The organism is Ruegeria sp. BB9, assembly GCF_056539345.1.
Map to the genome: position 1 here is coordinate 335,947 of NZ_JBQFUU010000001.1, position 55,309 is coordinate 391,255.

The following is a 55,309-nucleotide window of genomic DNA, read 5'->3' on the forward strand; positions in this document are numbered from 1 at the left end:
CGCCGCTGCGGTTTCACCGGGGGCATGATGTCGTGGATGCGTGGATGGCTCAGATTGCCGAGGGCAACAAGACGGCCCTGACGCGCGCCTTGATGGAGCAGCACTATGACCCGGCTTACGAAAAGTCGCGGAGAAACCACCAGTTTGATGTGATCGCGCGCGTGCATGCCGCGTCCTTGACCACGGACGGGCTGGATCAGGTCGCGTCGGAAATCGAAGGGGTTGTGGTTCAGCTCTGAAGGCGCAGGCCGGGTGTGTCGCTCAATACTCCGATGACTGCAGCCGGGTAACCAGCGGCACGCAAATGGTCGCAGATTTTTCGTGCGTCGTCGGCCGAAACGGCAGCCAGCAACCCACCTGCGGTTTGAGGATCGAACAGCAGATCGGCCTTGCCGCCGATTGGAACTTCGGGCGCGATGGAACGATTGTCGTTGAACAAGCTGGACCGGAGCCCTTGCTGGCTAAGCTCCAGGGCACCCGCCATGACCGGGACTGCGTCGAGGTTCAGGACTGCGCCGCAGTTGGATGCCTCGCACAGTCCAACGAGATGCCCGGCCAGTCCGAACCCGGTGACGTCGGTCATGGCATGGGCCTGGGCCAGAATGCGTGCGGCGTCACCCTGCGGCTGCGTCATGTGGTCATAGGCGGCCACTACCCACTCGCCGTTGGCTTGCCCAGCCATTTCCGCGGCCATCAGGACTCCGCTGCCAATCGGTTTGGTCAGGATCAACACATCACCGGGCCGCCCGCCGGACAGGGTGATCGGATCAGACTGGCACAAACCTGTGATGGTGAAGCCGATGGTAAGCTCATCGCCCATCGAGCTATGGCCGCCGACGATCTCAGCCCCGGCGCCGCGCATGACTTCGGTCGCGGTTTGCATGATTTCAGCCATGGTGCGGTGTTGCAGCTGGGAGGACATGCGCGGCAGGATCAGTGTGGCCGTCGCGGCCTGTGGGGTCGCACCCATCGCCCAGATGTCCCCCAGTGCGTGAATGGCCGCGATGCGGGTCATCAGAACAGGGTCCGGAACGACACTGCGCAAATGATCTGACGTCAGCACCTGCCGGACGCCTCCAAAGGTCAACACCGCTGCATCATCGCCGGGCAGGGGTGTGATATCTGGACGGTCGGATCGCTGTACCGCGGATAGCGCGGCCTGCAAGGCGCCGCGACCTACCTTGGCGCCGCAACCGCCGCACATGGGCTTGTCGCCCAGAGCATCGCGCAGTCCATCCGCATGGTGACGGGGAATTGCGGGGGCTGACATCTGGGGCAGCTCACGAAAGCGACGCATGAACTTCTGGTCGATATGGTTTTTCCACCGCCACATCACAGGTCCGCTGAATGACGTCCCAAAGCGCTCGGCCAGTGCCGAGCGTTCCCCCAGCGAGACCAGCTTCAGGTAATCCTTCTGCGGCTTGTACCGGCGCATGGTTCCAGCCCCGAGAGCTGCGCGCAGGTTGTTGAAGAGAACGGGAGCCTCTCGTACGGCAAAGACGCCAGCCTTGGGGCGCGGCGTGTCATCCAGATGAGCGCAGTCGCCGACTGCGAAGACCGATGGATCGCTGGACTGCAAATACCCGTTCACTCGGATAAAGCCGTCTTGCAGGTCCAGTCCGGTCAGACCGATCCAGTCATAGGGGCGGGCGCCCGCCGCGCCAGTTGTGAAATCGGCCGTGATGTGACGCCCATCGGTCAGTTGCACGCCTTCGGGTGTGATTTGCGCAATTTTGGCCTGTTCGATGCAATCGATGCCAAGCTGTTCCATCGCCCGCCGAATGGTCTGGGCGGCCTTGGGGTTTATCGCGGTCAGAATTTGCGCCTTGTCGATCAGAGTGACCGTTGCTTGCCGACCCTTGGCGCGCAGAGCATGGGCCATGGCCATCGCCAGTTCGACGCCCGCTACACCGCCGCCAATGACCGCCACCGAAGCGGGGTCGGTTGTCTCCAGGTACTGGGCCCATTTTGCGGCAAAGGGACCAAGAGGTTTTGCAGGGATGGCATGTTCCGTGAACCCGGGCAAAGACGGCATGTCCGATGTGATTCCGACATTGATTGAGGCGACATCGAAAGCGACATCAGGGTGATCGGCCACATTCAACAGCCGCCGGTTCAGGTCCAGGCCGATCGCGGCACCCAGAATGATCCGGGCCCCCGCAAACCGTGCCAGCCGGATCAGATCGATGTCCAGGTCGCGGCGGGCATAGTGCCCCGCGACATATCCGGGCAACATCCCGGAATAGGGCGCGGTCGGGCCAGGATTGATCACGGTCAACCGCGCGCCGGGCAGGGGGTTCATCCCCCATTTCCGAAGGTAAAGCGCGTGCGTATGACCTCCGCCCACCAGAACCAGATCGCGGGTAAGTGGCAACGAAGGTGTTTTCATGAAGTCAGTTCGCGCTGTGATCCGGGACGTCTTCGACCTGCTCGACCGCGTGGGTGGCCCAAAGCTTGTCTTCGCCCGCGTCCGGCAGATCCTCGGGGGCTTCATGGCGGTGAATGTGCCACTTGGCAATGAACAGAGCCGTGATCGGAGCCGTCAGAAACAGGAACAGCGTGATTAGCAGTTCATGCATGGAAAGGCGCTGTTCGATTAGGATCGAATGAAAGATCGAGGCCAGCAACACACCGCCCACGCCCAGCGTGGTGGCTTTGGTCGGGGCGTGCAGCCGCGACATCGGATCCTTCAGCTTGATCATGCCGAATGACCCGACAAAGCCGAAAATCCCTGAAACGATCAGGAAAAATGCAATCAGAAGCTCGAAGATGAATTCCATGGCGGCCTCACTCGATGATGTTGCCGCGCAGCATAAAGCGCGCATAGGCCACGGTCGAAACAAAGCCCAGCATGGCAATGATCATGGCGGCTTCGAAAAAGATCTCGGTGCCCAGATGCAGGCCGTACAGGATCATCAGGGCGATGGTGTTGATCACCATCGTATCAAGGGCGAGCACTCGCGTTCCCACACCGTCGGCGGTGATGATCCGCCACAGGCACATCATGATCGCGGCCCCAAAGCAGGCAAAGGCAAAATAGATTGCATATTCGATCATTCGAAAATCTCCTTCAGGCGGCGCTCGTAACGCTGCTTGATCTGGTCTCGTACCGCGCCCGGATCCGGAGCGTCCAGGCAATGGACCAGCAGACAATGCCCTTGGGCCGAGAGGTCGCAACTGACGGTGCCCGGAGTCATGGTGATGGTTCCAGCCAGTACCGTGATCGCTTCGGGTGTGCGCAGTTCCAGCGGGATCGAGATCCAGTTCGGTTGTCTGTCCGCGTCGCGTTTGAACAGGATGATGCGGGCCACGGTCACGTTGGCCACCACGATGTCCCACAGAACCACGATCATGTACTCAACGACCATGGGCCAGTTCCGCAGGATGGGCCGGTCGGGCCAGTAGGGTTGGGTGATGAAGGGAATGATGATCCCCAGAAGCAATCCAAACACCAACGAGTTCAGCGAGGGCGCGTTGGCCAACAGCACCCAGACCAGAGTCAGCAGGAAGCTCAGATGCGGGTGGGGGAATATCCGGCGCAGCAGTTTCATCAGTCTTCCCTTCCCAATACGGCCGAGATGTACTGTTCCGGCGCGAACAGTTGCGCGGCGGTCTTGCGAGTGTAGTCCAGCGAGGGCCCGGCGAACAGAGTCAGCAGGACGAGGCCCAGAACCACTCCGGACACCGAGGTGAACGCCAGCCCCGGCTGCGGTTCAGGCGCGGGCCGGTGCGGCGGTCCATCATCGTTGGTGGCCTCGGTTTCGGGTTCCGGGTCGATCTGGGTGCTCGCGTCATAGCTTTTCCAGAAGATCAGGGACCCGGCGCGAGCCAGACCCACGATGGTGACAAAGGATCCAATCAGAACGACCGCCCAGACCGCAGTGGCATCCGGCGCATACCAAGACGCATCCAGCACCAGAAGCTTGCCGATGAACCCCGACAACGGCGGCATGCCCGCCATCGCTATGGCTCCTACGAAGAACAGCGCCGAGATCAGCCCGCTTTGCGGCATCGGGGGGCGGGGCGCAATGGCCCCTCCTCGACGTTCCATCACCAGATCGGCCACCAGGAACAGCAGCGCGGTCGCCAAGGTTGAATGGTAAACGTAGTACAGAGCGGCGGCTGTGGCCGTCTCGGTGAACAAGGAAATAGCCACCAGCAGCGTTCCCATCGAGGCGATGGCGCAAAACGCAACCATGCGCGCGATGTGCCGCGTGCCTAGAATACCGATCGAGCCGATGGCAAGGGTCACCAGCGCGGCAGGTTGTAGCCAGTCACCAACCAGTCCTTCGGTGACGGCAACATCCGGGCCGAATGCCAAAGTATAGACCCGCAGGATCGAATAGGCCCCCACCTTGGTCATGATCGCAAACAGCGCGGCAACTGGCAGCGGCGCGTTGGCATAGCTGGCCGGCAGCCAGAAATGCAGCGGCAGGACAGCGGCCTTGATGCAGAAGACCAGCAGCAGAAGAACCGCACCCACGCGCAACAGGGCGGTGTCTTCGGCCGGAATTTCCGCGACGCGCACGGCGAGGTCGGCCATGTTCAGGGTACCGGTAACCGAATAGATCGTGCCTAATGCAAACAGGAACAGAGTTGACCCCAAGAGGTTGTAGGTGACGTATTGCACCCCGGCCTTCAGGCGTACCGCGCCGCCGCCATGGGTCATCAGGCCGTAGGAGGCGATCAACAACACCTCAAAAAATACGAACAGGTTGAAAGCGTCCCCGGTCAGGAAGGCGCCGCAGACACCCATCAGCTGGAATTGGAACAACGGGTGAAAGTGGTTGCCGCGTTCATCCCATCCGGACGCGATGGCGTACAGCACGATAGGCAAGGCCAGCAACGCCGTCAGCAGCACCATCATCGCGGACAGCCGGTCAAGGACCAGAACAATGCCAAACGGGGCCGGCCAATCGCCCAACTCGTAGACGTGAATCTCGCCGCCCGCTGCCTGCGCAGTGATGGTCAGCGCGATTCCGAGCAGACCCACCACACCGGCGACTGAAAAGATACGCTGCAGGTCCAGATGGTACCGTAGAACCATGATGATGAAGGGGGCCAGGATCGCGGGCAGGACGATCGGCGCAACGATCCAGTGGTTCATGCGTCTTCTCCTGCGTCATCCACGCTGTCCTGCGCGGCCATGTCTATATGGTCATCCTTCGAAGACAGGTAGGCGCCCAGAGCGATCATCACGATCACAGCTGTCATCCCGAACGAGATCACAATCGCCGTCAGAACAAGGGCCTGCGGCAATGGATCGGTATAGGGAACCTCTTCGTATTTGTTCAAAACTGCAGGCGCGTTCACGGCCAGCCGTCCCGTAGCGAACAGGAACACGTTGACCGCATAGGTCAGCAGAGACAGGCCCAGGATGACCGGAAAGGTCCGACGGCGCAGGATCAGGAAGATCCCTGCGGCGGTCAGAACGCCAACGGCCGATGCGACGAGTGCTTCCATCAGCCCTGCTCCTTCGCTTTTTCTTGTTCTTCGGCCAGATCATCCCGCAACGGGTTGATGTCCATCGGGAATTCCTGTGCCATGCCCGGCCGCCACGCAAAGCGCGACAGGCTGTCCAAGGCCAGCATCACGGCGCCCAGAACGGCCAGGAACACGCCTGTGTCGAACAGCATGGCCGTGGCCCATTCGAATTCTTCCAGCGGAGGCCAATGCAGATAGCCGAAATCGCTTGTCAGGAAGGGCCGCTCGTTGAACCAGGCACCCAAACCCGTGGCCGCAGCGATCAGAACACCCCAGCCGATGGTGCCATGGTAGTAGAACCGCTGCCGCTCGATCGCCCAAGTATAGCCGCTGGCCATGTACTGCATCAGGAAGGCGATCGCGACCACCAGACCGGCGATGAACCCGCCTCCGGGCTGGTTGTGTCCGCGGAAGAAGATGTAGGCACCTACCATCAGGGCGATCGGCATCATCACACGTGTCGCAACAACCATCATCAGCGGGTGCGAGTCACCTGACTGGGGCCAGTGCGGTTTGCGGTTCAGCAGATAGGCGCGGACACTGGTGCCCAGCACGGCCTCGGTCAGGGCAAAGATGATAAGGGCCGCAATCCCCAGCACGATGATCTCGCCGAAGGTATCAAATCCCCGGAAGTCCACCAGGATCACGTTGACCACGTTGGTTCCGCCGCCACCCTTGTAGGAATTGGCCAGGTGGAACTCCGAAATCGTCGGGAAGGCGAAATCGCGCAGCATGAGCGCATAGATCAAGCCCCCTGCGCCGATGCCGGCCACCACTGAAATGGCAGCATCACGCCAGCGCCGTGCCGCGCTACTGTCCCATGGGGTCTCGGTCGGAAGAAAATTCAGCGACAGCAGCAGCAGGATCATCGTCACGACTTCGACCGAGATCTGCGTCAGAGCCAGATCAGGCGCGGACAGATAGTTGAAGGCCATCGACACGATCAGGCCGACGACACCGATCAGAACCAGCGACAGCAAACGGTTCCGGTGGAACCACATGATGCCCATCGTCGCCACGATCAGGCACAGCCAGCCGATGATCGGAATGATCGGAGCCGGCAGCGGAACCCGCGTTTCCACGCCAATCGTGCCGGTCGAATAGGCATAGTATCCAAGGCCGACCGTAAAGGCGATCAGGATGATCGCATAGCGGCTGATGACACCGTTGTGCAACTCGTCCGTGATCCACCGGCTGGCGGCGGTCAATCCGCCGATCACGGCGTCGAAGATGGTCTTGGCCTCGGGGCGGGGCAGGATATTCCAGACGTGCTCGCCGCGCCGGTGCAAAGCCAACAGGAAGAGGCCGCCAAAAGTTGCGACGATCGACATGTACAAGGCAGGCGTGAACCCGTGCCACAGCTTCAGTGAGTAATAGGGCAGCTTCTCGCCGCCGATCACTGCGGAAGACACAACCGCAACCAAGGGGCCGACGATGGCGGCCGAGTTCAGGCCGATCAGCACGACCAGCACGACCAGGAATGCCGGAGCCAGCCACAGCCCCACCGGCGGGTCATGCGGGTGCGCAGGGTAATCCTCGCGTTCAGGGCCCAGAAAGACGTGGGACACGAACCGGAAGGAATATGCGGCAGAGAAGATCGCGGCTACCAGGGCAAGGGCTGGCACCAGATAGTGCGAGTTTCGCCAGACCGTGTGCACGGTTTCTTCCAGCATCATTTCCTTCGACAGGAATCCGTTCAAAGGTGGAATCCCTGCCATGGACAATGCGGCGATTGTTCCAATCGAAAAGGTGATCGGCATCAAATGGCGCAGGCCGCCCAGGCGCTTGATGTCCCGGGTGCCGGTTTCGTGGTCCACGATCCCGGCGGTCATGAACAGGGCGGCCTTGAAGGTGGCGTGGTTGATGATGTGAAAGATGGCGGCCACGACCGCGATCTTGGTGCCAAAGCCCAGCAGCATCGTGACCAGCCCCAGATGCGACACCGTCGAAAAGGCCAGCAACGCCTTGAGGTCATCCTTGAACAGCGCGATCACCGCGCCGATCAGCATGGTCACCAGGCCGGTGGTGGCGACGATGTAGAACCACGCCTCGGTTCCGGCCAGAACCGGCCACATGCGCGCCATCAGAAACAGGCCAGCCTTCACCATCGTGGCCGAGTGCAGATAGGCCGAAACCGGCGTTGGAGCGGCCATTGCATGCGGCAGCCAGAAATGGAACGGGAACTGGGCCGACTTGGTGAAACATCCCAGCAGGATCAGTATCAACGCCGGCAGGTAGTAGGGCGAAGACTGGATCAGTTCGCGGTTCTGGAGGATCACGCTCAGGTCATAGGACCCCACGATATTGCCGAGGATCAGCATCCCCGCGATCATCGCCAGCCCGCCGGACCCGGTGACCGCCAGCGCCATCCGCGCGCCCTGGCGGCCTTCGGGCAGGTGTTTCCAATAGCCGATGAGCAAGAACGAACTGAGCGAGGTCAATTCCCAGAAAATCAGCAAAAGCAGTATGTTGTCGGACAGAACGATACCGACCATCGCGCCCTGGAACAACAGGAGATAGGTATAGAATTGCCCCATTGGGTCTTCACGCGACAGGTAGAACCGCGCGTACAGGATGATCAGCAGACCAATGCCGAGGATCAGCAGCGCGAACAGAAATCCCAGCCCGTCCAGCATGAAATTGGCGTTCAACCCCAGCCCCGGAATCCAGTCGAACCGAGCGGTGACCACCGTGCCGTTCATGACGTCCGGGATATGAATCAGCAGCCCCATCAAGGCCAGAAACGTGGTCAATCCCGCTGCCGATGCGGCCGCGTTGCGCCCGGCGCGGATCAACAGGGCGGGAAAGACAGCTCCGAGGAAGGGAAGGGCCGCGATAAGGAATAGGGACAACTGCGATACTCCGGGCTGAGCGGTCAGGGTGCTGTTGATTTTGTAAGGATAATTTATTGACTGTCCAGCTATTGCAAGTTTTTCACCTTGCACTACACCGCTCGGATTTTTGGCCAAAGCCTGCGCGAAAATGACGCGAACTTGATCTGCGCCCTGCTTTTCGGCGCAGCGTCGGAGGCGGACCCGTGATAAAACCGGCTTGGAGAAACCGGAGGGTGCACATTGGCGATCACAACCAAGCTCAGCCGCAGAGGCGTGTTCCTTGGGGGCGCAGCCGCTGTGCTTGCGGGTTTTGCGATCCGTGAATACCGTCTGATCCCCGAAGACTTTTCTGGCGGTACGTTGACCGTCGCTCAGGCGCATGAAAAGGCTGTTGCGGGGGAAATCCTGTTGCTCGACATCCGGACCCCGCGCGAATGGCGTGCCTCAGGCATCGGGCAGGGCGCTCAACCGCTGGACATGCGCCGTGAAGACTTTCTGGATGCGTTGGATCGCCTGTCCGGCGGTGACAAGGGGCGGCCGATTGCCGTGATCTGCGCCCGTGGTGTGCGGTCAGCGCGGCTTGGCAACAGATTGACCGAGGCGGGCTACGGCAACATCCTTGACGTGCCCGAAGGGATGCTGGGGTCAGCCGCAGGTCCGGGCTGGGTGCGGGCCGGGCTGCCGGTGCAGGCGTATTCGGAGGGGGCGTGATGAGGCTCAGGGATCTGTTGGCCGTGTTGTTCGCAACGGCCGCAACTCCGGCATTGGCCGCGTGTGGGCAGGATCAGGGTGTTTGCGAGACGGACTCCGGAAGCTATCGCATCGAGTTGCCGGAAGACTCCAACCCGCCTTTGGTCGTGTTCCTGCATGGGTATGGCGGCAGCGCGCAGGGAACCATGAAAAACCGCGGTATGGTCGAACCCTTGCTGGCGCGGGGATATGCGGTCATGGCCCCCGAGGGGGCCGAGCGGAACGGTCGAAAAAGCTGGAACTTCTATCCGGGGTGGGACGGGCGTGACGAAGCCGCGTTCCTGAAGGAGGTTGTTGCGGATGCGGTCCAACGGTTCGGGGTCGATGACCATCGCGTGGTGCTGGGGGGATTCTCGGCCGGCGGCTTCATGGTGAACTATTTGGCCTGCGCCGATCCCGAGGCGTTTTCGGCCTACGTGCCTGTCTCAGGAGGATTCTGGCGCCCGCATCCCGAAAGCTGCGCGGGGCCCGTGCGCCTTTTTCACACACATGGCTGGACCGACAACGTGGTGCCGCTAGAGGGGCGCGCACTGGGCGGCGGTCGGTTCCTTCAGGGCGATATCTTCGCCGGGCTCGAGATCTGGCGGCAGGCCAACGAATGCGCCGACAACCGTCCGGACGGGTTTTCGACGACAGGCCAGTTCATGCGCCGCAAGTGGACCGCCTGTGCTGACGGCAGCGCATTGGAGTTCGCGCTGTTTCCCGGCGGTCATTCCGTCCCTCGGGGTTGGGCCGACATGATGGTGGATTGGTACGAAGGGTTGCCCGGCGGGTGATCATTCCGCTGGGGTCATGGTTCCTTTGCCTTCGATCAGGCGTTTCAACTCGTTGCGATGCGAACGTGCCGCCCGCGTGATGGCAGGCTCGTGGAAATCCTCGGGCATGCCGACCATGCGACGCGCCGCAGCCGCAGATACGCCGCTGAGCGCGGAGAGCGGTACCGCAAAGGTCAGGCTGATGGCGATTGGAGCCAACCAGACCGAGACCAACCCAGCCAGGATGCCCGCGCTCAGCGCGAGGCCGCTGATGGTTTCGAGCGCGTGACACACGATCAGCGTCCGCAGCCCATAGGTGCCGCCATCCCGTGCCTGCGGGGTCCAGCCTTTTTGCACACCGAGAAGGGTGCGGAACACGGCGATCATCTGCTGCACCATAAGGATCGGTGCGTACAGGATCGACAGCACGACCTCGAACAGGAATGACGCAAGAAACCGGGTCCGGCCGCCGAAATCTTCATAGCGAACACCGCTGAGGGGCAATGCCAGTGCCCCCAGAATCTTGGGGGCCAGCAGCATCGCGTACATGACAAGTATGATCAGAACATGCCGCGTTTCGGTCATTTCCGGCCACTGGGGGAACATCGGATTGTCCGGGCTGAAATAGTGCAGCACCGACGCATCCTTGCCCTGACCGATCAACGCCCACATGACCAGCAGTGCGAACCACAAGGGTGACATCAGGTATCCGACGGCGCCGTGGAACAGATGAAACCGCGACACGGCCCGAAACCCGGTCGAGCCCAGCAGACGCAGATGCTGCAGGTTGCCTTGGCACCAACGGCGGTCGCGTAGGGCGTGGTCGATCAATGTCGGCGGTGTTTCCTCGTACGAGCCTCGGATGCGCGGCAGAAAGCGCACGCCCCAACCGGCACGGCGCAGCAACCCGGCCTCGACGAAGTCGTGGCTCATGATCAGCTGTTCCCGGCCCGAGAGCGAGCGCAGCTTGGGCAGACCTGCGCAGGTCGCAAAGGCCTTGGTGCGGATGATGGCGTTGTGGCCCCAATAGTTGCCTTCCTGGCCGCACCAACGGGACAGGCCCTCGGCAAATGCGATGCCGTACACACCATTGGCGAATTGCTGCATCCGGGCAAAGACGGACTGGGCACCGATCAGTTGCGGATAGCTTTGGATCAGGCCGGCGCCGGGATCGCGGGCCAGCGCGTCGGTCAGCCGCGCGATCGCACGCCCGGTCATCAGGCTGTCGGCGTCCAGAACCAGCATTGCATCCCAAGCGCCACCCCAGCGGCTGACCCAATCAGCGATATTGCCGACCTTTCGGTCCGTATTCTGTTCCCTGCGTCGGTAATACAGCTCAAGCCCCGGGGCGAGCGTGGTACGCAGCGCCTCGATGCTGGCCTGTTCCTGGGCCGCGATTTCCGGATCGCGGGTGTCGGACAGGATGAACATCGCATAGTGATGCTTGCCCCCTCGGGCGCGCAGTTCTTCCAGCATCGTGCGGGCATTGCCCAACACGTTCCACGGCACTTCGTTGTAGACGGGCATCAGCAAAGCGACCCGCAGTGGCTGCGCACGACCCTGCCGTACCGGACGCTCTTGCCGGGCAAGAGAGACCATGCCCAGTAGGACTGTGCAGACCGTGAAGGAAATCCAGAAGAAATTGAACGAAATCAATGCCAACAGGATGGCTTCGACCACGTTTATCCCTTCGGCGTCGAACCAGTCCGCCATGACCCACAACAAAGCAACCGAGGCCGCCATGGCAGGGGAAAACGCCAATGCGCGCCAAAGGCCCGCCGACGACCGGCGGGCATCCGCAGGTGCTTGGGCGTCCCGAAACCCGGCGGCAAAATCCTGCTCCGGCATCGCCAGCGGTGCCTCGGGCGGCATGATTTTCAGGTCCGGGTTCATGCTGTCCATCTGTACATCCAGACTTCCGAGGCGGGCTCGTCACCCAGCCTCAATTGCGCGCGCAATTCGACGTGGTCGCGGTCGCCCGGCTGAAACGAAAAGGCCAGACGCAAGCCGCCCGTGTCCGGGTTGCGTTGCAGAACCCCATCCGAAGTTTCCGCATGAGGCGACTGCACGAACACGCTGAGGGCGTCCGGATCGTCGAACAACTCGCTGGCTTCGAAGTCGATCACCGCAAGCCGCCCTTCGCCAAACGTGTTCTCGCCCATGGCGGTATTGATCACCCGTGGCATGGCGGTCCGCTGAGGTTCCTCGCCCCAGATCAGGCGGTACGACAAGTCGAGCTGAGCACCGGCAGCGACCGGTTCAGCGGGACGCCAATAGGCGACAATGTTGTCGTAGATCTCCTGATCGGCCGGAATTTCGACCAGAGTGACCGTACCTTTGCCCCAATCGCCCATCGGCTCGACCCAAAGGCCGGGGCGCTTGTGGTATTGCGCCTCGAGGTCGGCATAGTCGGAAAACGCGCGTTTGCGCTGCATCAATCCGAACCCGCGCGGCTTCATGTCGACGAATGAGGACACCTGCAATCGCTTGGGATTGGCGAGCGGGCGCCAAATCACTTCTCCGGCCCCGTTTCGGATCATCAGACCGTCGCTGTCATGCACGGCCGGACGGAAATCGTCGAACCGGTTGCGATTGGTCTGATCGAACAGGAACATCGACGTCCCCGGTGCGATCCCGACGTGGGGAAGCTCTTCCCGAGCAAACAGGGTCGCCTGCACCTCCATGATGCAGTCGGTGCCGGCGGTGATATCGAACCGGTAGGCGCCGGTTACACTGGGACTATCCATCAGTGCGTGAACGATCATGTTGCGTTGGCCGGGCTTTGGGCGCTCCAGCCAAAATCGGATGAAATCCGGAAATTCTTCGCCCTCGGGATCCCCGGTTTTCAGTGCAAGACCTCGGGCTGACAGACCATAAACCTCGTGTAGGCCGATGGCACGGAAATAGCTGGCTCCCTGAAAGACGCAGAACTCGTCCGTCTTGCCAGGGCGATGCATCTCGGTGCGCAGCCGGAAACCCGAAAAACCCAGCGTTTCGTCTACGGGCAGATCGGGGACATCCTCGGCCCGGTCGAACATCTCGAGGTCGAATGCAACCGGCGCGGTCATCCCGTTCTCAACTGCCGAGACCTGAACGGTTCGGGGGAAGTAGAGGCCGGGGGTGAAGAAATCGACGTTGAACGGCGTATCGGTCCCGTACCAAAGCGCACGGTCCAGCCGGAAACGGATGGAGCGGTACTGTTCGTAGGTGAGGTCCTGCCACGCCTGCGGAACGGTTTCGCGCGCCTCGTAGGGGCGGCTGGCCAGATCGCGGGCAAGGGCGATGATATCGGCCCGGTCGAATGGCACCTCGCCACCGGTGGCAAAGGTGGCCGGGGCGAAGGCCAGCGCCGTAGTCGACGCAAGGAATGCACGACGCGTGAACTTCATGACTTCGATTTCCATGGGTGTGATTTGAACCAAGCGGCCAGATAAGCCACGCCGATGATCAACGCAAATCCAATTAGGTTTGCGGCCAGAACGGTGGCGAAATCCCGCCCAAATTCGTCGAGGAAAACGCCGATAAGTCGTGCCGCTGCCATGGAAAATACAAAAACCGCCAAGGACTGCTGGCCCACTTTGGTGATCTGCTTCAGGATCCATCGCAACAGCTGCGCGCCGATCGTGTTGCCGGTGGCGATCAGGCGATGCCCATGTTGCCCAGCAGCCACCCATCCCAGGTAGGCCAGCGACAGGAAGTGCATGTACCGGAACAGGCCGAAATCGGTTTTTTCGCGCAGCTCGCTTGTCAGGGGCCAGACCTTTCGGATGTTCTCGGCAAGATCCGGCGCGGCCGCCTGGACCCACAAGAACACTTTCCACGATCCGAATGGGGCTGAGAGGACAAGGAACAATGCCGCGGCCCAGATCAGCGTCTTGGAAACCGGCGGTGCAGGAATCCAGCCCCGCATGAATGCAAAGCCGGTGAAAAACAGCAACTGCCATCCAAACGGGTTGAAGAACCACTGGCGGTCAGACCACGGCTCGGCCGGAAGCGCCAACATACCGGTCTGCGCCACCAGCCAGATCGCGACCGAGACCAACCCGACCGCCCAGATGCTGAGGCGCGACAGGCCCATGAATATCGGCATCATTGCCAGAACGACCAGGTACATCGGCAGGATGTCGAAATAGTTCGGCACATAGGTCAGTGTGAACAGCCCTACCATCTGTGGCATCGGGTCGTTGAAGAAATGCTGCAGGTTCAACCCCGAGACATAGCTTTTGTCGAAGGCTCCCGACAGATCCAGCGCCGCCATGGACATTGCGACAAAGAAAAACAGACAAATATGGGCCCAGTAGACCTGCCAGATGCGGAAGCTGACCCGGGCGGTACCCATCCACCAGCCCTTGCGCTCAAACGCGCCGCCAAAGGCGATCGCCGAAGCCATGCCCGAGCAGAAAACAAAGATTTCAGTCGCGTCCGAGAACCCGAAACGGGCCGGGATCCATCTGGCCCAGGGGTCGTTCGGGATGTGCGCGATCAGGATGATGAACATCGCAATACCGCGATAGAAATCCAGCCGCGGGTCGCGGGTTGTGGCAGCAGGGGCGGAGGATGCCGCCACCGGTGCAAAATCAGAAGCGGGCGAAGCGGTCGCCATTCGTTTCTCTGTCCTTTGTGGTCGTCTTGTTATTCAGCCGGTACGCTTTGCACACCGGATTGGTCGCGGGCCGAACTGATCAGAGCGCGGCGCGCGAGGGCGTAATTGTCTTCGGTGCCGGTCCGTTTGGCCTTGCGGTCGTCCAAAATGCGCTCGACATCATCGAGGCGTCCGGCACGCAGGCCGGAATCGATCGTAATGCGTTCAAAAACATCCCTCTGGGCGTGACTGCCGCCGGCCAATTGCATCGAATTTCGCGCATTTGCAAGATGCTCGAAGGCTTGGAGATAATCGCCTTTTCCAAAGGCCTCGAGCCCTATGGCGGCGGCCAAGCCCGGGTCGGCCATGCGACGTGCCGTGTCGGTTGCGGGCTGTTGCGAGTCCTTGTGTATACGGGCCAGCAACTTGGCGGTCGAGTCGGGCCTGTTGTCACCAGTCAGTGCCAAAAGGTAATGCAGATCGGCGAAGATCAGACAGCCGTCTTCGGTGCGGGCGGCGCTCAGGTCGGCCAGTTCTTCCCATCGGGTGCCAATGTCCACGCCTTCAAGCTCGAGCCTCGACAATAGCGAAGTCGCATTCGAAATATCGCGATAGTCATCTGTCTTGTCTTGGCGAATCTCGTGGTCGTACAGATCAAGCACCTGGTCGATCTGACCCAGATCCAGATGCATCAACGCTTTGTGCCACCACACGTGATACCGGAAGTTGTTGCAGTGGGACCAGGCAGCCTCGCGCCCGGCCAGCCAGTCCAGGCCAGATTGCGCATTGCCCGTCATTTCGTGCACGTGAGCGACTGCGTGCAGGCCCCACGCGTCGTCCGAAACCATCCACAGGGCCTGACGCCCTGCGATCTCGGCCTTTTCATAGGCACCGGTTTCTTCCAACGCAAAGGAATGGCACCCAAGCAGGTATCCACGACCGGGGTGATCAGGCGCATAAGCTGGCAGAACCCGTTCGATTGAGCGTCGCATCCCTGCGGAATCACCCAACACGAAACGGGTCGCGTGGCTGAGCTTCATGGCAAGCGTGTCCTCGGGGTGAGTGCGCAGAATTGCCTCGAAAGTTTGTACGGCGCGGGTGGGTTGGCCTGCCAGCCAGTGATCCAGGGCCTCAAGATACAGTGTCTCGCGGGCTGAAATCGGCTGCTCAGCGGCCGCACTCTTTGCCGTGGCGGCGGCCTGATGGGCGACCTCCATCATTTCCCGGCGCCCCAACAGAACCATGAAAAGCCCCTTGATGGCATGTCCAAGCGCAAAGCCCGGTTCAAGCTCAAGCACCTTGCCCAGATGCTGAGGTGTGACGGCTGCGTGTGCCATGAAACCAAGCAGAACACCATTCCACGCTTCGGCGCTGTCCGGGTGGGTCAGGGTGTTCATCTGTCCGAAAACATCTTGCTGCATGCTTGGGTCCAATCTGGTTGCAAAAACTCACACTCTTGGACTTAGCAGAGTGTGCAGACGGGACGTAACAGTATCGGGCTTGCTCTCGAATTGGTGAAAGCTTGTGTTCGCAAAAAGCGAAAAAAATCGCCGATTCAATGACATGTTTCAGCGACTTGCCGCCGAAAAAGGCAGAGTGTTTCAATCCTCGAAGGGGTTTTCCGCGTTCAGAACCGCCTGCGTGTCAGCGCCGAACTCGGGCGGAGCGGAGCGATAGGTCACCGGGCTGCGGGACAACTTCAATGGATTCCCGATCAGACGCACCGGGCCGGGCCGGGCTGGCATATTCACTTGCATCCCCCGCGTGGCCACTTGGTCCGAGGCAAAGACCTGATCCAGCGTCTGAACCGGGCCGACCGGCACTTTCAACGCCTCAAGGCCATCAATGACGGCCTTGGTCTTCAGCCGCTGCAGCGCGGGCCGCAGAACGGCGTTCAGGGCGTCGCGGTGTTCCAGCCGGGCTGGGTTGGTGACGAACCGCGTGTCGTCGGGCAGGTGGCTCAACTCCAGAAATCCGCAGAAGCGCCGGAACTGGCTGTCATTTCCCACGGCCAGAATGACGTGGCCATCAGCTGTTTCATAAACATCGTAGGGCACGATGTTGGGGTGCCCATTGCCGCGCCGTAGTGGCACCTGGCCCGAGGTCAGATAGTTCACGCCCTCGTTGATCAGCCACGCGATCTGGCTGTCGACCAGCGCGATGTCGATCTGCTGGCCTTCGCCGGTCTGATCCCGGTGGCGCAGCGCCGCCAGAATGCCGACGGTCGCGTACATGCCGCACATCACGTCGGCGATGCCCACGCCCACCTTCATCGGGGCTCCGTCAGGCTCGCCGGTCAGCGACATGATCCCGCCATAGCCCTGCGCCATCAGGTCATAGCCCGGCTTGGCAGCGTTTGGCCCGGTCTGGCCGTAGCCCGAGATCGAACAGTAGATCAGCCCCGGAAAGTCCCGCGAGAGGGTTTCATGGTCCAGCCCGTATTTGGCCAGCCCGCCGGGTTTGAAATTCTCGATGAGGATGTCGGCATGGGAGGCCAGCCGCCGGATCTGTTCCTGCCCCGCTGGCGAGGCGATATCGATCGCGACGGACTTCTTGTTGCGGTTCGCGGCCATGAAATAGGCGCTCAGATCGGTCGGGTTGCCATCCGCGTCGGTGACATAGGGCGGCCCCCATTGGCGGGTATCGTCGCCACCGGTTGCCGGGTTTTCCACCTTGATCACGCTGGCGCCCAGATCGCCCAGCAGCTGCGTGCAGGTCGGCCCGGCCAGAATGCGTGACAGATCCAGAACCTTGACGCCCTTCAGCGGCCCTTCAGATGCGGCCATCATAGCCTCCGCGGTCGATCTCGGCGGAGATCACCGTAAACGTGTCGGCGGCCATCGCGGACTTCAACGCCGCGCGCAGCTCGGCGCGGTTGCGCACGGTGTGGCCGTTGCCGCCGAACGCCCGGCCCATAGCGGCATAGTCATGCCGGTCGAAATCGACGCCCCGATTGCCCATCTGGCGCTGGCGCTGTTTCAGCTCGATCAGCGCCAGGCTGGCATCGACAAAGACCAGAAAGATCGGGTTTCCACCCATTTCTGCGGCGGTCGACAACTCACCGGCCACCATCAGGAATCCGGCATCGCCGGAAAAGCTGATTACCGGGCGGTCGGGTTCGGCCAGTTTCAGGCCAATCGCCATCGGAACAGCGCAACCCATCGTGCACAGCGCCGAAGACTGGATCAGGTCGCGCGGCTCCAGGCACTGCCACATCTGGCTAAGGAGGATGCGATGCGCACCGCTGTCTGCGGTGGCCAGTGTTTCGGGGGGCAGGGTGTCGCGGGCCTCGGCGATCACGGCGGCGGGGCCCCAGTCGTCATCGGAGGGAAAGGCCGCGGCCAAGGCGGCCTTGACCTGCGCCGGTTGGCCTTGGGGCCAAGTCGGTCGCGCAGGGTTGCCCTTGGCGATCGCTTCAAGCGTGGCTCCGGTATCGGCCACCAGGTTCAGCCCCGCCTGGTGCATGTAGTGGTCATTCACCACGGCCGAGATGTCGATCACCCGTTTCTCGTCCGGGTCCCAGATCTCGCGCCAGCCGGGGCGCATTTCGATTGGGTCGTAGCCCAGGCACAGGATCAGGTCGGCCTGTTCGACCAACGGTACAAGCTGCGTGTCGGCAAGGGGCGACAGGCCCGCGCCACCTAGGCACAGCGGGTGATCCTCGGGCACCACGCCTTTGGCCTTGTAGGTCGTGACGAACGGGATGCCGAAATGTTCCAGAAACGCGCGCACCACGCTGCGCGAGTCGTCATACAGCACGTCCAGCCCGATGATCGCCAGCGGACGCTCGGCCTCGACCACCCAGCGGCGGGCCTTCTCGAGGCATGTGCCCTCGGGCGCGACGCGGGCGGCCCGGGTCAGCCGTCGGCGCTTGGCGACCGACACCCGTGTATCGGCGACCGAGATCGGCACGTCGATATGCACCGGCCCGGGGCGCGGCTGCGTGGCAAGCGACACGGCCTTGTCGGCGATGATGTCGGCGCCCTTGGCCGTCAGGGTGAACGTACCCTTGGTGATCGAGCGATAGACCTGCGCATGATCCATGACCTGATGGGTGTAGGTCAGCGCCTCGTCGGCATCGACGCAGCCGGTCAGCACGATCATCGGCACCCGGTCCTGCAGCGCGTTGGCCACGACATTGATGCCGTTCATGGCCCCAGGACCCAGAGTCGCCACCAGAATCGCCGGCGCGCCATCGCGGTGATGTACCGCCTCGGCCATAAAACCAGCGGAGTTTTCGTGCTTGGTCAGGTGAAAGGTGATCCCGGCCTGTTCCAGCGCATCGACCAGGGTCAACACCTCGCCTCCGGGCATGCCGAAGGCGTGGCGGCACCCGGCCTCGTACAGCCGTTGCGCCAAAAGGTCCGCAGCGCGGGGGGACAGGTCCTGCATCGAACAAGCTCCGTAAGTTCCGTTTCGCAGCAGATTGCGGAGGTTCCGGGCCGGCGCAAGCCGCATCACGTCAGTGTGACTATTTGACAGCCAAATCGGCGATGGCGGCGAACTTGGCGTCCAACTCTGCGGCGATCGCGGGCAAGGTGTCGGAGCCGCCGGTGTAGGAGGCAAAGACAAGGCTGGGTGTCTTGTAGGACAGCGTCGCGGTGCCATCCTCGTTTTCCGTGACGTACAGGCGGATCGGCGCCTCGATCATCGCGGGCACCGATTGTTCCAGAACCCGCACCGCATAGTCGTTGTTGAAGACGCCGATCACCCGATTGCCTGGAATGGTGATGCCGCGCGCGGCGGCGGCCTTGGTGGGCCCGGCCTGCGTTACCACGATCAGACCGTTTGCCTTGACCGCTGCGATCGTGTCGGCCACCAGCGCGTCATGGGTCTTGGTCGTCGGGTGGACGGCCCAACCAGGCCGGGGTTCGATATCGGCCGCCAGCGCGGGAAGCGCCAGCAGGCCTAGGAAAAACATAAGACGTGTCATCACGGGCTCTCCAAGTCGTAGTTGGCCCAAGTCTTCCCGAATTCCCGGGTGCGTACAGTCACAATATCGTGGGTGGCGGGCTTGCGCCGGGGGTGCGAAACCCGCACAAGCGACAGTGTGAAACGGAAAAAAGGCAGGCGAGGGGCATGCGTGTTTTGATCTGCAGCAGCTGCGCGGGCGAGCGCGACTTGCTGGCCGAGCGTCAGGCCGTATTGGAGGCCGTGCGCGCTGCGGGACTGGACGGGCGGGTCGAGATCGCCGAGCATGCCTGTTTCAGCGGCTGCGAGGAGCCGACCGTGGTGGCGATGCAGGGGGAGAGCCTGGCGTCCTACGTGTTTTCGGGAATCGATCCGGTCGCCGATGCCGATGACATTGCGGCGACCTGTCGGACCATTCTGCACAGCCCGAATGGCTGGATCGAAGACGCCCGGCCGTGCGGGCGGCTTCGCTTGTGTCTGCGGGCGCGGATCCCCGCGTTTCAGTCCACCTGAACCGTAACCGAGGCGCTGACCGGCACCCCATCCACGGCCAGCGGGCTGTGGCTGTTGGCGTTCAGCGAGACCTCGATGGTCGTTTCGCCCTTGGGCAGGTCAGGGATGTGCATCCAGTTGCCATAAAGCCGCGCCAGCTTGACGCCGTTCACGTAGACATGCGCATGGCCTTCGCCGGGTTTGTCGTCCAGCGAGGCGTGCTCGGGCGCGAACGTGAAGTTCCGCGGCATCACATGCAGGTTCCAACCCGCCATCGGGTCGGGGGAGACGGCGATCTCCAGCCCCGGCGCGTCCGGTCCGGCGGGCAGGTTGATGGCGGTGCTGTGGTCATGGGCCATGGCCTCGGCGTGATGGCCGCCATGTTGGGCGGGGTCGGCATGGTCGTGGCCGTCGAAGGTGACGCCGTTGGCCGCGGCCAGCACGAACCCGGCACCCCCGCCAAAGACCAGACCGATCGCGAAAAGAGCAAGCGAGCGTGTCATCTTGTTTCCTAAAAAAGCAAATGACCCGCCGGTTGGGCGCCGGCGGGTCGTGGGATTTCGGGGATCAGGCTGCGGCTTCGACGCGCTTGCCCTCGCTTTGCCAGAAATACCCGGCAAACGAACCCAGCAGCACCCAGGCCACAAGGCCCACACCGAAGGCGCGCGCGGCGAACAGTGCCCCGATCTCGGTCGGAACCGGCCCGGTGAACACGTCGGGTTCCGGTGCGCCGATCAGGTGCGGGGCCATCAGCAGCACGGCCGCAACCAGATAGCTGACGATGTTGCCACCGAAAGCGATCAGCCACATGGCCACACCAGCAGCCGCGACGGTTGCCCACCACCAGATCTGCCGCGCAAACACATCGGCTGCGGCAACGCCCGGAACCTCGGGGGCCAGGGTGAAGCCCGGCGCCAGGTGAAAGGCGATGAAACCGGCAAGGCCCCACAGCACGCCCGTGCGCCCGTCAACCGGGTGGCCCTGGGCTTCGGCCAGCGACATCAGGGCGACCAGAACCAGCGCATAGCCGGTATAGGTCAGCATCGTGAACACCACGCTCAGCCCGTCGCGGGTCAGGTCCGAGAACATGCCCGGCAGCTCGGGATGGGCCGAGACGGCTTCGGCTCCGAAATGCACCAGCTCTCCGGATTCATACAGTTCAGCATGCAGCAACACAGGCTGCACGAATACCAACTGCAGCAGGGCGACGATCAACCCGGCTGCAGCACCAGCGAACAACGCGCTGGTCAGAATGCGACTGAACATTGGTTTAGTGGCAGGGGAAGCCGGTTGCGTGGCGCACGTCATGCGCGGCGTCATGCAGCGCCGATGCCTGAACGTGACCGGCCAGGGCGATGATCCCCAGGCCCAGGGCTGCCGCGAACACTGCCGAAAGAATGCCAGCGCGTGCCGTTGATGCGGTTTGCGTTTGTGTCGTCATTTTCTGTCCTCCTGTGCCGCCGCACCCGACGGCCGGTGTTTCATTGTTCGCCTGGCAGGTCTCCTGGCTTGCGGGTCAGCGCCTCTGTTCGCCTTCCCCCCGAACGGATCGGGAGTGGCTGGTTGAACAGGGCTCACCGCTTACAGTCGCGGGGGCGGCTTTGGATTTGACCTGCGCGCAGGCCGCACCAAATTCCCTCTTAGCATCCGGATGTCTCCGGCAGGACCAGACCCGTCCATTTAGACGTGAATGCCGCTGTGGCGCAATCGCCATTTGCGACCTTTCGCGTCAATTCCCGCGCTTTTTCAGAATGTAGATGTCCATGATCCACCCGTGCCGGGCGCGGGCCTCGGCGCGGGTGCGGAGAATCTCGTCGGCCACATCCGCCAGCGGACCTTTGATCAGGATCTGCTCGGGCATACCCACGTACGCCCCCCACCAGATGTCAAAATCGGCCATGTCCAAAATCTGGAACGAACATTCGCCATCGAGCATCACCGCAACCGTATCCGCAGCGCTGGGCCAGCCCTCGTCGCGGAGGCGCCGGCCGGTGGTGACCAGATAAGGCGCGCCGATCTCGTTGATCGGCATGGCATGGGCCGCCGTCAGCGCCTGCAGCGCCGTGATGCCGGGGATCACCGTCGTGTTAGGCTGCGGGTCCAGCCGCGCCGCGATTCGCAGCGAGCTGTCATAGAGCGACGGGTCGCCCCAGATCAGCAAGGCGACGGTGCGCGCCTCAGGGTGCCGGGCCATCGCCTCCTGCCAGCGCAGGGCGATTATGTCGTGCCATTCATCCACGCCGCGCAGGTAGCCTTCCTGCGACCGGCGCTCGGGGATGTCGAAATAGGCGATTTGGGGCGGTGTGTCGGTGACCTTGCGAATGATTTCCTCGCGCACGCCGGCCAGATCGGTCTTGTTGGCGCCCTTGCGCGGGATCAGGATCAGATCGGCCGTGCGGATCGCCTGCGCGCCCTGAAAGGTCACGTGGTCCGGGTTGCCGGTGCCGATCCCGATCAAGACCAGATCAATCATCGTCGCTCTCCGCCAGCGGACCATAAAGGATCAGCGCCGGCGCGGTGCCGATCTCGGAACCCAGGCGCTCGGCCAAGGCACCGACGGTGGACCGGTGCAGCGACTGCTCAGGCGTCGAGACCGACTCGGCCATCAGCGCGGGGGTATCCAGCGGCAGCCCATGCGCGTGCAGCGCGCCGGCTAGCAGTGGAAAGGTGCGCTTGCCCATGAACACCACCGTCGTCGCACCCGGGTCGGCCAGCGCGGGCAGGTTCAAGTCCTCGGGAAGCTTCCCGCTGACATCGTGGCCGGTGACGAACTGCACGCGCCGCGCGGTCAGCCGCCGGGTCAGCGGGATGCCTGCCGCGGCAGCCGCGGCAATGGCTGAGGGGATGCCCGGAATGATCTCGTAGGCGATGCCGGCAGCGCGCAGGGCCACCAGTTCCTCCTCTAGCCGTCCGAACAGGCCGCCATCGCCCGATTTCAGCCGCACGATCCGCTGGCCGGTCTGGGCGTACTCGACCAGCAGGCGGCTGACATGGTCCTGCTTGGGCGAGGGCCGCCCGGCGCGCTTGCCCACGCCCACAAGGTCGGCCTCCTTGCGCGCATGGCTCAGGATCGGCCCGCTGCTGAGATCGTCGAACAGTACCGCATCGGCCTTTTGCAGCCGGTCCACGGCCTTGAGGGTCAACAATTCCGGGTCGCCGGGACCGGACCCGATGAAGGAAACGAAACCGCTCATGCGCTGGCCTCTGCGATCAGATGGAAGAACGTACCGGTGACATGTCCGCGGCGCGATCCGGTCTGTGGGCCTTCGGCGCCTTCGGCGTCAAAAACCCGTGCCAAGGGCGCGTCGGGCTGCTCGATGATCGAGGAATAGTGGAACTCGTGCCCCCGCAGCGCGGTCCCGGCCGAGAACCCGGGCATGTCGGCCAGCAACTCGGCGCGGCGATAGCCCAGGTTGAACTTGCGCTTCTCGTACGAAGTGACAAGGCCCAGCAGCCCGGCCATCCGGTGGCGGGTGCCGTCCTTGTCGATCAGCCCTTCGCCCAGGGCCATGTAGCCGCCGCATTCGCCATGCACGGGCCGCGTTTCGGCATGTTTGCGCAAGCCGGTCAAGAACCGCTCTGCTGCAGCCAGGGTTCCGGCGTGCAGTTCGGGGTACCCGCCGGGCAACCAGACCAGATCGGCATCCGGGGCCGGCGCCTCGTCCGCCAGCGGAGAAAACGGCAGAATCTCGGCCCCGGCCGCTCGCCAGCCTTCCAGAAGATGCGGATATGTAAAGGAAAACGCCGCGTCCCGGGCCAGTGCGATCCGTTGCGCCGGAGGGCGCGGCAGCGCGGCCGACGACGGCCCCATCGGGCCAGAGCAGGCCGCCCGCTTGATAGCTTCCAGATCCACATGTTCGCGCAGAAAGGCCGCGTAGCCGGCAATTGCGCTTTCCAGATCGGGGTGCTCGACCGCCTGGATCAAGCCAAGATGCCGCTCGGGCAGGGTCAGGTCGCCGCGCCGGGGCAAAACGCCCAGAACCGGCAGGCCCGCGCGCTCCATCCCCAGACGGGTCAGGCGTTCGTGGCGCGGGCTGGCGCAGCGGTTCAGAATCACACCGGCAAAGGGCAGGTCGGGGTTGTACATCCGGAACCCCAGCGCCGTTGCTGCGGCCGATTGCGCCTGGCCTCCCACGTCCAGCACCAGAACCACCGGCCAGCCCATGCGCAGCGCGGTCTCGGCGCTGGACCCATGGCCCAGCTCGCCCGGCTTGGCGACCCCGTCGAACAGGCCCATCGACCCTTCGGCCACCACGATGTCGGCGCCTTTGGCCTGCGCCGCAATCGCGCCCAGCAACGGCGCGCCCATCGCCCAGCTGTCCAGGTTGAACGAGGCCCGCCCCGCCGCCGCCCGGTGAAAGGCCGGGTCGATGTAGTCGGGACCGCTCTTGAAGGGCTGCACCGTGAGCCCGTCCTCGGCCAGCGCGCGCAGCAGGCCCAGCATCACCGTGGTCTTGCCCGTCCCCGAGGATGGGGCCGAGATCAGCACTCCGGGCGGGTTAGTCATCTCCGTGACTCCAGCTTGACCACGGGCTGTCGGCGCTTTGCGGGCGATAGCGACGGTCATAAGTCTTTGAATACAGACAGCTTTCGTCGAAGCCTTCACCGGCCAGCGCCGGCCCGACCAGGATCAGCGCGGTGCGCGAGATGCTCTCGTCCAGCGAGTCCTTCAACGTGCCCAGCGTCGCGCGGATGATCCGCTCGTCCGGCCAGCTTGCGCGGTACACCACGGCCACCGGGCAATCGGCGCCATAGGCGGGGGTCAGGTCGGCCACAACCTTGTCCAGATTGCCGATCGACAGGTGAATGGCCAGCGTCGCGCCGGTGCGGGCGAAGTTTTCCAGCGTTTCGCCCTCGGGCATGGACGAGGCGCGCCCCGGGGTCCGCGTCAGCACCACCGATTGCGCCAGCCCGGGCAGGGTCAGTTCGGTGCCCAAAGCGGCTGCGGCGGCGGCAAAGGACGGAACGCCGGGGGTCACGCTGACGGGAATACCCATCTGTTTCAGGCGCCGGATCTGTTCGCCCATCGCCGACCAGACCGACAGGTCGCCCGAATGCAGGCGGGCCACGTCCTGACCGGCGTCATGGGCGGTTTTGATTTCAGACATGATCTGATCCAGATCCATCGGCGCGGTGTTCACGATGCGCGCGCCTTCGGGGCAGTGGGCCAGGATCTCCTCGGGCACAAGTGATCCGGCATACAGGCACACCGGGCAAGCGGCGATGATGTCGCGTCCGCGCAGGGTCAGAAGGTCGGCGGCGCCCGGTCCGGCGCCGATGAAATGAACGGTCATGTCTGTCCTCCAATGGCGACCGCGCAGGTGGCAAGCCGGTCGTCCGAGATCTGTCGGGGTGAAAGCAGCCGCGCGCCCGGTCCGGCGGCGGCAAGGGCGGAAGCTTCAGCCACGCTGCCGGTGCCATGACTGGCGCGGCTGCGGGGCGAGCAGGTGAGGGTGCGTTGCCCGGCCAGATCGGCCGGGTCCGCGAAATGCAGGGGCAGGGCGCAAGCGGCGGCAAATTCGGCCAGCGCCGGATGGCCGGCCTTGTCGGCGGCGGTGGCCAGCGCGTTCACCGCCTGTCCCGCAGTGGCGCGGTCGAACGCGGCACGCAGGCTGGCGCAGGTCGCGGTGGACGAAAACCCAAGCCCGGCCACGATCATAGGGTCACGCTCCACTGCACGACCGGATAGGCCGATTTCCAGCCGCGCCGGGGGCCGAGGTCCCCGGCCTGCGCCAGCTCGATCCGCAGCAGGTCGCCGCCCAGCTTGGCGTGCCATTGGCTCAGCACCGCTTCGCTTTCCAGCGTCACGGCATTGGCCACCAGCCGGGTGCCCGAGGGCAGGTTGGCCGCAACCCAGTCCAGCAGTGCGTCGCTCAGCCCACCGCCGATGAACACCACGTCAGGCAAGGGCAGGCCGTCCAGCGCATCGGGCGCCCGGCCATGGATGACCTGCAACCGATCTTGTCCCAGCGCGTCGGCATTGGCGCGGATGCGCGCGGCGCGGTCGGCGCGCGGCTCGATTGTGGTGGCAGTCAGGGACGGGTCGCACATGAGCCACTCGATGCCGATCGATCCACTGCCGCCGCCGATGTCCCACAGATGCTCGCCCCGCGCGGGTGCCAGCGCCGACAGGGTCAGCGCGCGCACCGGCCGTTTGGTGATCTGCCCATCGGTTTCGAAAATCTCGTCGGGTTTGCCCGAGGCCATCGGCAGCGAGCGCCCGTCGCCCGAAACCTCGAGCGCAACGCAGACCGGGTGCTCGAACGCGCCCAGCAAGGCTTCGGTCAGGGACATGCTGCGCGCGCGTTCCCGAGGGCCACCGAGGGCCTCCATCACGTGCAGGGTCGTATCGCCGAACCCGGTCTCAGTCAGATAGCGGGCCAGCTCGGCCACAGCGGCCCCGTCGCGCAGCAGGACGATGGCGCGCAGGCCGCGCGACAGATGCGGACGCAGGCGGGTCAGGGGGGCGGCGTGCAGGCCGAAGGTGGCAGTGCTTTCCAGCGGCCAGCCCAACCGCGCGGCCGCCAGCGAAAAGGTCGACTGCCCCGGCCGTGCAACCCAGTCTTCGGGGGCGAAATTGCGCGCGATCACCGACCCGGCGCCAAACCAGAACGGATCACCCGAGGCCAGAACCACCGTGCGCCGGCCCTTCAGTCCCTGCAGGATGGGCAGCCCGTCGGCGAAAGGCACCGGCCATGCGATGCGTTCGGCCCCGGTTTCGGGAACCAGCGACAGGTGCCGGGGCGGGCCCATGATGACCTCGGCGCGCTCCAGCTCTTGACGGCTTGCGGCCGACAGGCCATCCAGTCCATCCTCGCCCAGGCCCAGAATGGTCAGCCACGGAGTTTCAGACATGCCCAACCTCCTGATCCTTGGCGGCACGACCGAGGCCAACGCATTGGCCCGCGCCGTGGCGGATTTGGGTGTGGCGGCAACCTATTCCTATGCGGGTCGGGTCGACAACCCGCGGCCGCAACCGCTGCCCACTCGTGTGGATGGCTTTGGCGGGGCCGAGGGGCTGGTGCGCCACATCCGCGACACCGGCGTGACCCATGTGATCGACGCCACCCATCCTTTTGCCGCGCGAATGAGCCGCAATGCCATCGCCGCCTGCCAGCAGACGCATACGCCGCTGGCCGCGCTGACCCGCTCGGAATGGACGGCTGCCCCCGGCGACCGGTGGCAGCGCGTACCCGACATCGCCAGCGCCGTCGCCGCGCTGGCCGGGCCGCCGCGCCGGGTGTTCCTTGCGGTGGGGCGCATGCATCTTGAGGATTTCGCGGCGCAGCCCCAGCATCACTATCTTCTGCGGCTGGTCGATGAACCCGGCACGCTGCCCTTTGCCGAATGCGACGTCGTCGTGTCGCGCGGGCCGTTTTCGGTTGAAGGCGACACGGCGCTGATGCGCCGGCACCGAACCGAACTGGTCGTGTCCAAGAACGCCGGCGGCACCGGCGCGCGCGCCAAGCTGGACGCCGCGCGAGCATTGGGAATCCCGGTGCTGATGATCGACCGGCCCAAGCTGCCCCGTCGGGTCGAGTTGACAAGCGTGCCGCAGGTTCTGGACTGGTTGGCTCATTCCGGCGTGGACCTTGGCGTATAGACGATGGGGCCGATGGGACGGTCGATGACGCGGGTCAGCGACGAGCCGACGATCACCACCGTCTGCATGTCGGCCATGTCGGGCGTTGCCTCAGCCAGGGTCGCGATGCGGATCGCCTCGTCTGGGCGCGATACGGCGCGGGCGAACAGGATCAGGCGCTCGGGCTCGCATTCCTGCCGCAGGATTTCCAGCGTCTTTACAAAACCTTCGGGCCGCGACTTCGAGCGCGGATTGTAGAAGGCCATCGCGAAATCGGCCTGCGCGGCCAGCCGCAGGCGTTTCTCGATCACGGCCCAGGGCTTGAGGTTGTCACTGAGGTTGATGGCGCAGAAATCATGGCCCAGCGGCGCGCCCGCCCGGGCCGCGGCGGCCAGCATGGCGGTGATGCCGGGCAGAACCTCGACAGGGATCTCGCGCCAGGTGTCGGGGCCGTTTTCCAGCGCCTCGAACACGGCGGCGGCCATGGCGAACACGCCCGGATCGCCTGATGAGACCACGACCACCCGCTTGCCCTCGGCCGCCATGCGCAGCGCGTGCTGCGAGCGGTCGATCTCGACCCGGTTGTCGCTGGCGTGAAGGGTCAGGCCCGGCCGTTCGGCCACCCGCGCAACGTAGGGAATATAGCCCACCACGTCGGTCGCCTCGGCCAGTGCGGCGGTGACCTCGGGGGTCACAAGCGCCTCGTTTCCGGGGCCAAGCCCCGCGATCTTGACCCAGCCGCTCATGGCCGACGCCCCTGTCCATGCACGATGATGATCGAGAAATAGGGCGTGACCTCGGTGCAGGCGTCACTCAGCTTGCGGACGGTCTGGTTGGGCATCTGCGCATATTCCACGATCCAGGCCCGGTCGAACAGGCCCGCCGTTTTCAGCGCGCGTTTCACCTTGTCGATGTTGCGGCCGATCTTCATCACCACCAGCGCATCGGTGCGCGCCATGCGGTCGGCCAGAACCTCTTCGGGCAGGGTGCCCATCAGCACCGTGAGGATGTCGTCGCCCCAGGTGATCGGATCACCCGAGGCCGTCCAAGCGCCCGACATGCCGGTGATCGCCGGGACGACCTCAACGGGCACTACGTCGCGCAGGCGGCTGTAGAGATGCATGAACGAGCCGTAGAAGAACGGGTCTCCCTCGCACAGCACCACCACGTCCTCGCCCTGATCGGCCAGTTCTTTCAAGCGCGCGGTGCAGCGTTCGTAGAACTCGGCCAGCAGTGCGTTGTAGCGCGGATCGGTGACCGGGATCTCGGTCGTGACCGGGTATTCCATGGGAAACTCGACCGCATCGTTGCGGATCATCCCGTTCACGATCTTGCGCGCCTGCCCGGTACGGCCGGGCTTGCGGAAATAGGCCACGTGTTTCGCGCCGCGCAACAGGCGGTCGGCCCGGACGCTCATCAAATCGGGATCGCCGGGGCCGAGGCCCAGGCCATAGATCGTGCCCATGGTCATTCCGCCCGGCTTGCGATGGCGTTGATCGCGGCGACGGTGATGGCGCTGCCGCCCAGGCGGCCCTTGACGATGCAGCTGGGCACGGGCTGGGCCTCCCACAGGGCGTCCTTGGATTCGACCGCGCCGACAAAGCCCACGGGGCAGCCGATGATCGCGGCGGGGCGGGGGCAGTCGGGGTCTTCGAGCATGTTGAGCAGGTGAAACAGCGCCGTGGGCGCGTTGCCGATGGCCACCAGCGCGCCCTCCAGATGCGGGCGCCACAGTTCCAGCGCGGCGGCGGATCGGGTGTTGCCCATCTTCTCGGCCAGCGGGCGCACGCGGTCGTCGTGCAGGGTGCAGATGACCTGGTTGTCGGCGGGCAGGCGAAAGCGCGTGACGCCTTCGGACACCATCCGCGCGTCGCACAGGATCGGCGCGCCGTTTTCCAGCGCGGTGCGGGCGGTGCGCACGAACCCGTCCGAGAAATGGATGAACTCTTCCAGCCCGACCATCCCGGCGGCGTGGATCATGCGGACGGCGACCTGCTCTTCATCCGGATCAAAGCGGGCCAGATCGGCCTCGGACCGGATCGTGGCGAAGGATTGCTTGTAGATCGCCGCGCCGTCGGTTTCGTATTCATAGGGCATCAGGTCAGGTCCATGGTCTTCAGTGTTTCGAGGTCCAGCCCGCGCTGGAGGGGCTCATCCCCCGCGCGGCCGTGTTTTACAAGATCAAATCGCCCGTCGCGGCCCACCAGCGTCAGATCGGCCGCGCCCATGCGCGCGCAGCCCTTGGCGCAGCCCGAGACATGCAGGCTGCCGGACACGCTCGGAGCCAGTGCGCGGGCGATGGCGCGGGTCTCGGCCTGTGCCTGCGGGCAGAATGGCGCGCCGGGGCAGGCGTCGGTGGTCAACAGAGGGTCGGCGCCATCCGTTACGAAGGCCGGGGCGGGGATCGCCGCCCCGCCTTCCAGCAGGAATAGCCGCCAGGGCGTGACGCGCAGGGCGGCGGCGCCCGAGGCCTCGACCAATGCGCGCAACTCGGCGGCGGGCAGTTGCCCGAAGGCCGCGCCATAGATCGGGCCGATTGCTCTGTTGCCGGGTTGCAGCGCCGGTGCCTTGGGGCCGGGGGCGCGGCCCTGCCAATCCTTTGGCAGGTCATGCACCGCGATCAGCCGGGCCATGCGGCGGGTGTCAGAAGTGAAGCGCTCGGAGAACCATTGGGCCAGATCGATCACGCGGTCAATCGCCTCATCTTCGGTCACCAAACGGCCGGTCTCGGCCCCGTCGGCGCGCAGGATCAGGCCCGAAGCTCCCCGCTCCAGCCGGATATCGGCCGAGTCCTCGGTCAGCAGCCGTGCCGCGCCGGTATCCACCGCAAAGCCGAACTTGGCGGGCAAAGCGGGCAGATCGCCCAGCCGGTCGATCAATGCCTGTGTCAGGCGCGCGGTCAGGTCGCCGGGTTGGAAAAGCGGTGACACAAGGATGTTGCGCCGGGTTTCGATGCCCGGTTCGGCATCCAGCAGGTTCAGCGCCGACAGCTCTGCCAGCAGCGCCTGATGGTCGGCCTCGGCCACGCCGCGAAGTTGCAGGTTGGCGCGGTTGGTCAGGTCGATGGTGCCGTTGCCGAACCGCAAGGCCAGATCGCACAGACCCAGCGTTTGCGCGGCGCTTAGCCGGGCCAGACGCGGGCGCACCCGTACCACCAACCCGTCGCCGGACATCATCGGGCGATGCGCGCCGGGGCACCAGCCCTTAACGACCGGGGCGCTCATCCCAACCCCTCCAGATCGGCGCGGATCGAGTTGCGACGGGTGTTCCACAACCCGGCCTCGTAAAGTGCGCGGAACCTGTCCTGCATAGCCTGATGGGCCTGCGGGTTGGCTTGCTGCAAAAACGCGTCCACTTCGGGGTTGCCCAGGGTGGCATCGTGGTAGAGGTCGAACAAATGCGGGGCGACGCTGCCTGACAGATGTGCGAACGAGGCCATGTGATCCAGCGTCGCCGCGATCTCGGCCGCGCCGCGGAAGCCGTGGCGCTGCATTCCGGCGATCCAGTCGGGGTTGGCGGCGCGGGCGTGGACCACGCGACTGATTTCCTCGGGCAGGGTGCGGGCGCGGGGCGTTTCAGGGCGGGTATTGTCCAGGTGGTACAGCTGCGCCTGACCGCCGGTCAGCTTCTTGGCAGCGGCAAATCCGGCCTCATGCGTGGCATAGTCATTGGCCAGCAACAGATCGGTCTCGGTCAGGTCCTGCAGGTGCACGAAGCTGTCGGCCTGCGCCACGCGCTGGGTGATCCCGTCGGGGTCGTGGGCAATGTGCTCGCCCTCGAAGGCGAAGGCGCTGGCGTCCAGCCAGGCCTGACCGGCCTGCGCGCGGGCCTCGTCTGTATAGGTCTCGGACAGGTGGGTCATGTTCAGCCCATAGCTGCCCGGCGCCGGGCCATAGACGCGGGCGGCGGGAGCGTGGCCGGCGTAGGGGTTCCAGTCTGGCGCCTCGTCGCGCTCGGACAGCGCCCGGACCGCCTGACCGAACAGGGCCGACAGGGTCGGGAACACGTCGCGGAACAGGCCCGAGACGCGCAAGGTCACGTCCAGCCGTGGGCGCTCCAAGTCAGTGATCGGAAGAACCTCGATCCCGCTCACGCGCTCCGACCCCGGATCCCAGACCGGTTTGACGCCCAGCAGGTGCAGCGCCATGGCGAATTCCTCGCCCGCCGTACGCATCGTGGCCGAGCCCCACAGATCGACGATCAGGCCCTTGGGGTAATCGCCTTCCTCCTGCAGGTGGCGGCGCACCAGTTCTTCGGCCAGTTTTACCCCCTGCGCATAAGCCGCGCGGGTGGGGACGGAGCGCGGATCGGTGGTGAACAGGTTGCGGCCCGTGGGCAGCACGTCGGTGCGCCCGCGATAGGGTGAGCCCGACGGGCCGGCCTCGATCCGCTTGCCGGCCAACGCGTCCAGCAATGCCGTGCGTTCGGCCCGTGCCGAAGCGGCGGTGTCAAAATTGCCCGCAACCTGCGGCGCGCGGCCAAAGACATGCAGGCCGTCGCCGAACTGGCTTTCCTTGATGTCACAGACGAAACGGTCGATGCGGGTGATCGCCTCGGCGGTGCTGGTGGCCTGATCCAGCCCCAGATCGGCCTCGAGCCCGATGGCGCGGGCCTCGTCACGGATATCGGCCTGCAGCCGGTCGCGCCGCTTGGGGTCCAGCCCGTCGGCGTTCGAGAACTCGTCCAGCAGCGATTCCAACCGCACCATGCGGTCGGGCGTGCTGCTCTGCTTCATCGGCGGCGGGATGTGGCCCAGCGTCACGGCCCCGACCCGGCGCTTGGCCTGCGCGGCTTCGCCCGGGTCGTTCACGATGAACGGATAGATCACCGGCAGATCGCCGATCAGCGCCTCGGGCCAGCATTCGGCCGACAGGGCCACCGATTTGCCCGGCAGCCACTCCAGCGTTCCGTGGGCGCCGACATGGATCAGCGCGTCCGCCCCCAGCCCGTGCCGCAGCCACAGGTAGAAGGCCACATAACCATGACGGGGCGTGCGCGACAGGTCGTGATATTCGTCGTCACGCAGCTCGGGCACGCCACGTTCGGGCTGCAGCGCCACCAACGCCCTGCCGCGCCGAAGCGCGGTGAAGTGGAAGGCCCCATCGGCGCAGGTCGGGTCGTCCTCGGGCGCGCCCCAGACGGTGTCCAGATCGGCGCGCAACGCCTCGGGCAGTTGTGCCAGCGCTGCGCGGTAAGCATCGACCGACCATGAAATCCGGGCGTCCAGAAGCGTTTCGGCAATCGGTTCGGCGGGGGCGGTGTCATACCCCGCGCCTTGCAGGTCGGACAGGATCGCCTCGGCCGAGGCCAGTGCGTCCAGCCCCACCGCATGGGCCATCTGCCAGTCCTTGCCGGGATAGGTGGACAAAACCAGCGCGGGTACCTGTTGCGCCTTTGGTTTCTCGGCCAGGTCCACCCAGGCCATCGCCCGGTCGACGATGGCGGTGATCCGGTCCGGCTCGGGCCGGTGGGCAAAGCGGGAATATTCCAGATGCGGGTCGCGCTTGCCCGGTTCCTTGAACGAGGCGACACCGGCCGAGATGCGCCCGTCCACTTCGGGCAGCACCACATGCATGGCCAGATCGGCAGGCGACAGGCCGCGTTCGGCCTCGGCCCACGCCTTGCGGCGCGAAGTGGCCAGCGCGACCTGAAACACCGGCACGCCCGCCACGTCCAAGGGCGATGTGCCCGACGCGCCTTTGCCCGAAAACGAGGTGGCATTGATGATCGCCGAGGGCGTCATCGCGGGGATATTCTCGGCCAACCACTCAGCCGCCGTAGGCGCCTTGAGCGAGGGTGCGAATAGCCCCACCGCCTGATGACCCCGCGCGCGGATTTCCCGGATCAGCGCCGCGACCGGCGCGGTATCGGCTGAGGTCAGGTAGGCGCGGTAGAAGGTTACGATGATGCGCCGGCCTTGGCCTGCGAAGGCGTCCTCGGGCGCGATCACGCCGCGATCCGGGCACCACGCGCCGCAGTCGGGTAGTGTCTTGGCCCCCATCACCGGCCCGGCATACAGCCCCGCTGCCAGCGCCATCTGCGCCAGAGCCGCCTGGGCTGCCACTTCGCCGCCGGTATCGCACAGATGCGCCAGCCGCCGCAGGGTCGAGACCGGCAGGGTGGAATAATCGTCCAACCGCGTATCCTCGCGCCCGTCGGCGGGCAGAACCGCCAGCGCGATGCCCTTGGCCTGCGCCAGCGCCAGCACCTGCTGCAACCCGTAGGGCCAGTAGGGCACGCCGCCGATCAGCCGGATCAGGATGCCCTTGGCGCCCTCCAGCGTCTGTTCGACATAGGTATCGACCGACAGCGGGTGTTTCAGCGCCGTCAGGTTGGCCAGCCGCAACGAGGGCATCCGCCCCTCGGGCCCGCCGCCGCGATGCCATCCGGCTGCGAAGGCACCCAGATCGCTGTCCGAAAAGGACAGCACCACCAGATCCGCTGGGCTCTGGCCCAGATCGGTCGGGGTCTCGGTTTCCTCGAGCCCGTGGCTTTCGCGAAAGACGACGTGCATCGGTGCTTACTCGGCGGCCTCGGTGACGCCCGTCAGGATGCCGCGGATCGCAGCCTCGTCGATGTCGTGATGCTCGGCGATGACAACAAGGCGCGAGCGGCGCTCCTCGTCCGGCTTCCACGGGCGGTCATACTGGTGCCGCACCCGCGCGCCGACCGCCTGAACCAGCAGGCGCATCGGCTTGCCCTGAACGGCGGCATAGCCCTTAACACGCAGGATGTTCAGCTCGTTTGCCAGACGCTCGATTTTGGCGACCAACTGCGCCGGGTCGGTCTGTTCGGGCAGTTCGACAACGATGCTTTCGAAATCGTCATGTTCGTGGTCGTCATGGCCATCGTGATGCGAGGGGCGGGCGTCCATGTCGTCTTCGGCTGCGGCTTCCAGTCCCAGCACCACGCGCACGTCCACCGCGCCCTCGGCAACCTCGACTACGGGCAGGGGGCGCGGCGCCTCGGCGGCGATGACCTCGCGCGCCTTGGCCACGCCTTCGGGGCCGGCCAGGTCGGGTTTGGTCAGAAGGATGATGTCGGCGCACGAGATCTGATCTTCGAACACCTCGGACAGGGGCGTTTCGTGGTCGATCGAGTCATCGGCCATGCGCTGGGCGTCCACTACCGCGACATTCGGGGCAAAACGGCCTGCAGCCACGGCCTCGGCATCGGCCAGCGCGATCACGCCGTCCACGGTGATCTTGGAGCGGATATCGGGCCAGTCGAACGCCTTGAGCAGCGGTTTCGGCAGGGCCAGACCGCTGGTTTCGATCAGGATGTGGTCGGGGCGCGGGTCCAGCGCCATCAGCGCCTCGATCGTGGGGATGAAATCGTCGGCCACGGTGCAGCAGATGCAGCCATTGGCCAGTTCCATGATGTTCTCCGCCGGGCAATCGGGGATGGCGCAGCTTTTCAGGATTTCGCCATCGACGCCCACGTCGCCGAATTCGTTGACCACCACGGCCAGCCGCTTGCCCTGCGGCTCGGACATCAGGTGGCGGATCAGCGTGGTCTTGCCCGAGCCGAGAAAGCCGGTGATGACGGTGACGGGAAGTTTTTCGAGGGTGCTCATGCTCAGGCTCCAATCGGGGGAATGCGGGCGGCGCAGTTCTTGCGGAAATGTTCAGGGCGGTCGCGCCATTTCACAAGGCCATCATCGGCGGCTAGGTACTTGGTGGCGCCTTCGACGATGATCTCGACATGGTCGGATTCGTTGAGGTTCTCATAGACGAAGGTCCAGCGCGACGGCCCGCCGCGCAGAACGATCGAGCAGCCCTGGTCGCAGTTCGACAGGCATTCGACCGGCTTCAGGGTGATGCCTTCGGGCAGGTCGGCGGCGGCCAGCGCCTTGTGCAGCAGCGTGCCGGGGCGCTGGGCGTCGTCCTCGATGGGCAGCCCGCGTCGGCAGGTGGTGCAGACCAGCAGCTCGACTGGTGTGGTCTCGGTCACGTCTCTCATCCCCATCACTCGGTTGTCGGGGGACGGGGTATGCGCGGGCCACGTTGCGGACATGGGCCCGACACCGGAACACCCCGTCCGGTTTGTATTCGGGCGTTGGCAGGTCTCCCGGCTTGCGGATGTCAGAGCAGTGCTCTGTCGGATGTCCCGCCTTCCCGGCCTGCGGCCAGTGGCATTTGGGCACCCTCTCCGGTCACGGTCGCGGGGGCGGCTGCGTTTGACGGAAAACCGCTGACGCATTCCCTTTTCATCTGTTTGCACAGACACCAACGCAAGCGACATGCGGTACGGGCAGGGGGGTTGTCAAGCGCGCAGGGGCAAGTGCTTTGCGTCGGATCGAAAAAGCGACTTGCCGGGGTCAGTCCGCGGCATCACCGGCCAATCGGTCGCGCAACCACGCGAGGAACAACTGGGCGGGGATGGACGGAGGCGCCGCGCTGACGCTGCGGATCAGGTAGTGCGACTGGGCAAAGGGAATCGCCGGCCCTGCAACCCGGATCGGCGCGCCCTGCGCGATCGCGTTGCGCCCGAACCGCTCCAGAACGGTGGCGTAGCCCGCGCCGGCCATCACCAGTTGCAGCGCCGTGACGGTCGTATCCGCCGAATGCCGCGCGGGGCGGTCGGGCAGGTCGGTGTCCGTCGCCTCGAAGTACCGCGCCCAGTTGTCCTCGTACCCCAGAATGTGGATCAACGGGCCGTTGCGCAGGTCTGGCGCCGGGTCCTGCGCCCGGCAGATGGGCACCAGCCGCTCCGAGCACAGCCGGTCGGCCGCAACACCGGGCCAGTCGCCATAACCCAGCCGGATTTCCACGTCCACATCGGCAGGCGCGGCCGAGTCGTTCCAGATATGCGACACCAGCCGCACGGGGATCTCGGGGTGCTGCGCGCTGAACGCGGGCAGCTCGGCCGCGATCCAGTAGGTCATCGACGATATCGCCGCCCGGATGGTCAACGCCTGTCGCGAGGCGGGGCCGAACAAGCTGTTGGTGGATAGCGCGATATCCGACAACGCCCGGCGCACGGTCAGCGCATAGGACTGGCCCAGCTCGGTCAGCGACAGGTGTCGTGCGTTGCGGGCAAAAAGCGGCTGCCCGAGGTCCGCCTCGAGCGAGCGGATATGCAGCGACACCGCCGTTTGCGTCAGGCCCAGTTCCTGCGCGGCGGTTGTGAAATTCAGGTGGCGGGCAGCGGCCTCGAAGCTGCGCAGCCAGGCCGGATTGGGCAGGCGGTCCATTCAGCACCAAAATTTTTTGCATCTAAACTGACTTTTTATTCGTTTCTTTTGTCGGTGGGCAACGGAAATACTCGGGCCAACGAAATTGCGCCTGCAGGAGGGCAGAACATGAAGGTCGGGTTCATCGGTTTGGGCAATGTGGGGGGCAAGCTGTCGGGGTCGCTGCTGCGCAACGGTATCGACCTGACGGTATACGACCTTAACCCCGATCTTGTGGCGGAGTTCGCCGCCAAGGGGGCAAAAGCCGGTGAAAGCCCGGCGCAGATGATGCGCGATTGCGATGCGGTCATCACCTGCCTGCCGTCGCCCGCTGCCTCGGACGCGGTGATGCAGCAGATGCTGCCCGAGGTGACCCACGGCAAGATCTGGATGGAGATGTCCACCACTGACGAGGCCGAGGTCAAACGCCTGGGGGCCATGGTGATCGAGCGCGGCGGGGCGGCGGTGGACTGCCCGGTTTCGGGCGGGTGCCACCGGGCGGCCACGGGCAATATCTCGATCTTCGCGGGCTGCGACCGGGCAACGTTCGAGCGGATTCTGCCGTTCCTGACGACGATGGGCCGGCGTATTCTGCATACCGGCGATCTGGGCACGGCCTCGGTTCTGAAGGTGCTAACCAACTATCTGGCCACCGCCAACCTGATTACCTGCGCCGAGGCGCTGGTGACCGCCACGGCCGCCGGGATGGATCTGAACACCACCTATGAGGCGATCAAGATCTCGTCCGGCACGTCTTTCGTGCATGAGACCGAAAGCCAGGTGATCCTGAACGGCTCGCGTGATATTTCCTTCACCATGGACCTGGTGAAAAAGGATATCGGTCTGTTCCAGGAGGTCGCCGACCGCGCCGGCGTGCCTTTGGAGATGAACCCGTTGATGATCAAGATTTTCGACGACGCCATCGCCCGCTATGGCGAGCGCGAGCTGTCGCCTAACATCATTCGGCGGCTCGAGGATGCAACCGGGCTGAGCATTACCGCACCCGGTTTTCCGGCCGAGATGCAGGACGATGAACCGGAAGAGCCGGGGTACGAGGTGATTCCGCAAGGTAGAAGCGCGGTCTGATCGGACGGTCAGCGCAAACGCGCGGTTTCGGAGGTGTCTTGCATGGATCGAGTGCGTAGGTGGTGCTCCTGCGCTGACTAAACCCTTGCCCGATAGTTACTGGTTAGCTCGGCTGGGCTAACCATCTCCGCACGTATTTTGGCGTTTCGTATCAACAAACTGTTCCAGTCGACTATTATTAGGACCAGAGAGCAGCGATGCAGTGCGAGGCTAAAAAGTTGGAGGCGAGTACCGGAATCGAACCGGTGTACACGGATTTGCAACGCACTCTAGGCGCTACGGATGCACACTGGCGCGACAGGCCGAGACGCCTCAGAGCCCAACGGGCGTTTACTCTCGCAACGTTCGGGACAGGTCCGGGGTTCACTGGCGCAACAGGTGCAACGACTGCTCATTTCACCCCGTTCCCACCCAGCAACGACCCGAGTTTGTCCATCGCGTCTATGTGTTGGGCGTCGTCCGTGTCCACATACAGGTCATAGGTGGTCTGGAACCGGCTGTGGCCCATCAACTGCTGCAGGGTTTTGGGGTCGGTGCCGGTCGCGTTGACCGCCTTGCCGAACGCGTGGCGCAGGCCGTGGATAGCTGATGCCTCCGGCAGGCCGAGTTTGTTTCGTGTTCTCCATGCGATGGCCGACAGGGTGTCCAACCGGTAGAACTCCCCGGTGGGCTCCACGAACACACCACCGGTGTCCACCCATGCGTTGCCCGCAGCCAGCCTGAACTCAGCAACCCGGGCGAGTTGCGCCCAAAGCACGGCCTCCAGAGGGGCCGAGAGGGGCAGGGTGCGGTGGGAGGCGTCCGACTTGGGTTCCGACAGCACGTAGTCGCTCCGACCGCCCCGGGACACCCGCATCAGGCTCGTTTCGATGACCACCTGACGGGCGGGGAACCGGATTGCTGGTATCAACAGGCCCCCGGCCTCCGAGCGCCGGCACCCCGACAGGCCGATGAACCGGAAAAAGTGGCCGTAGGGCGTCTTGTCCATTTCGGACAGGAACTGGCCGGCCTGTTCCACCGTCCACGAGGGCTTTTTACCTTTTCGGGGTGCCCTCGGCATCGAACTGGCCTCGGCCACGTTGTAGGGCAGCAGCCGCTTGCGCACCGCGTCCCCGAGCGCGGACACCATGATGGTCCGACACTGGCGCACCGTGGTGGGTGACAGTTCGCGGCCGGTGGCACTGAACTTGCCCGAAAGCAGTCCCCGCAGCCAGAACTCCACGTCATCGGGGACCAGTTTTGCCAGTTCGATGTGCCCGATGGCCCGCTTTGCGCTGTCCAGTTTCGCCCGGTAGCCGTCCAGCGTGTTGTGGCGAATCTCGCCCATCGCGACCTTGTTCGCGACCCAATTGTTCAGATAAGCCGCGAGCGTTGATCGGCCCGTCCGGACGCCCTGATGGGTCTGGGTCTCCACTTCTGCCTTGAAAGCGAGCGCGGTTTTGTGGTCCCGAAAGGTGCGACTGCGGCGAACCCGTTTTCCGGTCCTGTCCGTGTGTTCGTAGAAGACCTTCCACTTGGGCCCGTTTCGGTCCTTGTACTTGCTGATACTCGCCATTTTTCACTCCGATTTTGTCCAAAAAGGACCACCGGAACATACAACAAAATACCCTTGTCAACCCCCCGGCTGACATGAGGGGTGCGACACCGTGCCGCACTATGAATCGCACTATGAATCGCACTTCCGCCGCCACGACGAGTGTGCTCGGATGGGTGAAATCATCCATCAGGAGGCGAATAATGATTGACAAAACGTGGATTACTGTGCGCGAGGGAGCGGAGATTCTCGGGGTGAACCCCCAGACTGTTCGGAGGCTGTGCAAGGCCGGCCGCATCCGCTCGACGCGAATCGGGACGCTGCAAATTCGAATCGTCCGCGAAGACGTGGAGAAAATCCTCGAAACCTCGGCCTACGCCGCAGAATAACACCCAACTCAGCGAGGGACACTATGACCATGCAGCCAGACCAGCGCCCCGAACCAGAACTGTGTCGGGGTCACGGCATCAACGACAAACCCGGGACCTCGTTCAACAGCATCACCATCCCGGGCATCCGCAAACTGGCGGCCAACCCGCAACAGGTGCCGAAGGACAAGGCCGACTGGGTGATACCTTCGACCTACCGGGCGGCCGACGCTCGATCGGCCATGCCGCAACTCGACAAGGGCGAGTTCTATATGCTCGTGGTCGATGTTGATGACGGCAACCCCAGTCTGGGCGAGGTGCGGGACGCGGTGGTGGAGGTTCTCGGCGCTTGCCAAACCATCATCTATTCAACGGCGTCAGCCACGAAAGAACTCCGCAAGTGGCGAGTGATGATTCCACTTCAAGTACCCATCGGCGGGGGCGAATACGAACTGTTTCAACAGGCACTGATGGAACTGCTGGACGTCGCCGGCATCGACATGGACATTTCGGGGACGCGGGTTGCCCAGTTGTCGTATCTGCCGAACCGGGGGCCAGACTTTTATGAACACCAGTGCACCGACGACCCGGCGCTGTTCGTGGGCCCGAAGCACCCATTACGTAAGCGGGCCGAGGCCATCCGAAAAGCCGCGCAAGTTGCAAACGAGGCCGCGAAGGCCCGGCAAAAGGGCGGCGTCTCGAACCAGATACAACGCTACAACGACGACCACCCATTGGAAGCCGAGTTGGAGCGGTTCGGATACAAGAAACAGCGCGGCAAACTGTGGAGGTCCCCGAACGAAAAACAGGGCGGTGGCACCTCGATTCCTGTGCCTGGGCGCTGGGTTTCTTTCTCAGGAAAGGACGCCGGCGCCGGCATCGGGTTCGGCACAAAGTCGGGGCACCGGTCAGGCGATGCGTTTGACCTGCTGGTGCACTACGAATACGGGGGTGACCGCGAGGCCGCGTTCAAGGCCATCGCGAAGGACTACCCACCACTGTCAAAACACCCCGAAAGGGACGCCATCGTGGCCGAGGTGGCAAAGGACCATGACCCCCGAGGGCTGTCGTCGCTCGGGGACGCGGTGGCCGAAATAGAAGCCCGGTTCAAGGATACGGGCATCCGAAAACACAAGAAGCCTGAAATAGAGGCACTCGTCAAAGCCGTCTGGGAACGCGAGTTCGCGCAGGAAGAGGCACAAGGGCTGCCCGATGCCGTGTTGGAGTGGCCGAAACTGGAACCCAAGGGCAACAAGGTGGTCCTGCCCGACCTACTGGACGCGCTCGTGGGCAGGTTCAGGGGCTACCTGTCGCTGGACGACCGCATTCTGGACCTGCTGGCCCTGTGGGTCGTAGGCGCCGGGAACGCAAACCTGTTTTCCCAGTTCCCACGCGTCTTGATAAAGAGCCCCGAACCAAACTCGGGCAAGACGACCGTGCTGGAACTCATGGCCTTCACCGTTCCGCAGGCCGTCATTCTGGACCGGTCAACGTCCGCATCCGTCATCGCCATGTTCGACCTCGCAAAAGGCTCGGTGGCGTTTTTCCTCGACGAACTGGACACGTGGGTTGCCACGAAAGAGGGTAACGACGATATGACCGGCATCTGGAACTCTGGTTTCGAGCGGGGCAAACAGTCGGCGAAGATGGAGCAGATGGGCAACACGTGGCAACCGGTGTTCCGGTCGCTGTACGCGCCGGTGGCGGGCGCCTCGCTCCACGACCTGCCGCCCGCAAACGAGAGCCGGGCCTACGTGGTTCGCATGGTGCCCGACCGCACGGGGAAGAAGCAAAACATCCGGAAAGAGAAGAACGTTCTCGGGGGCAACCCGCTGGACGACCTGCGACAACAGGTGGTGGACTTCTGGGCGGGAGACCCCGAAATAGAACTGGCCCCGAGCACCGAAGACCTTGACGGACTGGGGGGCCGGGATGCTGACCGCGCAGTGCCCCTGATTCTGCTCGCACGGTTCGCGGGCGGTGACTGGTACGACCGACTGCGGGCTGGGATGGCCTATATCGAAGAACGGAACGACCCAAAACAAGGGCCAAACCGGGAACTGCTGGAGGACCTGTGCAGGGTCTACGTCGCCGGCGACCCGGGACACCTGCCGAGTTCGGACGCGGTGTCACGTCTGGTGAACATGACGGACCGACCATGGGGCGACCAGAACGCCGGGCTGGGCATCACACAAGCCGAACTGGCGGAACTGCTGCGACCCTACGACCTGCGCCCTAAGAACGTCTGGGTGGATGGAAAGTCACCGAAAGGATACAAGCAGGAAGAACTGGAACACGTGTTCGAGGTGTATCTCGGCCCGAACTGGCCTAGCGCCTATCTGGACGTACCTGCGGAAGACCCGTACCCCGACAGGCCGACGTTCTAGCCGCTAGGCGAGGGGTCCCTAGCGCCCTTTCAGGGGGGTCTCTGGCGGGTACCCGCTAGGGGCTCGGAACCACGAAAGAACAAACTCCGTTCGTACTCTGAGACATTGTCAACCGGGGGGTTGCTAGCGCCCTAGCGCCTCTCCGGGGTATGGAAAAACCATGTGAAAGACGAACGGCCCTGAACAGACCGACAGGTGCGCATATTTCGTTTTGTCCCCCGAAAGACCGCTAGGGCGCTAGGTGTATATAGTTCTATATTTTATAGAATAAACTCCGTTCGTGTTCTGAACGTGTTCGAGGCCCTAGCGCCCCCCAACGCTAGGGACCGCTAGGTGCCGCCAGAGGTGTGTTTCGTGGTCCTGCAACGTACTGAAACGGGACATCTTCTCACGACCATATCGGCCGTGTTCCCCTTTCGGGATGAAGCGACACCCGAACAACCGAGGCGGTGACAACCCGTTCTACCAGAGCACCGCATGGAAGCGCGCAAGGCGTCAGGCGCTGGAACGTGATGGTTGGGCCTGTGTGCTGTGCGGTGCATCAGTTCGTGGCAAGGGTCGCGCTCGGGTCGATCACATCCACAAGGTGGAAGGGGCGCCCCATCTCGCGCTCGAAGTCGGGAACATGCGCACCCTATGTACCCGGTGTGATGCCATCAGGCACAGCCGCGACCGTGGGCCGGGGCGTAGCCGGGACGCCGAGGCCGAACAACACGATAATGGTGGCATGTCCGCGTCATGGCGGGCTGCTTATGAGGCCGAACGATGAACAAACGCCACCCATCCCATGCGCTGCAATCGTCGCTTTCCTCCACACAATTGGGAGGAGAGGCGATTGATGTGTGTAAAAGGGGGGGCAAAAGGTTGCAACGATATGCCGACACCACAACCCACTAACGTCTCCCTATCAAGCTACGAAGCGAGGATATTCGAATGCCAAAAGGAAGCGGTCTGACACCCCGAAAGAGTGTCGCGACATCGTCAGAACTTTGGAAGCATCTCGGTGACGACCCCATCGAATGGCCCGCAGATGTGGAGATGTGGCAGCACGACCAAGCTAAGGCTGAGCGCGTGTTCCAAGAGGTGTTGTTGGGTCGTCCAAGGTCTCGGTGGACCGGAACGGATGTCCATCTAGCCGCGATCTACGCTCGTACGCTTGTCGAACATGAGTACACGCATCGAATGGTGCAAAAGGAAGGTCACCTAACCCAGAACAGCAAAGGCGATTGGGTTCGGTCGCCATGGCTGAGCCTTCACATCAACCTGCAGTCGCTTCTGATCGCCCAAGCCAAACAGCTGGGTATCGTGGCGCGTCCCGGAAACAAAAAAACAGCGGACGACGAACGAGCGTCAGCCGAGGCGGCAACCCAAAAAATAAACGAGAATGTTGTGCGACACGACCTGCTCGCTTGAGTCGCGGTCCAGATCAGGGTCCGGGCGCCCTAATTGAATCAGAACACTCGGACCGCGTTTTTCGATAGCGGACGTTCAACAAAACTAGGCCAACGACTGAGTTGCGGGACAAAACAGACATTCCCTGCAGGTGCTATACATGAAAAATCACCGGCAGTCAGACGACACGAGTAAAGCAAAGTGGGTGTTGTCGCGGCGTTCGATTGAGCTACGTCACGTCGGGGCTGATAACTCGGAAAACGATTGGGAGAAGTGAATGAAAGAAATTGTTAAGTCTGCCAGTCTCATTACTTTCGCTGCAGCGCCCGCGCTTGCTCAAGAAACTGTCACGCCCAAGACATACATCCGGGCTGAAGTCGACATGTCCTTCTCCCAGTTCCAGCTTAATGCTGGAAGTGACGTGAACCGCTTCTACTACATCCGCAAGCCGACGCCACTGGACGCGCAGGCCGTGGTACGGATGAACCGCGATACGCTTTATGCCGGCTCCGTGGTCGATACCGAGGGCGGCGCAACGATCACGATTCCTGAGTTTCCGGATGACCGCTATTTCTCTATCCTCGTCATCGACAACGACCACTACGCGCCCGTGGTCTTCTACGAGCCGGGCACTTACGAGATCCCGGGCGACACCAAATATGTCGCTCTGATCATGCGGATCCAGATCATGGACCCGAGCGATCCGGCGGATGTGGCGCTCGTCAACGATATGCAGAACAAGTTCGTCATCGAAGCGGCAAGCCACGATCTCTTCCCCGAACCGCAATGGGACGTGGACAGCATGCTCGCCCTGCGTGCCGAGTACGAAAAGGAATTCCAGAAGTTCAGCCAGTACGAGCCCGACTGGATGGGCCCGCGAGGCGAAGTGAACGAGGAAACCCGCCATCTCGCAGTCGCTGGTGCCTGGGGGCTCTTCCCGGAGAAAGATGCCGTCTACATCAACTACACCGGCCCGGCCTCAGCGGAAGCCTGCTATACGGCGACCTACGAAGTGCCGCCCAATGATGCCTTCTGGTCGATCACCGTCTACGGCGCCGACGGCTTCATGGAGAGCGACAACAACATTGTTAATGACCGCAACGTGAGCCTGAACGACGACGGCACCTTCACTGTGCACTACGGCGCTGAGGTGCTCTGCGGCGCACAGCCCAACCGCGTCGACATCAGCGACGGCTGGAACTTCTTGATGCGCATCTACCGCCCCGGCCAGGCCGTGCTCGACCGGACATACACATTGCCAGACGTCACGGAGGCAAACTGATGACCCGAACATTTGCACCTGTGTTTTTCGTCGGCATGATCTTTGCCGGTGCGGCCATGGCTGATGGCACCCAGGTCACTCTCGACAATTTTACGATCGCCGAAACTGACAAATACATGTCGGAGCACTCTGCTGAGCATGAAGTGAACACAATCCGGCATTCGCGCGAGCCATCCAGTCCGGACAACCAGTTCGTAATCACCGAGAACAAGGATGTGCTCTATAGCCATGCTGTCGTCGATACGATGGGTGGTGCGACGATCACCAATCCTGACTGGGATTACCTTTCGATGATCCAGATCATCGACGAGGCGCACTATACTCTGCACGTGCTTTATGCTGGCGAGAGCGTCACTCTGACCCCTGAGGACCTGACCACAGGCCGCTACGTGTTTCTCAACATGCGAACCGGGTTGAAATCAACGGATGAGGCCGGACTTGCAGAGGCGCACGCGCATCAGGATGGCTTCCTGATTGAGGCCGCTTCGACAGAGCCCTATGCGCCCAAGGGGTTCGATACCGAAAGCCTCGATGTTGTCAGGGCCTCGCTGGTCGCTCGAGCAGCAGAAGCAGACAAGCCGGAGTTGTTCTTTGGCCGCCCGGAGGATGTTGACCCGGAAATGTTCCTGATTGCCACAGCGAAAGGGTGGGGCGGCTTGCCTTACAAGGATGCTGTCTACATTTCGACGATCGTTCCTGAGGGCGCTTCGGCTGAAGGCGCATGTTCCGAGATGACCCTGCCGTCCCCACCTCTGAAATTTGACGACGGTGCGTTTTTCTCGGTGACGACCTACAGTGCAGAAAGCTGGATCGTCGAAGAGAACTTTGCTCTGAACAATCGGGCGGCGGAAGAGAACGCGGACGGTTCCATCACGTTCCGATATAATTGTCCGGGGCAGCCAAACAACATCGACGTGCAACCCGGCTGGACGCAGGTCATCCGCCTCTATCAACCGGAAAGTGCCGAAGCTATTACGGATTACGTGGCCCGAATTACCTCAGAGGTTAAGGTCGTTCCTATCAAATAGCGAACACGCACCTGCAAGTCTTACAGATCACCGCCGGGCACTGCCCCTCCCCCTGATATGCCCGGTGGTTCCGGGGCGGTGCTCTTCCTGTCGCCGCCCCGTCTCAGACAGAGCGAGACTGGCTGATATTTTCAACGTTTAGCGCATTCTCAAAACGGCCGATCGAGTAAATTCTTAGCAGTGATCCGTTGAGCCCTTTTGTCCGAGTGTCCGACATCGGTGCCCCAAAGTTCTTTGCGCTGTGAATGAATGACCTCTTTTAATTTGCGGCGCAGTCATTGGATTTGGCAAAAAGTTCGCTGCATTTGCGAAAGGCGAACCAATAGCACCTCCGCTTCGGGCTCGTAGCAGTCGCTCGTAGAGTTTGGACGAATGGCGGCTACGCGAACCTTCCAGACTTTCGATTAAGTAACTTCAAGGGACGCGACCGGCCCCCTGCGAACATTGAGCAGCAGAACTCCCCTGCGGTGCAGCTTCGCCGAAGCAGTCGTTTGGAAATCGATAAAGCAATGTCGAATTGCTGCTTCAGCATACGTCACCCAACGTGGACTGTTACGTCATATCCCAGAGACTTTAGAGATTTCGAAGTTCGCCCGTTCCGGGGTGGGAAGCGATCTGGCATTGCCCACCCGACAAGTTCGCCCAATGCGCTTACCCCGAGGCCCTCCATTTTCCATTTCGGGTCATGAAAGGCGGTCCAGAGGCGCTCCGGCAACTGTGCCTCCGGGCCACTATAGAGGATGAAATTCAAGAGCTGCTTCACGTCGTTGCCACCAGCGGACTTGTCGCTCCAAATCCGCTTCGAGAGCGCGTCGACTTTTTCTGGTATCGTGTACCTGGTCCCGTCCTCACGAAGACCGACAGCCTTATTCGCGACGCGTCGCGCATAGTCTTTGATGGAATGTATACCCATGCAGAGCTCGCGGAAGGCCTCATATTCCATATGCTCTATGGCCTCGGCAGTGAGCGCCTCCCGCAGCATGGGCGCGGTGGAATTCAACACAACGTCTTCTTCGGACGGGGCCTTGGGCAAGTTGCGCCACCACTTGATGGCGTCAGCGAGCGCAGCATCAGGGTTCCTCTGGTTTTGCTCGAAATGGTCGGTGTAGAGAGCTCTGCGTCCGTCGAAGGTACGCTGATAGTAGTGCGCGTGGAGGAACTGGTCGCCCTGAGCACCTGCAGGGGTATCGCCGTCAATCCAAGAGGGCCTGTTCTCAGGCTTGCTCACCAAGTTTCCGATATCGCGGAGCTGTTGCAGCGTAGAGTGCCATTCCTCAAGGAATGCCTCCCGGCGGCGGTCAGCGGCTTTTTTCTTCCCGGTCTGCACGAGCCCAGACCACTGGTTGAAACTCGGGCTGTTCCAGAACTCTTCGGACGGTGGCTCCGAACGCGCAATCTGCGTTGCGCGCTTCTGCATAACTTCGAGCAACTCGTCTGTCAGCGGCGTCGAATTCCGATCGAGCACGTCAAAAAGTTCAAGGATATCTTCGGCCATTTCATCCGTGATCTCGGCTTCGGGAAAGAAGCAGCCGGCCTCGACGTTCTTGTACCAGGCGCTCGCAGTGAGGTTCGCGGAGCCGATGTAGAGGCCGTACTCGCGCCACCAGATTACCTTCGCATGGTGATGCTGAACGAGGCGGCATTTGAAACGGGCCGACTTGCGGGCGAGGAACGCGGACAGGATGGAAGGTTTGACCGGGACGCCTTCGTCGAGGCGACCAAAATACTTTAGTGGAATGCCGTTGTTCCAACACCAGTCGAACAGAAGGTTCATATCTGTCGCGTATGCGACCGCTGCCAGAACCTCTTGTGTCTCAGCAGCCGCGTTCAGTGTGATGTTCGTCAGATAGTCCCCGTTAATGCCGCCCATTATAAGTTGCATATAGACCTCAAATCAGAAATTACTTTGTATTGTCCAGCCCATAGCGGCCATTCAAGTCGACTTATGTTGCGCGCCGCAGTGAGCCTGAAGCGATCTCTTGATCTGCTGGCAGCATCAGCGTCGAATCCTTAGTTAATACGTGCAAAAAAGTGTGCTGAGTAGCCCTGAAGAATGGCCAAACTGCCTGAGGGGAGCGAAGCACTCCCTCAGGCTCGCCGAAAGATTTCTGCTATTCAGCTGGCCACGCCCTTAGCGCAAGTGTGGCCATCTCTTTCTGCCGATCATCCACCTCCTTCGGTGACCAGCCTTCGTATTCTCCGAGTGCAGCGGTGGTAGTTAGGCTGCTCTTTTTAAAAAACGGCTTCTTAGCAGCAAAACTACCGTTTGGCATACCGTTGTTCTCGCTCCTCCGAAGGAGGCAAAGGTTGCCAAGCCGAGCTTTGAATTCCGCGTGCGTATCAGCATCAAAGCTCTCCCAGCCCGTCGTAGGGAGAGCTTTGGGAAGTATGTGCTCAAGGGTGATCTGGTTAGGGTCGGTATTGACCCACTCCTCCTCACCTTTATCCGGCGACGCAGTGTGCTCTAACTCCCTCAGAATATATCGGGCCAAGGCCGCCTTCGATACACGAGCACTTGCGAACGCCTCCTCGAAATCTTTGTCCGAAACGAATATCTTTTTTAGGGCGGCTATGAGTTCGTTGTGTTTCGAGATCTCGCCTCGCGTGATCTTTAGGGCAGCTTCGGCGAAAGCTTGTTCATTTACACCACTTCGCGTCCTTGCAGACAATACGAGGCGCAGGCTAAGTGAGGTGAGGAAGCGAATAGATTTTTCAAATTCTTTTTTTCTGAACTTTGCGGAAATGGCCAGCAAAAGAGGTCGCATTGGCTTGAGATCAAAAAAATTGAAATCAGTGAGAAGCTTTCGGGAAACAGGCGAATAACTGTCCCAAAATTCATTCTCAGGATTAAAGGTTGCAGTGTAAGTGCGGGATGCTTCAGCCAGGGAAGTCAGGAAGGAGATCGAAGTCCCCTCATTCTTATACCTGGTTTGGATGGCGTCATACACGCCGTCGGCGCGCACAAATCCGGAGAATGCAATCAGGTAGTGCCGCAGGAAAGAGACTTGCGGGTCGTCATCTCCGAGTTCCTGGAGGTTCTCCAACATGATCGACCATTTCGACTGTGCGACACCGACTTGCCGGTCCGCAAGGCCGAATAAGTAGCTTTTGACAAGATCAGCCTGAGAAGTCCGAAGTCCGCGGTCGTTAAGTGTCTCAAACATCTTGAACGCGCGAGCTTGATCATGAGCCCGCAACAGAATGACTTGAGCCGACCGCTCGAGGTAGTCAATCCAGTTATTTAGCGTCTCAGGCGCATCTACGCCCAAGACTGATTCAGCGATCGCTTCAACGCGCTTCACGGCAAGGAAATACGCAGCCTTCAAAAGCCTGTGGGAGGTTCGGCTTCCTTTAGGGGGCCAGTCTTCTTCTTGGTTTCTTGATGTGAGTTTCTTGAAGTAGGCCCTGTCATCGGTGTTCAGCGAAAGCTTCTGCTTAAAACCCTCCCGCCTGTCGCTACTGAAAAGGTAGCTATTCTGAAGTGAGGTAGATATTTCTTTGCCGATCTCGTGCTTATCCAGATAGTCTCTAATCGCAGTGAGCAGCAGGTAAGTGGTAGTCATCCGCTGCTGACCGTCCACTACGCTGAGTTCGCCAGTCGCTTTATCTTCGATCGCAACAATAGTCCCGAGGAAATATTCGGAGTTTCCCCGATACGCCGCCTCGAGGTCAGAGAAAAGCTGCTCGACCTCTTCGTCGGTCCATGCATAGTCGCGTTGATGGGGAGGGATACTCAATGAAAAATCGGCAAAAATCTTTGCAATTCCAATATCGTCGAAGCTAAAAGTTTTCATAGTGCTCTCTGGTGTGACCGCTTTTTGGGGGAGGCTAAACCCACGGTTGCTGACGCGCAAGCTGGAGCCACGCGCGAAATCAAAGGGGGTTATGCCCCGAAATTCGCACCCCGGCATGGGTCCGCTTCAACCTTGGCAGTCGAGCATCGCGCCGCAGCGCCGCAAGTCGGCTTTCCGCCCATCGCGACAGTTTCTGCGGAACGTGCCAATGGGTAATCTGGGCTCAATGCGGAAATCCGAAAGATTTGGTCAGGTGTCTGCTTAAAGGCCCAAACGTGCCTCTCGCAGTTTCACCCGGTATGCCCAAGTTGGGTTGGAGATTCTAGTATCCTGTTTTTACGCAACTCTTTCGATTCCGGGAAAGCCATTTCGCGTTGTCGGGCCACAGGAAGCCATTTCGAGGCGTTCTCCGGTACCAACATAGCCCAAAACCTCCTCAGACCCGTCCTGACCCCCTCCCGTTGGCTTCCTTGGGTATCAAATGGTGTCGTCCCAGTAGTTGGGGAGTTCAGATTCACGGGGCAAGACATCCGGCGCGGTCACTCCGTGCTTGGTCAGCCACTCGCGGATAGTGCTCCACTCGTCCTGCAGGCTGGGCTTCGAACGCCATTCCTGTAGTTGTTCGAGTTTGCATTTGAGGTCAAAGGGGATAGTTCGGGGCCACTCAGTCATGGCTCATGTTCCACTTTTGTTCAAATGCAGGTCAAGTCACATTTTCGCGGATTACCCGAGCGCGAAATCCAGGTTCACACACCCTATCGCGAACACACAAAGGAACAACGGACCCCACGAAAAGGTCGCCTTGGGTGTCACTTGGACGTTGATTGTGATGTTGGGGTCTGGGGCATCGGTTTCGGGCGTGTCCTTGGATCGGGGGAACTGGATGACGTTGGTCATGCCGCCAACACCCTTTTCACGGCTTCCGCAACCCGATCTAACTCCGCTTCCGACCGGCTGTGCCATCTGTTGTAAGCCGGTGGAGCCAGCGAAGGCATTTCGATGACGCGGCTGTTTGCGATGTCCAAACGAGCCAAGTCCTTGGCCGCACCGCGACCGTGTACAACTACGACCTTGGGCGAAATCCAGTTGTGAACCCACTCGAAAATCTTAGTTCCAACCTTGCGTTGATCCTCGGTCAAATCGGCGCTCATGGGTGTGGAAAAGCAGACGACGTTGGTTTCCAGAACCTTTGCTCCAACGTGTTTGAGGCGCTCCGATAACCGGTCGATGTTTGTCCGGGTTGGGGATGTCTCGCACAGTTGTTCGTAGAGGCCACGGCACGATTGGCCATTTCGATTGAACAGGGCATCAACGTGTCGCTGTTGGCTGCCAACGAGGTCTACTGCGTAGCCGTTGCGCTGGTTTCGCCCGACGATGAAGCAGTCGGCCTCTGTTGGGTCCGACAGGTCAGTCATCCAAGGGCGCGGGAACTGCCCATCTATCGGCGCTGTGTAGATGAACGCCTCTTGATACAGGGATTGGGCAGCCCTACCGTCGCATTTAGTACATGTCTGGTTCATCGTGGTTCCTCAGCAGTCATATACACTTAGCCGGTCATTCTGGCTTGTGATTTTCTGCCAACTTTCACCTCTCGCACTTCCGATTGTCCGAGAAACGAATCTAGGGTCACGGTTTCCCCGGCCATCAGCCTGTCTTGGGCCTCGCCTGGCACGGGCAGCATTTGTTCGAGTTCAACTAGCCCTTCGGCTGTCTCGGTGAATCCACTCGAATGTGTGATCAGGTATGCGGTCATCTCGGTCGTCTCGCTGCTATATCCACCCCATAAACAAAGGTATGCTGAGGTCACGCGTCAATTTAACTCTTTGCAACAGTGGTTTAGCGCGTTGTCGCAACGGTCCTCGACAACGATATATTCACCGCCCGCGCCGTGCATGATATATTCGAGTGTCCGCCGGCCTCACTGCCGGTTTCTCGCTGAAAGTCGCTGTCCCGGGGTTTGGTCGCCTCGGGACAACGCATATCTGGACAGGACTATGTCCCGTAATTTTTACTCGTGGTGCGGTCGCATCCTTGGTCCCATTGAGCCAAGGCCCCGGCTAGCGTGGATACCCGGGTTTTCGGTGGTGACAATCTTCGAAGTCCGTCTTTTGCGTCAGTGCTGCATCGACATCCGAAAGACGGTCACACCCGGGTATCCTAAACAGCCCATCCCACCCGCGTCCCACCCCGCAACAATTCGGCCGAACCATTTGAAATGGCTCAAAGTACGGTCTCGTCGGGCTCTGGAAGTGGAGGCGAGTACCGGAATCGAACCGGTGTACACGGATTTGCAATCCGCTGCGTCACCACTCCGCCAACTCGCCTTTTCAAGCAATTTCAATTACTTGACGTGGTGCAGACGCGGTTCTAGCAGCTTTCCAGAACAACGTCCAGAGGGTTGCTGAAATTTCCGCCGGCCATGGCGTTGGATGGCCGGTCAGCGCAGTGGCAACTTTTGTCGCGGCCTGCAATTTTTGCCGGGCTGGCCGTTGCCGGGCGGGATCGGATGTGGCAAAAGCCGAGCAACCATGGGAAATATACGAGCGGTCACATGACGGATTTCGCAGCCCGACGCCACACGATGGTAGACACTCAGGTCAGGCCCTCTGATGTCACCAAATTCCCGATCATCGATTCAATGCTGAAGGTCCAGCGCGAGAACTTCGTGCCGGATGCCAGTCGCGAAGTGGCCTATGCTGGCGACCTGATCGATCTGGGAAACGGGCGCTGCCTGCTGGAGCCGAGGACTCTGGCGAAGATGCTGGATGCATTGAATATTTCGAATGACGAGGTGGTTCTGGATATCGCCCCGGCGTTCGGATACTCGACCGCCGTCGCCGCGAACATGGCGCAGCTTGTGGTGGGCGTCGAGGATGACGAGGCCAACGCAGCCGACGCGCAGTCCCGCCTGATGGAGGCGGATATCGACAACGCGATCATTCATGTCGGACCTTTGGAGCAGGGGGCGGCCGAGCATGGCCCCTATGATGTCATCATCATCCAGGGCGGTGTGGAACGTCTGCCCGATGCCCTGCTCGATCAACTGAAAGATCATGGCCGCATCGCTTGCCTGTTCGTCGAAGGCAACCTGGGCACCGTTCGCATTGGTCGAAAGTCCGATGGGCGGGTGACATGGCGTCATGGCTTCAACGCAAACGCCCCGGTACTGCCGGCGTTTTCGGCCGAGTGTGCATTTTCGCTATAGTCGATCAGCGGTTTTCCGCGGTCCCTTGATTAGTTGAAAACAAAGGCGCAAACTGCCTACGGGCTTGCGTTATTTTGATTTGAGAGGATTTGGGTATGCTTGGAACGGCTGGAGGGAAGCTGGTCAAGGCAGTCGCTCTGACGGCGGGAATCGCGCTGAGCGTGATACCGGGGCGCTCGGTTTTGGCGGACAATCTGACCGACGCGTTCATCGGTGCATACAACACAAGCGGGCTGTTGGAACAGAACCGCGCCTTGCTGCGCGCAGCCGATGAAGACGTTGCAATCGCGTTGTCGGCCCTGCGCCCGATCATCAACTGGACCGTCCGTGTCAGCCAGGATTATGCCAAGTCTCGCGCCGGAACAGTGGTGTCGACGGTCGAACCGTCGCGCTTCTTCTCGGGACTCACGCTGAGCCAGCTGGTCTATGACGGCGGTGCATCGATTCTCGGGAAACAGTCGGCTCAGGAAACAGTTCTGGCAACTCGCCAAGCATTGATCGATATTGAGCAACAGGTTCTGTTCCGCGCAACGACGGCTTATCTGAGTGTTCTGCTACAGGAAGAAACGGTTCAGATTCGCCAGAACAACGTCAATCTCTCAGGCGAGGAACTGCGGGCCACGCAGGACCGTTTTGAAGTCGGTGAGGTCACCCGGACCGACGTCGCGCTGTCCGAAGCGCAGTTGGCAAGCTCGCAGGCTGATCTGGCCGATGCGCGAGGCGACCTGAGCACTGCCCAAGCGGAATATGTGAACGCCGTCGGCAAACAGCCGGGCCGTACTGCGGGCCAGCCGCGTCTGCCGAAGCTGCCCGGTTCTTTGGCCGAGGCCATCAGCCTGGCACAAAGAAACCACCCGGCAATCCTTTCGGCGCAGCATCAGGTGCGTGCCTTGGATCTGACCGTGCAACAGCAGCGCGCGGGCCTGGGTCCGAATGTAAGCCTGAACGCGGACGCGGGGATCACGGAAAGCTATGACAACGACGACTATACCAACGATGCGTCCATCTCGTTGAATTTCAATCAGCCCATCTATGCCGGTGGCCGATTGGCGGCCAACGTGCGCCGCGCAATGGCTCAGCGGGACGCATCGCGTGCCAATCTCCTGAATGTGCAGAAAGACATCACTCAGGGTGTGACGGACGCCTATGTGCGCTTTGAAACGGCCACTGCCAGCCTGCGGGCATCCGTCGAACGGGTACGCGCATCGCAGGTCGCCTTTGACGGGATTCGCGAGGAGGCCACCTTGGGGGCTCGGACCACACTGGACGTTCTGACCGCTCAGCAGGATTTGCTGGACGCACAATTGGCCGAAGTTGCCTCGCGGACGGAACGGTCTCTGGCTGCCTATCAGCTGTTGCAGGCGCAAGGTCTGTTGACCGCCGAGCGCCTTGGACTGGCAGTCCAGATTTACGACCCGACGCTCTACTACAACCTGGTCAAAAAAGCGCCAGCACAGATCAGCAAGCAAAGCCGCGACCTGGATCGAGTTCTCAAAGCTTTGCGGCGCGAGTGATCAGCCACACTATCTGTTGTTAGGTTCGACCGGATTGGATACACTGGTCCAAAAGGTCAGAGCGGTAGAGAACAATGACAGATAGCAGTGTCAAAGCAGGTGTCGAAGACGTATTGTCGTCGATCAAGCGTTTGGTCAGCGAAGAAGGGCGCAAGGTCCCGAACCTGATCAAAGCGACTGCGGCCCGCAAGCCGGGCCGACTGGTTTTGACGGATGCCCTGCGGGTTGGCACACCGGCCGAGGATCCAAAAGCACCTTTGAAACTGGCCCAAAAGATCTCGGCTGAGGCGGCCTCGCATCATGCTGCGAATGTCGAGGCGTTCCGCCCGGCCAACGACCTGTCACAACCTATGCGGTTGCGGTCTTGCGATATCGTTCGCCCCGGAACCCCGGCAATCAACGACATTGGCGGTGAGTCTTCGGATGATCGCGAAGGCCGTAGGGATCTGGCCGGAAGCCTGAGCGCCAAGATCGCGGCTCTCGAGGCTGCGATTGCGCGGACCGAAGATCAGTGGGAGCCCGACGGCGAAAGCGACGACGCTTATTCCGGCACGCGCACCGACAAGGTCAGTTGGACCACGGACACCGGGTTTTCGACGTCGAAGGATGCGGCTGAGTCCGAAGCTGAGATGAACGCTGACAGCGACGAGGAAACAACGCCTGCCACGTTTATTCGGGACAACCGGGATGCCTCAGAGGCCGAAGTCGAGCTGGATCAGGAAGCGCCGGCGATGGCGACCGGCACGATGGATGAAGACGAATTGCGCGAGTTGATCGCAGACATCGTCCGTCAGGAACTGCAGGGCGCGCTGGGTGAACGTATCACCCGCAACATTCGCAAGCTGGTGCGGCGCGAGATCAACCGCGCTTTGGCCGCTCAGAATTTGGATTGACCCTCAGCCGAACCGAGGCTCGGCTGCCAGTGACAGCAGGGCATCAAGGTCCATATGCTGTTCGAGGTGGTCGGCCAAAGCCTCCAACGTTTGCTCAACACTGTCTTCGTATGCCAGTTCCGACCTGGCGCCAAACCGCTGCAGATACGACGCGCGGAAGGCGTCTGACGTGAAAATACCGTGCAGATAGCTTCCCAGTACGCGCCCGTCTCTCGATGCGGCGCCTTCAGGTCGACCCTCCACCTGTAACCATGCACGGGC

Annotated in this window: 53 protein-coding genes, 1 tRNA gene and 2 riboswitches (2 of these 56 running past the window's edge); of the genes, 15 read left to right on the forward strand and 39 right to left on the reverse strand. The window is 62.3% G+C overall.

Features of this window, described 5'->3' with window-relative positions; translation table 11 throughout:
* A protein-coding gene (mnmH, locus tag ACR0FC_RS01650; protein ID WP_170337686.1) for a tRNA 2-selenouridine(34) synthase MnmH crosses the window boundary here: on the forward strand, positions 1-239 show its 3' portion. The gene continues 814 nt to the left of window position 1, outside the view; only the last 239 of its 1,053 coding nucleotides appear in the window; the start codon falls outside the window, past its left edge; its stop codon occupies positions 237-239.
* Here the strand turns inward: mnmH and selD are convergent.
* The 7 genes from selD to ACR0FC_RS01685 are packed head-to-tail and all read right to left on the reverse strand — an operon-like array spanning position 230 to position 8,336.
* On the reverse strand, positions 230-2,389 hold the full coding sequence (selD, locus tag ACR0FC_RS01655) for a selenide, water dikinase SelD (RefSeq protein ID WP_170337688.1): 2,160 nt from the start codon (positions 2,387-2,389) through the stop codon (positions 230-232). The genes mnmH and selD overlap by 10 nt on opposite strands.
* A gap of 4 nt (positions 2,390-2,393) precedes the next feature.
* The gene (locus ACR0FC_RS01660; protein ID WP_093962618.1) at positions 2,394-2,780 is read right to left on the reverse strand and encodes a Na+/H+ antiporter subunit G; all 387 of its coding nucleotides are present in this window, start codon (positions 2,778-2,780) and stop codon (positions 2,394-2,396) included.
* A gap of 7 nt (positions 2,781-2,787) precedes the next feature.
* Positions 2,788-3,057, reverse strand: coding sequence for a K+/H+ antiporter subunit F (locus ACR0FC_RS01665; RefSeq protein WP_093962617.1), 270 nt, complete (start codon positions 3,055-3,057; stop codon positions 2,788-2,790).
* A complete protein-coding gene (locus tag ACR0FC_RS01670; protein WP_170337690.1) occupies positions 3,054-3,551 on the reverse strand; it encodes a Na+/H+ antiporter subunit E in 498 nt (165 codons plus the stop codon). The genes ACR0FC_RS01665 and ACR0FC_RS01670 overlap by 4 nt, the downstream gene beginning before the upstream one ends.
* Positions 3,551-5,107 carry a monovalent cation/H+ antiporter subunit D gene (locus tag ACR0FC_RS01675; protein ID WP_170337692.1) on the reverse strand — a complete coding sequence of 519 codons (1,557 nt, stop codon included), beginning with the start codon at positions 5,105-5,107 and terminating at the stop codon, positions 3,551-3,553. The genes ACR0FC_RS01670 and ACR0FC_RS01675 overlap by 1 nt, the downstream gene beginning before the upstream one ends.
* Positions 5,104-5,463, reverse strand: a complete 360-nt coding sequence (locus ACR0FC_RS01680; RefSeq protein ID WP_170337694.1) for a Na+/H+ antiporter subunit C — start codon at positions 5,461-5,463, stop codon at positions 5,104-5,106. The genes ACR0FC_RS01675 and ACR0FC_RS01680 overlap by 4 nt, the downstream gene beginning before the upstream one ends.
* Positions 5,463-8,336, reverse strand: coding sequence for a monovalent cation/H+ antiporter subunit A (locus tag ACR0FC_RS01685; protein WP_170337696.1), 2,874 nt, complete (start codon positions 8,334-8,336; stop codon positions 5,463-5,465). Before ACR0FC_RS01685 ends, ACR0FC_RS01680 begins: the two co-directional genes overlap by 1 nt.
* Before the next feature lie 222 nt (positions 8,337-8,558).
* Here ACR0FC_RS01685 and ACR0FC_RS01690 point away from each other — a divergent pair, with 222 nt between their 5' ends.
* Complete coding sequence (locus ACR0FC_RS01690; protein ID WP_170337700.1) at positions 8,559-9,029, forward strand: rhodanese-like domain-containing protein; 471 nt, start codon at positions 8,559-8,561, stop codon at positions 9,027-9,029.
* Positions 9,029-9,844, forward strand: a complete 816-nt coding sequence (locus tag ACR0FC_RS01695) for a CE1 family esterase (RefSeq protein WP_170337701.1) — start codon at positions 9,029-9,031, stop codon at positions 9,842-9,844. The genes ACR0FC_RS01690 and ACR0FC_RS01695 overlap by 1 nt, the downstream gene beginning before the upstream one ends.
* Here ACR0FC_RS01695 and mdoH read toward each other — a convergent pair whose 3' ends face one another.
* The 7 genes from mdoH to ACR0FC_RS01730 all read right to left on the reverse strand — a co-directional run bounded on the left by mdoH (position 9,845) and on the right by ACR0FC_RS01730 (position 19,338).
* Positions 9,845-11,716, reverse strand: coding sequence for a glucans biosynthesis glucosyltransferase MdoH (gene mdoH, locus ACR0FC_RS01700; RefSeq protein ID WP_170339398.1), 1,872 nt, complete (start codon positions 11,714-11,716; stop codon positions 9,845-9,847).
* A complete protein-coding gene (locus ACR0FC_RS01705) occupies positions 11,713-13,212 on the reverse strand; it encodes an OpgD/OpgG family glucan biosynthesis protein (RefSeq protein ID WP_170337703.1) in 1,500 nt (499 codons plus the stop codon). The genes mdoH and ACR0FC_RS01705 overlap by 4 nt, the downstream gene beginning before the upstream one ends.
* Positions 13,209-14,426 carry an OpgC family protein gene (locus ACR0FC_RS01710; protein ID WP_170337705.1) on the reverse strand — a complete coding sequence of 406 codons (1,218 nt, stop codon included), beginning with the start codon at positions 14,424-14,426 and terminating at the stop codon, positions 13,209-13,211. Before ACR0FC_RS01710 ends, ACR0FC_RS01705 begins: the two co-directional genes overlap by 4 nt.
* 29 nt (positions 14,427-14,455) lie before the next feature.
* Entirely contained in the window at positions 14,456-15,826 is a 1,371-nt protein-coding gene (locus ACR0FC_RS01715) for a tetratricopeptide repeat protein (RefSeq protein WP_170337707.1), read from the reverse strand.
* A gap of 180 nt (positions 15,827-16,006) precedes the next feature.
* Positions 16,007-17,191, reverse strand: coding sequence for a CaiB/BaiF CoA transferase family protein (locus ACR0FC_RS01720; RefSeq protein WP_170337709.1), 1,185 nt, complete (start codon positions 17,189-17,191; stop codon positions 16,007-16,009).
* Complete coding sequence (locus ACR0FC_RS01725; protein WP_170337710.1) at positions 17,178-18,797, reverse strand: thiamine pyrophosphate-binding protein; 1,620 nt, start codon at positions 18,795-18,797, stop codon at positions 17,178-17,180. Before ACR0FC_RS01725 ends, ACR0FC_RS01720 begins: the two co-directional genes overlap by 14 nt.
* A 79-nt stretch (positions 18,798-18,876) precedes the next feature.
* Positions 18,877-19,338: a DUF302 domain-containing protein gene (locus ACR0FC_RS01730; protein WP_170337712.1), complete on the reverse strand. Its 462-nt coding sequence runs from the start codon at positions 19,336-19,338 to the stop codon at positions 18,877-18,879.
* Positions 19,339-19,484: 146 nt separating this feature from the next.
* Between ACR0FC_RS01730 and ACR0FC_RS01735 the strand changes: the two genes are divergently transcribed.
* Positions 19,485-19,829 (forward strand): DUF1636 family protein, encoded by a 345-nt coding sequence (locus ACR0FC_RS01735; protein WP_170337714.1) that lies wholly within the window; start codon positions 19,485-19,487, stop codon positions 19,827-19,829.
* On the opposite strand, the gene ACR0FC_RS01740 is transcribed toward ACR0FC_RS01735, so the two are convergent.
* The 9 genes from ACR0FC_RS01740 to cbiE form a co-directional block, all read right to left on the reverse strand.
* A complete protein-coding gene (locus ACR0FC_RS01740) occupies positions 19,817-20,311 on the reverse strand; it encodes a hypothetical protein (protein WP_170337716.1) in 495 nt (164 codons plus the stop codon). The two genes, ACR0FC_RS01735 and ACR0FC_RS01740, sit on opposite strands and share 13 nt — an antisense overlap.
* A 64-nt stretch (positions 20,312-20,375) precedes the next feature.
* Positions 20,376-21,074 (reverse strand): CbtA family protein, encoded by a 699-nt coding sequence (locus ACR0FC_RS01745; protein ID WP_170337718.1) that lies wholly within the window; start codon positions 21,072-21,074, stop codon positions 20,376-20,378.
* Positions 21,075-21,078: 4 nt separating this feature from the next.
* Positions 21,079-21,249 (reverse strand): CbtB domain-containing protein, encoded by a 171-nt coding sequence (locus ACR0FC_RS01750; RefSeq protein WP_170337720.1) that lies wholly within the window; start codon positions 21,247-21,249, stop codon positions 21,079-21,081.
* A 36-nt stretch (positions 21,250-21,285) separates the two neighbouring features.
* Positions 21,286-21,494: riboswitch (cobalamin riboswitch) on the reverse strand.
* A gap of 43 nt (positions 21,495-21,537) precedes the next feature.
* The gene (gene cobF / locus ACR0FC_RS01755; protein WP_170337722.1) at positions 21,538-22,281 is read right to left on the reverse strand and encodes a precorrin-6A synthase (deacetylating); all 744 of its coding nucleotides are present in this window, start codon (positions 22,279-22,281) and stop codon (positions 21,538-21,540) included.
* Positions 22,274-23,002 carry a uroporphyrinogen-III C-methyltransferase gene (gene cobA / locus ACR0FC_RS01760; RefSeq protein ID WP_170337724.1) on the reverse strand — a complete coding sequence of 243 codons (729 nt, stop codon included), beginning with the start codon at positions 23,000-23,002 and terminating at the stop codon, positions 22,274-22,276. Before cobA ends, cobF begins: the two co-directional genes overlap by 8 nt.
* Positions 22,999-24,315 carry a cobyrinic acid a,c-diamide synthase CobB gene (locus tag ACR0FC_RS01765; RefSeq protein WP_170337726.1) on the reverse strand — a complete coding sequence of 439 codons (1,317 nt, stop codon included), beginning with the start codon at positions 24,313-24,315 and terminating at the stop codon, positions 22,999-23,001. The genes cobA and ACR0FC_RS01765 overlap by 4 nt, the downstream gene beginning before the upstream one ends.
* Positions 24,308-25,102, reverse strand: coding sequence for a precorrin-4 C(11)-methyltransferase (cobM, locus tag ACR0FC_RS01770; protein WP_170337728.1), 795 nt, complete (start codon positions 25,100-25,102; stop codon positions 24,308-24,310). The genes ACR0FC_RS01765 and cobM overlap by 8 nt, the downstream gene beginning before the upstream one ends.
* Positions 25,099-25,467, reverse strand: a complete 369-nt coding sequence (locus tag ACR0FC_RS01775; protein WP_170339400.1) for a cobalamin biosynthesis protein — start codon at positions 25,465-25,467, stop codon at positions 25,099-25,101. The genes cobM and ACR0FC_RS01775 overlap by 4 nt, the downstream gene beginning before the upstream one ends.
* On the reverse strand, positions 25,464-26,663 hold the full coding sequence (gene cbiE, locus ACR0FC_RS01780; protein ID WP_170337730.1) for a precorrin-6y C5,15-methyltransferase (decarboxylating) subunit CbiE: 1,200 nt from the start codon (positions 26,661-26,663) through the stop codon (positions 25,464-25,466). The genes ACR0FC_RS01775 and cbiE overlap by 4 nt, the downstream gene beginning before the upstream one ends.
* Here cbiE and ACR0FC_RS01785 point away from each other — a divergent pair.
* On the forward strand, positions 26,662-27,411 hold the full coding sequence (locus tag ACR0FC_RS01785) for a cobalt-precorrin-6A reductase (protein ID WP_170337732.1): 750 nt from the start codon (positions 26,662-26,664) through the stop codon (positions 27,409-27,411). The two genes, cbiE and ACR0FC_RS01785, sit on opposite strands and share 2 nt — an antisense overlap.
* On the opposite strand, the gene cobJ is transcribed toward ACR0FC_RS01785, so the two are convergent.
* From cobJ to ACR0FC_RS01825, 8 genes are all read right to left on the reverse strand, one after another.
* Positions 27,384-28,136, reverse strand: a complete 753-nt coding sequence (gene cobJ, locus ACR0FC_RS01790) for a precorrin-3B C(17)-methyltransferase (protein WP_170337734.1) — start codon at positions 28,134-28,136, stop codon at positions 27,384-27,386. The two genes, ACR0FC_RS01785 and cobJ, sit on opposite strands and share 28 nt — an antisense overlap.
* On the reverse strand, positions 28,133-28,861 hold the full coding sequence (locus tag ACR0FC_RS01795; RefSeq protein WP_170337736.1) for a precorrin-2 C(20)-methyltransferase: 729 nt from the start codon (positions 28,859-28,861) through the stop codon (positions 28,133-28,135). Before ACR0FC_RS01795 ends, cobJ begins: the two co-directional genes overlap by 4 nt.
* Complete coding sequence (locus ACR0FC_RS01800; protein ID WP_170337738.1) at positions 28,858-29,487, reverse strand: precorrin-8X methylmutase; 630 nt, start codon at positions 29,485-29,487, stop codon at positions 28,858-28,860. The genes ACR0FC_RS01795 and ACR0FC_RS01800 overlap by 4 nt, the downstream gene beginning before the upstream one ends.
* Positions 29,487-30,614, reverse strand: a complete 1,128-nt coding sequence (locus ACR0FC_RS01805; protein WP_170337740.1) for a cobalamin biosynthesis protein CobG — start codon at positions 30,612-30,614, stop codon at positions 29,487-29,489. Before ACR0FC_RS01805 ends, ACR0FC_RS01800 begins: the two co-directional genes overlap by 1 nt.
* On the reverse strand, positions 30,611-33,904 hold the full coding sequence (cobN, locus tag ACR0FC_RS01810; protein WP_170337741.1) for a cobaltochelatase subunit CobN: 3,294 nt from the start codon (positions 33,902-33,904) through the stop codon (positions 30,611-30,613). Before cobN ends, ACR0FC_RS01805 begins: the two co-directional genes overlap by 4 nt.
* Before the next feature lie 6 nt (positions 33,905-33,910).
* Positions 33,911-34,966, reverse strand: a complete 1,056-nt coding sequence (gene cobW, locus ACR0FC_RS01815) for a cobalamin biosynthesis protein CobW (RefSeq protein ID WP_170337743.1) — start codon at positions 34,964-34,966, stop codon at positions 33,911-33,913.
* 2 nt (positions 34,967-34,968) lie between these two features.
* Entirely contained in the window at positions 34,969-35,352 is a 384-nt protein-coding gene (locus tag ACR0FC_RS01820) for a DUF1636 family protein (protein ID WP_093962591.1), read from the reverse strand.
* Positions 35,353-35,433: 81 nt separating this feature from the next.
* Positions 35,434-35,638: riboswitch (cobalamin riboswitch) on the reverse strand.
* Between the two features lie 72 nt (positions 35,639-35,710).
* A complete protein-coding gene (locus tag ACR0FC_RS01825; RefSeq protein WP_170337745.1) occupies positions 35,711-36,586 on the reverse strand; it encodes a LysR family transcriptional regulator in 876 nt (291 codons plus the stop codon).
* Between the two features lie 108 nt (positions 36,587-36,694).
* On the opposite strand from ACR0FC_RS01825, the gene ACR0FC_RS01830 reads away from it, so the two are divergent.
* Positions 36,695-37,651, forward strand: a complete 957-nt coding sequence (locus ACR0FC_RS01830; RefSeq protein ID WP_170337747.1) for an NAD(P)-dependent oxidoreductase — start codon at positions 36,695-36,697, stop codon at positions 37,649-37,651.
* A gap of 391 nt (positions 37,652-38,042) precedes the next feature.
* On the opposite strand, the gene ACR0FC_RS01835 is transcribed toward ACR0FC_RS01830, so the two are convergent.
* Positions 38,043-39,206, reverse strand: a complete 1,164-nt coding sequence (locus tag ACR0FC_RS01835) for a site-specific integrase (protein ID WP_170337749.1) — start codon at positions 39,204-39,206, stop codon at positions 38,043-38,045.
* A gap of 182 nt (positions 39,207-39,388) precedes the next feature.
* Between ACR0FC_RS01835 and ACR0FC_RS01840 the strand changes: the two genes are divergently transcribed.
* From ACR0FC_RS01840 to ACR0FC_RS01865, 6 genes are all read left to right on the forward strand, one after another.
* On the forward strand, positions 39,389-39,574 hold the full coding sequence (locus tag ACR0FC_RS01840) for a helix-turn-helix domain-containing protein (RefSeq protein ID WP_170337751.1): 186 nt from the start codon (positions 39,389-39,391) through the stop codon (positions 39,572-39,574).
* A gap of 23 nt (positions 39,575-39,597) precedes the next feature.
* On the forward strand, positions 39,598-41,940 hold the full coding sequence (locus ACR0FC_RS01845) for a DUF3631 domain-containing protein (protein WP_170337753.1): 2,343 nt from the start codon (positions 39,598-39,600) through the stop codon (positions 41,938-41,940).
* 421 nt (positions 41,941-42,361) lie between these two features.
* Entirely contained in the window at positions 42,362-42,709 is a 348-nt protein-coding gene (locus tag ACR0FC_RS01850; protein WP_170337755.1) for an HNH endonuclease, read from the forward strand.
* A gap of 164 nt (positions 42,710-42,873) precedes the next feature.
* Positions 42,874-43,353 carry a hypothetical protein gene (locus tag ACR0FC_RS01855; RefSeq protein WP_170337757.1) on the forward strand — a complete coding sequence of 160 codons (480 nt, stop codon included), beginning with the start codon at positions 42,874-42,876 and terminating at the stop codon, positions 43,351-43,353.
* Between the two features lie 256 nt (positions 43,354-43,609).
* Positions 43,610-44,614: a DUF1254 domain-containing protein gene (locus tag ACR0FC_RS01860; protein WP_170337759.1), complete on the forward strand. Its 1,005-nt coding sequence runs from the start codon at positions 43,610-43,612 to the stop codon at positions 44,612-44,614.
* Entirely contained in the window at positions 44,614-45,642 is a 1,029-nt protein-coding gene (locus ACR0FC_RS01865) for a DUF1254 domain-containing protein (RefSeq protein WP_209509258.1), read from the forward strand. Before ACR0FC_RS01860 ends, ACR0FC_RS01865 begins: the two co-directional genes overlap by 1 nt.
* Before the next feature lie 535 nt (positions 45,643-46,177).
* On the opposite strand, the gene ACR0FC_RS01870 is transcribed toward ACR0FC_RS01865, so the two are convergent.
* From ACR0FC_RS01870 to ACR0FC_RS01895, 6 genes are all read right to left on the reverse strand, one after another.
* Positions 46,178-47,512 carry a phospholipase D family protein gene (locus ACR0FC_RS01870; protein WP_254437746.1) on the reverse strand — a complete coding sequence of 445 codons (1,335 nt, stop codon included), beginning with the start codon at positions 47,510-47,512 and terminating at the stop codon, positions 46,178-46,180.
* Positions 47,513-47,753: 241 nt separating this feature from the next.
* Positions 47,754-49,436, reverse strand: coding sequence for a DUF262 domain-containing protein (locus ACR0FC_RS01875; protein ID WP_170337761.1), 1,683 nt, complete (start codon positions 49,434-49,436; stop codon positions 47,754-47,756).
* A gap of 723 nt (positions 49,437-50,159) precedes the next feature.
* The gene (locus tag ACR0FC_RS01880) at positions 50,160-50,333 is read right to left on the reverse strand and encodes a hypothetical protein (protein WP_170337762.1); all 174 of its coding nucleotides are present in this window, start codon (positions 50,331-50,333) and stop codon (positions 50,160-50,162) included.
* A complete protein-coding gene (locus tag ACR0FC_RS01885) occupies positions 50,330-50,851 on the reverse strand; it encodes a uracil-DNA glycosylase family protein (protein ID WP_170337763.1) in 522 nt (173 codons plus the stop codon). The genes ACR0FC_RS01880 and ACR0FC_RS01885 overlap by 4 nt, the downstream gene beginning before the upstream one ends.
* Before the next feature lie 131 nt (positions 50,852-50,982).
* Complete coding sequence (locus ACR0FC_RS01890; protein WP_170337764.1) at positions 50,983-51,189, reverse strand: hypothetical protein; 207 nt, start codon at positions 51,187-51,189, stop codon at positions 50,983-50,985.
* Between the two features lie 497 nt (positions 51,190-51,686).
* Positions 51,687-51,760: transfer RNA gene (locus tag ACR0FC_RS01895), tRNA-Cys, on the reverse strand.
* Between the two features lie 227 nt (positions 51,761-51,987).
* Here ACR0FC_RS01895 and ACR0FC_RS01900 point away from each other — a divergent pair.
* From ACR0FC_RS01900 to ACR0FC_RS01910, 3 genes are all read left to right on the forward strand, one after another.
* Positions 51,988-52,641: a protein-L-isoaspartate O-methyltransferase family protein gene (locus ACR0FC_RS01900; protein WP_093963017.1), complete on the forward strand. Its 654-nt coding sequence runs from the start codon at positions 51,988-51,990 to the stop codon at positions 52,639-52,641.
* A gap of 95 nt (positions 52,642-52,736) precedes the next feature.
* On the forward strand, positions 52,737-54,155 hold the full coding sequence (locus tag ACR0FC_RS01905; RefSeq protein WP_170337765.1) for a TolC family outer membrane protein: 1,419 nt from the start codon (positions 52,737-52,739) through the stop codon (positions 54,153-54,155).
* Between the two features lie 74 nt (positions 54,156-54,229).
* Positions 54,230-55,048, forward strand: coding sequence for a hypothetical protein (locus ACR0FC_RS01910; protein ID WP_170337767.1), 819 nt, complete (start codon positions 54,230-54,232; stop codon positions 55,046-55,048).
* Positions 55,049-55,051: 3 nt separating this feature from the next.
* On the opposite strand, the gene ACR0FC_RS01915 is transcribed toward ACR0FC_RS01910, so the two are convergent.
* Positions 55,052-55,309 carry the final stretch of a cobyric acid synthase gene (locus ACR0FC_RS01915; protein ID WP_170337768.1) on the reverse strand. 1,200 nt of this gene lie beyond the right edge of the window, so 258 of the gene's 1,458 nt are visible here — the last part of the coding sequence; its start codon lies beyond the right edge, outside the window — the gene reads right to left on this strand; it ends in the stop codon at positions 55,052-55,054.

What these genes read in the sequence shown, in the direction of transcription:
- ACR0FC_RS01825 (WP_170337745.1), bottom strand. Translation starts at nt 36,586, where the DNA reads ATGGACCGCCTGCCCAATCCGGCCTGGCTGCGCAGCTTCGAGGCCGCT.
- ACR0FC_RS01800 (WP_170337738.1), bottom strand. Translation starts at nt 29,487, where the DNA reads ATGCCCTATGAATACGAAACCGACGGCGCGGCGATCTACAAGCAATCC.
- ACR0FC_RS01710 (WP_170337705.1), bottom strand. Translation starts at nt 14,426, where the DNA reads ATGGCGACCGCTTCGCCCGCTTCTGATTTTGCACCGGTGGCGGCATCC.
- ACR0FC_RS01775 (WP_170339400.1), bottom strand. Translation starts at nt 25,467, where the DNA reads ATGATCGTGGCCGGGCTTGGGTTTTCGTCCACCGCGACCTGCGCCAGC.
- ACR0FC_RS01730 (WP_170337712.1), bottom strand. Translation starts at nt 19,338, where the DNA reads ATGACACGTCTTATGTTTTTCCTAGGCCTGCTGGCGCTTCCCGCGCTG.
- ACR0FC_RS01820 (WP_093962591.1), bottom strand. Translation starts at nt 35,352, where the DNA reads ATGAGAGACGTGACCGAGACCACACCAGTCGAGCTGCTGGTCTGCACC.
- ACR0FC_RS01845 (WP_170337753.1), top strand. Translation starts at nt 39,598, where the DNA reads ATGACCATGCAGCCAGACCAGCGCCCCGAACCAGAACTGTGTCGGGGT.
- ACR0FC_RS01870 (WP_254437746.1), bottom strand. Translation starts at nt 47,512, where the DNA reads ATGGGCGGCATTAACGGGGACTATCTGACGAACATCACACTGAACGCG.
- cobA (WP_170337724.1), bottom strand. Translation starts at nt 23,002, where the DNA reads ATGAGCGGTTTCGTTTCCTTCATCGGGTCCGGTCCCGGCGACCCGGAA.
- ACR0FC_RS01720 (WP_170337709.1), bottom strand. Translation starts at nt 17,191, where the DNA reads ATGGCCGCATCTGAAGGGCCGCTGAAGGGCGTCAAGGTTCTGGATCTG.
- ACR0FC_RS01840 (WP_170337751.1), top strand. Translation starts at nt 39,389, where the DNA reads ATGATTGACAAAACGTGGATTACTGTGCGCGAGGGAGCGGAGATTCTC.
- ACR0FC_RS01785 (WP_170337732.1), top strand. Translation starts at nt 26,662, where the DNA reads ATGCCCAACCTCCTGATCCTTGGCGGCACGACCGAGGCCAACGCATTG.
- cobM (WP_170337728.1), bottom strand. Translation starts at nt 25,102, where the DNA reads ATGACCGTTCATTTCATCGGCGCCGGACCGGGCGCCGCCGACCTTCTG.
- ACR0FC_RS01750 (WP_170337720.1), bottom strand. Translation starts at nt 21,249, where the DNA reads ATGACGACACAAACGCAAACCGCATCAACGGCACGCGCTGGCATTCTT.
- ACR0FC_RS01865 (WP_209509258.1), top strand. Translation starts at nt 44,614, where the DNA reads ATGACCCGAACATTTGCACCTGTGTTTTTCGTCGGCATGATCTTTGCC.
- cobJ (WP_170337734.1), bottom strand. Translation starts at nt 28,136, where the DNA reads ATGAGCGGCTGGGTCAAGATCGCGGGGCTTGGCCCCGGAAACGAGGCG.
- ACR0FC_RS01695 (WP_170337701.1), top strand. Translation starts at nt 9,029, where the DNA reads ATGAGGCTCAGGGATCTGTTGGCCGTGTTGTTCGCAACGGCCGCAACT.
- ACR0FC_RS01715 (WP_170337707.1), bottom strand. Translation starts at nt 15,826, where the DNA reads ATGCAGCAAGATGTTTTCGGACAGATGAACACCCTGACCCACCCGGAC.
- ACR0FC_RS01705 (WP_170337703.1), bottom strand. Translation starts at nt 13,212, where the DNA reads ATGAAGTTCACGCGTCGTGCATTCCTTGCGTCGACTACGGCGCTGGCC.
- ACR0FC_RS01805 (WP_170337740.1), bottom strand. Translation starts at nt 30,614, where the DNA reads ATGAGCGCCCCGGTCGTTAAGGGCTGGTGCCCCGGCGCGCATCGCCCG.
- selD (WP_170337688.1), bottom strand. Translation starts at nt 2,389, where the DNA reads ATGAAAACACCTTCGTTGCCACTTACCCGCGATCTGGTTCTGGTGGGC.
- ACR0FC_RS01875 (WP_170337761.1), bottom strand. Translation starts at nt 49,436, where the DNA reads ATGAAAACTTTTAGCTTCGACGATATTGGAATTGCAAAGATTTTTGCC.
- ACR0FC_RS01900 (WP_093963017.1), top strand. Translation starts at nt 51,988, where the DNA reads ATGACGGATTTCGCAGCCCGACGCCACACGATGGTAGACACTCAGGTC.
- cobF (WP_170337722.1), bottom strand. Translation starts at nt 22,281, where the DNA reads ATGATTGATCTGGTCTTGATCGGGATCGGCACCGGCAACCCGGACCAC.
- ACR0FC_RS01885 (WP_170337763.1), bottom strand. Translation starts at nt 50,851, where the DNA reads ATGACTGACCTGTCGGACCCAACAGAGGCCGACTGCTTCATCGTCGGG.
- ACR0FC_RS01835 (WP_170337749.1), bottom strand. Translation starts at nt 39,206, where the DNA reads ATGGCGAGTATCAGCAAGTACAAGGACCGAAACGGGCCCAAGTGGAAG.
- ACR0FC_RS01680 (WP_170337694.1), bottom strand. Translation starts at nt 5,463, where the DNA reads ATGGAAGCACTCGTCGCATCGGCCGTTGGCGTTCTGACCGCCGCAGGG.
- ACR0FC_RS01660 (WP_093962618.1), bottom strand. Translation starts at nt 2,780, where the DNA reads ATGGAATTCATCTTCGAGCTTCTGATTGCATTTTTCCTGATCGTTTCA.
- ACR0FC_RS01735 (WP_170337714.1), top strand. Translation starts at nt 19,485, where the DNA reads ATGCGTGTTTTGATCTGCAGCAGCTGCGCGGGCGAGCGCGACTTGCTG.
- ACR0FC_RS01795 (WP_170337736.1), bottom strand. Translation starts at nt 28,861, where the DNA reads ATGACCATGGGCACGATCTATGGCCTGGGCCTCGGCCCCGGCGATCCC.
- ACR0FC_RS01855 (WP_170337757.1), top strand. Translation starts at nt 42,874, where the DNA reads ATGCCAAAAGGAAGCGGTCTGACACCCCGAAAGAGTGTCGCGACATCG.
- ACR0FC_RS01910 (WP_170337767.1), top strand. Translation starts at nt 54,230, where the DNA reads ATGACAGATAGCAGTGTCAAAGCAGGTGTCGAAGACGTATTGTCGTCG.
- mdoH (WP_170339398.1), bottom strand. Translation starts at nt 11,716, where the DNA reads ATGAACCCGGACCTGAAAATCATGCCGCCCGAGGCACCGCTGGCGATG.
- cobW (WP_170337743.1), bottom strand. Translation starts at nt 34,966, where the DNA reads ATGAGCACCCTCGAAAAACTTCCCGTCACCGTCATCACCGGCTTTCTC.
- ACR0FC_RS01765 (WP_170337726.1), bottom strand. Translation starts at nt 24,315, where the DNA reads ATGACTAACCCGCCCGGAGTGCTGATCTCGGCCCCATCCTCGGGGACG.
- ACR0FC_RS01850 (WP_170337755.1), top strand. Translation starts at nt 42,362, where the DNA reads ATGAAGCGACACCCGAACAACCGAGGCGGTGACAACCCGTTCTACCAG.
- cobN (WP_170337741.1), bottom strand. Translation starts at nt 33,904, where the DNA reads ATGCACGTCGTCTTTCGCGAAAGCCACGGGCTCGAGGAAACCGAGACC.
- ACR0FC_RS01860 (WP_170337759.1), top strand. Translation starts at nt 43,610, where the DNA reads ATGAAAGAAATTGTTAAGTCTGCCAGTCTCATTACTTTCGCTGCAGCG.
- ACR0FC_RS01740 (WP_170337716.1), bottom strand. Translation starts at nt 20,311, where the DNA reads ATGACACGCTCGCTTGCTCTTTTCGCGATCGGTCTGGTCTTTGGCGGG.
- ACR0FC_RS01675 (WP_170337692.1), bottom strand. Translation starts at nt 5,107, where the DNA reads ATGAACCACTGGATCGTTGCGCCGATCGTCCTGCCCGCGATCCTGGCC.
- ACR0FC_RS01725 (WP_170337710.1), bottom strand. Translation starts at nt 18,797, where the DNA reads ATGCAGGACCTGTCCCCCCGCGCTGCGGACCTTTTGGCGCAACGGCTG.
- ACR0FC_RS01745 (WP_170337718.1), bottom strand. Translation starts at nt 21,074, where the DNA reads ATGTTCAGTCGCATTCTGACCAGCGCGTTGTTCGCTGGTGCTGCAGCC.
- ACR0FC_RS01880 (WP_170337762.1), bottom strand. Translation starts at nt 50,333, where the DNA reads ATGACCAACGTCATCCAGTTCCCCCGATCCAAGGACACGCCCGAAACC.
- ACR0FC_RS01665 (WP_093962617.1), bottom strand. Translation starts at nt 3,057, where the DNA reads ATGATCGAATATGCAATCTATTTTGCCTTTGCCTGCTTTGGGGCCGCG.
- cbiE (WP_170337730.1), bottom strand. Translation starts at nt 26,663, where the DNA reads ATGTCTGAAACTCCGTGGCTGACCATTCTGGGCCTGGGCGAGGATGGA.
- ACR0FC_RS01890 (WP_170337764.1), bottom strand. Translation starts at nt 51,189, where the DNA reads ATGACCGCATACCTGATCACACATTCGAGTGGATTCACCGAGACAGCC.
- ACR0FC_RS01830 (WP_170337747.1), top strand. Translation starts at nt 36,695, where the DNA reads ATGAAGGTCGGGTTCATCGGTTTGGGCAATGTGGGGGGCAAGCTGTCG.
- ACR0FC_RS01905 (WP_170337765.1), top strand. Translation starts at nt 52,737, where the DNA reads ATGCTTGGAACGGCTGGAGGGAAGCTGGTCAAGGCAGTCGCTCTGACG.
- ACR0FC_RS01670 (WP_170337690.1), bottom strand. Translation starts at nt 3,551, where the DNA reads ATGAAACTGCTGCGCCGGATATTCCCCCACCCGCATCTGAGCTTCCTG.